This is a genomic window from Pigmentiphaga sp. MLSB6-MA01 (assembly GCF_058793475.1).
Genome location: NZ_JBXAFV010000004.1, coordinates 55267 through 110364, shown reverse-complemented (window position 1 = coordinate 110364; position 55098 = coordinate 55267). Strand labels below are relative to the sequence as shown.

The window sequence follows — 55098 nt, the reverse complement described above, 5'->3', positions numbered from 1 at the left end:
ATCTTGCGGCCCGCGTGCGACACGGCTACCCGCTCCAGCACGTTTTCCATCTCGCGCAGGTTGCCGGGCCAGGCGTAGTTCGCGCACAGCGACCGGACGAAGGCCGGCAGGCGGACCGGCCGCGTCATGCCCAGCCGCCGCTGCGCGCGGGCGTACAGTTCCTCGGCCAGTTCGTCGATGTCGCCCTCGCGCTCGCGCAGCGGCGGCATGGCGATGCGCAGGATGTTGAGGCGGTAGAACAGGTCCTGCCGGAACGCACCGGCGCGTACCATGGCCTGCAGGTCGCGGTGGGTCGCGGCGACCACCCGCACGTTGACGGCCACGGGTTCCAGCGCGCCCACCGGCAACACCTGCCGTTCCTGCAGCACGCGCAGCAGGCGCACCTGCAGCGCCTGCGGCATGTCGCCGATCTCGTCCAGGAACAGGGTGCCGTTGTGGGCGGCCTCGAACAGGCCGGTCTTGCCGCCCTTGCGGGCGCCGGTGAAGGCGCCTTCTTCGTAGCCGAACAGTTCGCTTTCCAGCAGGGGCTCCGGGAAGGCCGCGCAATTGATGGCGACGAAGGGGAAGTCGCGGCGGGGGCTGGCACGGTGCATGCCTTGCGCCAGCACTTCCTTGCCGGTGCCGCTTTCGCCTTCGATCAGCACCGTGGAGCTGACCCCGGCATACAGCCGGGCCAGCTCGCGCACCCGTTGCATGGGGCCCGAGCTGCCGAGCAGGTCGTCCAGGTCGTAGCGCGTGCCGGACGGCCGCGCCGGCGCGCCGGTGCGCAGGTTGCGGTCCACCCGCTGGATGGCCTGGGCGTCCTGGGCCGTGACCACCGCGCCCAGCAGTTCGCCGCCGCTCAGGATCGGGATGCGGTTCAGGATCAGCACCTTGTCGCGGACCTTCTGGATGGTCTCCAGCTCCTTCTGGCCATGGCGCAAAGGGCCGTCGAGCGAGATCGCCGGGGCGGCTTGCTCCAGCGGCTGGCCGATGGCCTGCTCGCGCCGCAGGCCCAGCAGCCGCTCCATGGGCGGATTGAGCGACTGGATGCGGCCTTCCGCATCCACCGCGGCCACGCCCTCGTTCAGGTGGGACAGCACCGTGTTCAGGTATTCGCGGCGGCGCTGTTCGATGCGCGCGAGCCGGGCCGCCTCGATGGCGTCCTCCAGCGCGACCCGTATCGAGTTGCTGGAATACAGGAAGACGCCGGCCAGCCCCTGCTGCTCCGCCAGGTCGGACACCAGTCCGGGGCCGACGATGACCTCCAGCCCGGCGCGCTTGAGCGCCTTGACGCGCGCGGCGGCGTCTTCGATCGTGACGTAGCTGTGGCTGGGGAAGTCCAGCCCGAAGGCCTGCTTGAAGGCTTCGGCCTCGGGAAAGGTGGAGGCGTGCGTGACCAGGGCCAGCCGGCTCGACAACTGTTTGGCCGTGGTCAGGGCGTGCATGACGTCGAAGCCCGTGACCTTGATCAGGATGACGGGTACGTCCACGTGCTGGCGCAGATAGGCGCCGTTCGAGCCGCCCGCGACCACCGCGTCGACCAGCCCCTGGCGCGCGGCCTCGTTGATCGAGCGGGCCGCTGTCTCGAAGCCTTCGTCGACGATGCGGAAATCGGCCTGGCCGGCATACCCGGGTGCCAGTTCGGCGAACGCGCGCGAGACGCGGCTGATACCCATGGTCCAGATGATGGGCCGGGATGGAGGGCGAGCGGGAAGGGCGGTGGCGAGGTCCATGATGGGGTCAGGATAGCAAATTTGATTATATATATTTCAAATATGAAATCCATCAAGGGGGCAGACTCGACGTCGCGAAGGCGGACGAGCACGATGCTTTCTCGGGAAAGCCTTTGCCCGCGCGGCTTCCCGGAGAGACGGACAATACGGATCCACGCATGGCACGGTCTTTGCAGTAAGCTGAGTTTCCCCCAGACCGAGTCATTGCCATGACCTCCTCACGACCCGCCTCGCCGGGCGCCCGCTTCCGCCAGGCCCTGCGCGAAGAACACCCGCTGCAGATCATCGGCGCCATCAACGCCAACCACGCCTTGCTGGCCAGGCGCGCGGGCTTTCGCGCCATCTATGTATCGGGCGGCGGCGTGGCCGCCGGCTCGCTGGGCATGCCCGACCTGGGCATCAACACGCTGGACGACGTGCTGATCGACGTGCGCCGCATCACCGACGTGTGCGACCTGCCGTTGATGGTGGACATCGACACCGGCTTCGGCCCGTCGGCCTTCAACATCGCGCGTTCGGTCAAGAGCCTGATCAAGGCCGGCGCCGCCGCCTGCCATATCGAGGACCAGGTCGGCGCCAAGCGCTGCGGCCATCGTCCGGGCAAGGAAATCGTGTCGGCCTCGGAGATGGTGGACCGCGTCAAGGCGGCGGCCGATGCCAAGACCGATCCCGACTTCTTCCTGGTGGCGCGTACCGACGCCATCGCGGTGGAAGGGCTGGACGCCGCCATCGAGCGTGCCCAGGCCTGCGTGGAAGCCGGCGCCGACGGCATCTTCGCCGAAGCCGCCTACGACCTGCCCACCTACCGCAAGTTCGTCGACGCCGTGAAGGTGCCGGTGCTGGCCAACATCACCGAGTTCGGACAGACGCCGCTGTTCACGGTGGAAGAACTGCGCAGCGCCGACGTGTCCATGGTGCTCTACCCGCTGTCCGCCTTCCGCGCCATGAACAGGGCCGCGGAAACCGTCTACACGGCCATCCGCCGCGACGGGCACCAGAAGAACGTGATCGACATGATGCAGACGCGCGAGGAGTTGTACGATCGCATTGACTATCACGCGTTCGAACAGCACCTGGATGCGTTGTTCAAAAAAGGGGGGGCCCAGGAAGTAGTACCTCCTACGCGCTGACGCGTCCCCCCAGGGCGCTGCGGATCCGGCTTTGCCGGTCCGCCAGCGCCGCCCCCTTGAGGGGGAGCGGCCGAAGGCCGCCAGGGGGTGGGCCTCAACAGTAGTAACAACTGCCAAATGGAGCGAGTGAGACGATGAGCGCAACGGTATCGAATCAGAAGGACCAGCCGGCCGCGGGGCCGAAGCCGAAGAAGTCGGTGGCCCTGTCGGGCGTGATGGCGGGCAATACCGCCTTGTGCACGGTGGGCCGCAGCGGCAACGACCTGCACTATCGCGGCTACGACATCCTGGATATCGCCGATGAGTGCGAGTTCGAGGAGATCGCCTATCTGCTGGTGCACGGCAAGCTGCCCAACCGCAACGAGCTGGCGGCCTACAAGACCAGGCTGAAGGCGCTGCGCGGGCTGCCCGCGAACGTGAAGGCGGCGCTGGAATGGCTGCCCGCGGCCAGCCACCCCATGGACGTGATGCGCACCGGCGTGTCGGCCCTGGGCTGCGTGTTGCCCGAGAAGGACGACCACAACCTGCCCGGCGCGCGCGATATCGCCGACCGGCTGATGGCTTCGCTGGGATCGATGCTGCTGTACTGGTACCACTACAGCCACCGGGGCGAGCGCATCGACGTCGATACCGACGACGACAGCATAGGCGGGCATTTCCTGCACCTGCTGCACGGCAAGCCGGCGCCGGCCTCGTGGGTGCGGGCCATGCACACCTCGCTGAACCTGTACGCCGAACACGAGTTCAACGCCTCCACCTTCACCGCCCGCGTCATCGCCGGCACCGGCTCGGACATGTACTCGGCCCTGACCGGCGCCATCGGCGCGCTGCGCGGACCCAAGCATGGCGGCGCCAACGAAGTCGCCTTCGAGGTCCAGAGCCGCTACGACACGCCCGACGAGGCCGAGGCCGACATCCGCCGCCGCGTCGAGAACAAGGAGGTGGTGATCGGTTTCGGCCACCCCGTCTACACCGTGTCCGACCCGCGCAACCAGGTCATCAAGGGCGTGTCGCACCGCCTGTCCAAGGAGTCCGGCAACATGCGGCTGTACGAGATCGCCGAGCGCCTGGAGTCGGTGATGTGGGACGTCAAGAAGATGTTCCCCAACCTCGACTGGTTCAGCGCCGTCAGCTACCACGAGATGGGCGTCCCCACCGCCATGTTCACCCCGCTGTTCGTGATCGCCCGCACCGCCGGCTGGTCGGCCCACATCATCGAACAGCGCATCGACAACAAGATCATCCGCCCCAGCGCCAACTACACCGGTCCCGAAGACCGCAAGTTCGTGCCGCTGGCCAAGCGCAAGTAAAGAACGCCTGCTTTTTGCATCGACACCTACACCCTTCAACCAACTAAACCCGCACCGCGCAAGCCGCCCACCCAGGGCACCGCGGATCCGGCTCCGCCGGTCCGCTGGTGCCGCCCCCTGGGGGGCGCGCGAAGCGCGTAGGGGGGGATCCATGTCTTCCGCTATTTCTACCGTTCGTCCGAAGCCCGACCAAGTGCTCGTCGACATCGTCGACTACGTCCTGAAAAAACGCATCACCAGCAAGCTGGCCTACGAGACCGCGCGCAACTGCCTGATCGACACCCTGGGCTGCGGCCTGGAGGCGCTGGAATACCCGGCCTGCACCAAGCTGCTCGGGCCCATCGTTCCCGGCACCGTCGTGCCCAACGGCGCCAAGGTGCCCGGCACCCAGTTCCAGCTCGACCCGGTGCAGGCCGCCTTCAATATCGGCACCATCATCCGCTGGCTGGACTTCAACGACACCTGGCTGGCCGCCGAATGGGGCCATCCCTCGGACAACCTGGGCGGCATCCTGGCCACGGCCGACTGGCTGTCGCGCCAGGCCGTCGCGGCGGGCAAGAAGCCGCTGACCATGCGCGACGTCCTGACCGCCATGATCAAGGCCCACGAAATCCAGGGCTGCATCGCGCTGGAGAACTCCTTCAACCGCGTCGGCCTGGACCACGTCGTGCTGGTCAAGGTTGCCTCCACCGCCGTGGTCGGCCAGATGATGGGCCTGACCCGCGATGAACTGATCAACGCCGTGTCCCTGGCCTGGGTCGACGGCCAGAGCCTGCGCACCTATCGCCACGCGCCCAACACCGGCTCGCGCAAGAGCTGGGCCGCCGGCGACGCCACCAGCCGCGCCGTGCGCCTGGCGCTGATCGCGCGCACCGGCGAAATGGGCTATCCCTCGGTGCTGAGCGCCAAGACCTGGGGCTTCTACGACGTCCTGTTCAAGGGCCAGCCCTTCAAGTTCCAGCGCCCCTACGGCAGCTACGTGATGGAGAACGTGCTGTTCAAGATCTCCTTCCCGGCCGAGTTCCACTCGCAGACCGCCGTCGAATGCGCGATGGACATCCACAAGCAGTTGCAGAAACAGGGCCGCAGCGCGGACGACATCAAGAAGATCACCATCCGCACCCACGAGGCCTGCATCCGCATCATCGACAAGAAGGGCCCGCTGGACAATCCCGCCGACCGCGACCACTGCATCCAGTACATGGTGGCCGTGCCCATCCTGTTCGGCCGCCTGACCGCCGGCGACTACGAGGACGAGATCGCCAAGGACCCGCGCATCGACCAACTGCGCGACAAGATCGTCTGCGTCGAGGACCCGGCCTTCACCAAGGACTACCACGACCCCGAGAAGCGCTCCATCGCCAACGCGCTGACCGTGGAATTCAAGGACGGCAAGAAGCTCAAGGAAATCGTCTGCGAATATCCCATCGGCCACAAGCGCCGCCGCAAGGACGGCATCCCGCTCCTGGAAGCCAAGTTCCGGACCAACCTGGCCCGCCGCTTCCCGACCAAGCAGCAGGACGCCATCCTGGGCGTGTCGCTGGACCAGCAGGCGCTGGAGGCCATGCCGGTGCACGAATATGTGGATATGTACGTGATCTGACCGGGGCCCGGCCCGGGGACGCAAGTCGGTGTAGAATTGCGCCCTCGGGCCTCTAGCTCATGCCTGGTTAGAGCAGCGGACTCATAATCCGTTGGTGCTGGGTTCGACTCCCAGGGGGCCCACCAAGATATGTCCTAGCTGTCAAGCAGTTAACAAGCTAACGCCACCTATCCGGTGGCGTTTCTTTTTGCGCGATGGCGTTTGACCAGAAATTGGCATGCTCCGCATGGGCGGTAGCGCTACCTGAGTCTTTGCAGCGTTACCGACAACCCCCTCTTGTGATCATCCACGATGCCTTTTCCCTGGATGATCGCTCCGTCAACCCCTTCCGCTTCCGTACGATATCGATGAACGTCCGGGAACCGTTCCGACTCGGATGTTCCTGTACGCCCAATTCTGGTCGCGCATGCCCAGATACTGCCCAATGGGCCGCAAGCTGCCTCGACCCAATAGCCTTCGTATGCTTCCCGTCTCATATTGCCTCCGGGCAATGTATGCGACGAGCCGCCCGAGGCGCCGCGGCGTTCGGATTGCAGCCATGGCTTCAGGCGCTCTTCGTAAACGTTTTGCCGTCATTTGACCAGACACCCGCAAAGTCAGTCTCCACCTCCACCATCTGACTGAAGGCGGTCCCGTTGGCGCGCATCCTCATCGCGCTTGTCTTGATCCGATTTGGATATATCGTCCGCCTCTTCGTTGGGCTGCGGGGCAGGCTTGTCCGCCTCGGCGGGCTTGTTGCCCAGAGTCCAGTTGAACCGCTGGTACAGTGAAGAAAGTCCATTGGTTTTCATGCCGGGTACCTCGAGCGTTTCATGGCGGTTCGCCATGTCTTCACCATACGCGCGTGCCAATGGAGAACCTATGCTTCATTTGAAACAGATCGGGAGGGTGGCGAGCGTCGGAGGCAGCGCCGGGTCCGGCCCCGCGCCTGGCCTGCAGGAAAGTCAGGTGAGGATCGTCATCGACTCGGGTGTTCGACTTGTACCCGACTCCTGTGGCTAGGCGCCAGCCACTCCGCCGCCAGCTCATCCGCGCTCAGCGCCCGCGAGAAATAAAACCCCTGTCCCAAGGTAAACCCGATCTCCCGCAACTGCACGCGCTGGGCCTCGGTCTCGATGCCTTCGGCCACCATCTCCAGATGCATCGCGCACCCCAGGCCGTAGATCGCCTTGCAGACGATTTCCGCATCGTCGCTGGCACCCAGGTCGTCGATGACGCTCTTGTCGATCTTGATGCAGTCGAACGGCAGGGCTTTCAGGTGGCCGATGTTGGATGCACCGCTGCCGAAGTCGTCCAGGGACAGCGGAAAGCCCAGGGCCTTGATGCGATTGAGGACGTTGATGGACAGGATCGGGTCCGTCATCACGGAAGATTCCGTCAGTTCGAATTCGATCTGCGACGGGTCCAGGTCATGGCCCAGCACGCAGCGCAACGATCGTTCGGGAAAGTCGTCGTCGAGCAACTGCTTGGCGGAAAGGTTGACGGATGTCACCGGGGGGACGAAGCCCAGCCTGCGCCACTCCACGAGTTGCCGGCACGTTTCCCGGAGCACCCAGTCTCCCAGCGGGACGATCAGGCCCGAGGTCTCGGCCACGGCGATGAATTCGTCGGGGGCGACCTTGCCCAGGGCCGGAGAATCCCAGTTGCACAGCGCTTCGACGCCATGGAGCTTGCCCGTATCCAGGTGGACTTTGGGCTGGTATCGAAGCAGAAGTTCGCTTCCGGTCTCGACCGCGCGCCGCAGCTCCACTTCCAGTTTCATGGGGCGGACGGCCTGGACGACGATGTGCTCGTCGTAGACCTGAAGCCGGTTTTCGCCCAGCATGACGGAGCGCGCCAGGGCCTGGTTGCCGTGCGAGATGAGTGTTTCGATGCTGTCCCTGTCGCCCGAGGACGAGCTGATGCCGATGTTCAGGCTGAGGTGCAGATCGTGGCCGTGGGAGTGGAAAGGGCGGCGGAAGGCGGCGAAGACTTTGTCGACCAGCGCGACGGTCTCGTCCAGGCGGTCGGCCATGACGAACAGGCCGAACGTGCCGTCGTCGAATCGCGCCAGGGCCGGATTCTTCACCACGGCATCCAGCCTGCGTGCCGCCTCGGTCAGCAGGGATTCGGAAAGGCGCGGTCCCAGGGTGACGCTGACATTGTGCAGCCGGCGGATGGAAATGAGCAGCACGACGATCTTGTCATCGGTGCCCGAAAGTCTTCGAAGCGCGCCGTCCAGTTCCAGCCAGAAGCCGGTCCGGTTCAAGAGGCCGGATGCCCGGTCCCGGACCAGCAGCGTCCTGACCAGGTCTTCCTGTTCGTTGAGCTTGCGGCCCAGGTTGGTTTTCTGCTGGATGAGGATGAGCATCCCGCCGGCGATCATCGTGACGCAGAACTGGGAGAGGGGCATGGCCACCAGCAGCGGTCCGTGTACCTTGGCCACCCATAGCGCGATGCCCTGGTTCAACGAGGCCCAGGCGCCCATCGTGGCGAGGGCCCGGGCCGATACCGCGCCGGGTTCGGGAGCCAGCCGGGTGCGCCAGCGCGCCAGGAAGAAGATGCCGACGAAGATGGTGGCCAGGACCGCCACGCCTATGGGGGCCGAGGGGCCGCCTATCCAGGTGCGGGTCACGACGCCGACGGCCAGGGCGACGACCGCGGGAATGGGGCCGCCGAAAAGGAAGGCCAGCACCAGGATGGCGCCCCGCATGTCGGCGATCGTGAACTGGCCGTGGTGCACCGAAGACATCATGGCCAGCCACATCGCGGCGCCGAACAGGGCCGACATGTGGAGGTTCCCCTGTCTGCCGCCGGGCAGCCAGGCCCTGAGCGCGACATAGACCGAAGTCAGGGCGATCGGAGTCAAGGCGGAGAAGAGGACAGGGAACAGTGTGCTCATATGCTCCCGCGCGGAAGGTGCGACTCCTCACCCCCCGCACATCGGATGACCGTCGGGTCTTAAAAGTGTAATCGCATAATCGATCCTTGATGGAGGGAGCGGTATTGTCAGGAACCCTTACCTCGGTCCTCCCTGGACGCCAGTTTCTTTTCTCCACAGATCGTCCCGGGGCATGCTGGGGTTGGCCGGCCGCCGGTCGTAGTACGGAATCAGTGGCACATACAGGTGGTAGAGGCGACGCAGTTCCCCGATGGGCTCGTCATGCTCGTCCACCCGCAGGTCCACCCAGGCGTAGGATTTCCGGTTGTGCACCAGCAGCGCGGCGGAGTGCTGGCCGGCCACCTGGCCGCCGGCGTCGCGCGCCGCTTCCAGCACGCGCACCAGGCGGTCGGCCAGCTCCAGGTCGCCGTGCCGTTCGAAGGCTTCGGACATGGCGGCGAGCGTGCGTTCGCTGGTCAGGCGGTTGCCCAGCACGGCATAGTCCTGTTTGGCGATGTGGCCCTTCCAGTCTTCGTTGTCCTTGCCGGTCACGGCGGCGGTGCGGCCGTCCTTGTCGATGACCGCGATCTGCCGCCAGGCGATGTTGTCCTCGCCGTCGCTTTCGATGATGTCGTTCAGCACTTTCCGGGCGGAGTAGCCCTGTTCCAGCAGCGACAGGCCGAGCGGGCCCAGCCGCGGGTCGCCGTTGGCCTGGACGACGAGCCCGCCCAGGCCGGGCCGCAGGAACGGGCACTTGGCGCCGATCGCCATCGGGCGCGTGGCGATGGCGATGCCGAACATGCCCGTGCGCGAGCAGCGGGCGATCACAGAAAACGTCATGGGTGCCTCCTTGGGGGCGGGGTGATGGCTAGTCGACCTTGACGTTGGCCGCCTTGATGATGGCGGCCCACTTGGGGATTTCGGCGCGCAGGTAGGTGTCGAACTGTTCGGGCCCCGCGCCGATGATCTCGGCGCCGAAGCCGTCCATGCGCGTCTTGATGTCGGGCGAGGCGAGCGCCGCGGCGATGTCCTTGTGCAGCCGCGCGACGATCGGCTTGGGGGTGCCGGCCGGCGCGAAGATGCCGAACCAGACGGCGACGTCGTAGCCGGGCAGGCCGGCCTCGGCCACCGTGGGCAGGTCGGGCAGCGACGCGGATCGCTTGGTGCCCGCCACGGCCAGCGCGCGCAGGCGGCCGGCCTGGATGTGGGGAAGCAGGGCGGGCGGGTTCTCGAAGGCCATCTGTACCTGGCCGGACAGGAGGTCGTTCAACGCCGGGCCCGTGCCCTTGTAGGGAACGTGGACGATGTCGACGTGTGCCAGGTATTTGAAGAGTTCGCCGAACAGGTGCTGCGAGGACCCGTTGCCGGTGGACGAGAAGTTGAGCTGCCGGGGATGGGCCTTGGCGTAATCGATCAGCTCGGGCACCGACCGGATCGGCAGCGAGGGGTGGACCACGAGGATGTTGGGCACCACGGCCGCCAGCGTGACGGGGGCAAAGTCGCGCATGGGGTCGTAGGGCAGTCGGGGATACAGGCCGGGCGCGATGGAGTGGGTGGGCGAGCTGCCCATGACCAGGGTGTAGCCGTCGGCCGGTGCCTTGGCCGCGTAGTCCGAGCCGATGGTGCCGGCCGCGCCGGGGCGGTTTTCCACGACCACGGGCTGGCCCAGCGATTCGGTCAGCTTCTGCGCCAGCGCCCGGCAGAAGATGTCGTTGGCGCCGCCGGGCGCCCAGGGGCTGACCAGTTTGACCGGTCGCGCCGGATAGTCTTGCGCGGCGGCCTGGCCGCTTGCCGCGGCTACCCCCAGCAGCAGGTAGCGGGACCACTTCGACAACTTGCTGTTCCATCTGCTCGAGTGCATGGCGTGTCCTTTGAAAGACGACGAGGAATCAGTTGCCGGCTCCCGCCTTGGGATAGAGGGTGGCCGTGTATCGGTAGCGTTCGGGGTGATAGACCGCATCGACGATCTCCACCGGTCGTTTCTGTACGTCGTAGTAGATGCGGGTGGCGCGCAGCACCGGCGTGTTACGTGTGATGCCCAGGCGGGCGGCGATCTCGCTGGTGGCCGCCAGGGGTTCGACGAGCTGGTCGGCGTGGTCGATGCGGACGCCCAGCCGGGTCTGGAGGTACTTGACCGGCGGCAGCGGGCCGGCCACCTCGGCGGCGCCTATGCCGTCGGCCACATGGTCGGCGAAGTAGAAATGCGCGTAGTCCAGCGGTTCGCCGGGCGCCACGTGGTTGACCGCGCGCACGCATTTCCATTTCTGCGTGCCCAGGCCGAACAGTTCGCGCAGCCTGGCCGGCAGGGGCGTCCAGGTTTCGTCCACGACGACGACCTGGTTGCGGGGCAGGACCTCGTCGATCACGCCGATCAAGGTCACGTCCTTGGTGGCCCGGCGCGGGTCGTTGACGAAGGTGCCGACGCCGCGGCGGCGGACGATCAGGTGGCGGGCGAGCAGTTCCTCGACCGCCTTGCGCACGGTGACGCGGCTGACGCCGAATTCGCGGCACAGGCTGTCTTCCGGCGGCAGGGCGTCCCCCGGGGCGAGCTGGCCACTGGCGATGCGCTGGATGAGATGCTCGGCCACCTGGCGGTACAGGGGGGCGCCGCCTTCGGCAAGCAGAGGGAGGGGAAGGCTCATGCGGATGTCATGCCGTCTGGATGTGATGAAATCATGACGGCATGACATCATGATGTCAAGGGCATTGTCCGCCGACTGAAAACCTCATGTCGACAGCCGAGCTTGTTTGTTCGCTTCAACGGACAGGCTGGCCAAGCTGCCCCGTCTCCGCAACGACGATCTGTTCCGGGCGCTGGTGGCGTCGATGTGGATCGGCATCCGGATACGGCTGCTGACGGTTCCCTGCAAGTGGCTGTTTCCCGCCATCGTGCTGTTGTGCACGATAGGCGTCCATTGCCTCTCGAACAGCGCGTTCGCGGTCCTGCTGCGGGCCTGCTTCATTTTCTTCGGCTATGCCGCGCGCAGGCTGCGGTTCGAGGGCGCGCCGCTCATGCTGGGTTTCATCCTGGGCGGCGACATGGAAGAATACCTGCGCAGGTCGTTGACGCTGTCGGGCGGGCGTCGAGGCCGAGGCATAGACTCTTTGGATATTCTTTCACCATGAACAAGGTTTGCATCTTCGGCGCCGGGGCGGTGGGCGGACATATGGCGGCTCATCTGGCGCGGGCCGGCGTCGACGTGTCGGTCGTCGCCCGGGGCGACCATCTGGCGGCCATCCGCCGCGATGGCCTGCGGTTCATCGGCCTGGATGGCGAATTCACCGTGCGTGTGGCGGCCAGTGATCATCCGGCCGACCTGGGGCCGCAGGACCTGGTCATCTCCACGCTCAAGGCTCACGGCCTGCCGCCGGCCGCGGCATCGATGCGGGCCCTGCTGGGGCCCGAAACGCCCGTGGTCTTCGCGGTAAACGGTATTCCGTGGTGGTATCTGGCGAACCTGCGCGACGGCGCTCCCGCCGCGTCCCGGCTCGATCCCGACGGCACGCTGGCGCGCGAGCTGGGCCCGGCGCGGGCGCTGGGCTGCGTGATCCGTTCGCCCAATGAGGTCGTCGCGCCCGGTGTGGTGCGTAACAATTCGCGCACCAGCAGTTTCGTGGTGGGCGAACCCGGCGGCGCACTGTCGCCGCGGCTGGAGCAGGTGGTGGCGCTGATGCGGCGTGGGCTGCCGGGCGCGGCGGCCACCGAGGACATCGGCCGGGAGATCTGGGGGAAGCTCCTGCTCAACGTTCCCAGTTCGTTGCTGTCCAGCCTGACCCAGTCGCCGTCGTCGGGGCTGTTCGCGGATCCCGCCACGCGCGAGTTGTATGCCCGCCTGGCAGTGGAGACGTGTGCGGTGGCGGCTTGCCATGGCGTCGCCATGGCGTTCGATCTGGAGAAGCAGATGGCGGCCGCGGGTTCGAACCGGCATCCGCCGTCCATGCTGCAGGACCTGCTGGCCGGGCGTCCGCTGGAGCTGGACGCACAGTTGTTCGCGGTCCAGGACCTGGCCCGGTCGGCCGGCGTGGATACGCCCATGCTGGACGTGATGCTGGCGTTGCTGGCCCATCGGGCGCGCGCGTAGGCATAGTTTTCTGATTCAGGCAATCTGCTGAAAGCGCCTGATGCCGCGATTCACGCATGGCCCAACAATTCCCGAATGAAGCATGGCTCCATGCTTCATTCCGGGGGGATTTCTTATCATGCATGTGACATCGTGGTTGTCGCGGGCCAGAGTGTGGCTCGGCTGCGCCGTGGCCGTGGGAAGCGTCGTTGCGGGGTGTGGGGGGGACGGGGCGTCGCCCCCTTCCTCCACCATGGGGGGCGGGGGCGGCGCGGCAGCGTCCACCACGATTTCCGGCGTGGCCGCGATTGGTGCTCCCATCGTTGGCGGAGCGGTTTCGCTTGGCTGTTTTGCCGGATCGCCGACGACCACCACCACGGGCTCGGGCGGTCGCTGGAGCACCTCGGTGCCCACGGCCAACTTGCCATGCCTGGTCGCCGTATCGGGGGGGACGGTCGGCGATGGTGGGCCGGCCAACGCGGAGACGCTGATCTCCCTGGCGGCGGGCAGCGGCCCGGCACTGACGGTGAACGTCACGCCATTGAGTTCGCTGGTGCTCGCGGGCATGGACGAGAGTGGCCTGGGCGAGGCATTGTTCGAGCGGCATGAGACCAGCGCTATCGGCCGGGTGGCCGCCGTCATGCGTGCGGCGACAGAGCTACTGGGTGCCAAGCTATCGGCCAATGGTTTTACCGTGCCGTCTGGATTCGACCCGGTGGGAGGAACCTTCACTGCCGCCGCGGGCAATGACTATGACGACTTGCTGGAACAGGTCCGGGACGCCCTGGCCCGCGCGGGCAGGAGTTATCGTGATTTGTTCGACGGCTATGAGCGCAGTGCGGACTACATCGCCAGCATCCCGTATGGCACGACGGCGGGCCAGACCGGCCCCATCGTGTTCGCCAGGACGGGGAGCAATGCCGTTGCCGCGGATATCGCTCCGCTCGTCGGCGTATACAGGGGACAGCAGGGGCGCAGTTTCGTGCCGGGCAGCGATGTCGTCAACACGGATTCGTGCACCATCACGGTCGCGGCCGACGGCAACATGACCGTCGCGGCGAATGGCCGCAGCTACAGCGCATCGATGAATGGCGATCCCGGCGATTTGCTGATGCAGGTGGTGGGCCTGTTCCAGGTGCAGGCCAGCGACGTCGCCAATGACAAGTATGCGCAGGTGACTGTCACGCGCGGCTACGTGACGGAGGCCGTGGCACGCAAGGGAGGATACGGGTTTTCCGATGCGCTGGACCGCGTCGAATGCGTGGTGGCCGACCCGCATCCCTCCGCGCTGGGTTCGGCCATGACGAGTGTGAATGTCACGAATGGCGCGACGGCGAGCGATCTCGACGCGAGCTGGGCGGGTGTCTATGGCGATGGCTCGTGCACGGTCACGATCGACCATCAGGCGCGTGTCCGTGTGGTGAAAGGGGTGGTCGACATACAGGCCCAGCTTGCCGGCGACCAGGACGACACGATCAATCTGTTCCCGTCGATTTCCGCCGAGGTGTTCAGTGCGGCCGACCGTCGCCCGGGCGGCGTCCAGATCGAATTCGAGGTGGTGCGCAAGCCGGACGGCCTGGGCGTGCAGGTCAGGCAGACCAAGCCGCGTCCTATCGTCAATGTGGCGTCGTGCAGCGCATTGACGCGAACTTCGCCGTGACCTGAAACCTGGACGAGCGGGGCGCTGCCGGGATCGCCGGCGGCGGCCTCGGCCGCGGCAGGGAACGGAGGCTCGTCGGTGGCGGGGCGTGGCCGCCCGGGGCGTTAAGCTATTCGACATCCTGAATCCGTAAGATGTCGATACTTCCCGCAATAGGCCCGCCATGCTCCAGAGCTTCCCGCCCGCTCCTACCGACAGCGATTCCCCGCCTCCTTCCGTACTCCAGATCTTCCTGGCTTTCACCAAGATCGGCCTGACCAGCTTCGGCGGCGGACTGAGCGGCTGGATGCTGCGGGAGTTCGTCCAGCGCCGGAGCTGGCTGTCGGAGGCCGAGTTCCTGAGCGGCCTCGCGCTGGCCCAGGCCTTTCCGGGCGTCAATGTGGTCAACCTGGCAATCTGGGTCGGTTTCCGGCTGCGGGGTGGCGCGGGCGCGCTGGCCGGGGCGCTGGGGCTGGTGGTGCCCGCCATGGCGCTGGCGCTGGTCGTGGTGGCCGTCTTCGCGAGCATGGCGAAGTCCGACTCGGTGCATCTGGCGCTGGCTGGCGTGGCGGCCGCGGCCGTGGGGCTGTCGCTGCAGACCGGATTGCGCGCGGCGCGCCGGGCCGCGCGCGGCGTGCCCGCCCTGGCCGTGATGGTCATCACCTTCGTGGCGATCTTCCTCTTGAGGCTGCCTTTGCTATGGGTGGTCGGCGCGCTGGCGCCCCTGTCCATCGGGCTGGCCTATCTGCGCCTGCGCGCCGGCGAGCAGGCATGAGGTTCGCGCAGCTGTTGGAAGTGGTCCTGGTCTTCGCGCCGCTGTCCTTCCTGACGGTGGGCGGCGGGCAGAGCATCGTGGCCGACATCCACCGCCAGTCGGTGGATGTCTATGGCTGGGTCACGAATCCGCAGTTCATGGACCTGTATGCGTTGTCGCGCATCATCCCCGGACCGGGGGCGCTGCTGGTGACGCTGGTGGGCTGGCAGGCGGCGGGCCTGGCGGGCGCGCTGGTGGCGTCGGCCGCGATCTTCATCCCGAGTTCGCTGCTGGTCTATGCCCTGGCTCATCTGTGGACCCGTTTCAAGGGCACACGGTGCATACGCGCGATCGAGGCGGGCCTCGTGCCGGTGGCGGCGGGCATGGTGCTGGCCGCTTCGTGCACCGTGCTGCGCGCCGCCGAGGGCGGCGCCTGGGCCTGGGGCGTGGCGGCCGCCTCGACGCTGACGTTGATGTACACGCGGCTCAGCCCTTTCCTGATGTTGGGAATAGGGGCCGCGGTGTTTCTGGTGGCATTGGGTTGATGGACGATGAGGGCGGCGGATGCCGCCCCGGGGAGCTGGATGTGGAAGATTGGACGTTGCAGGCAAGAGGGTGGGTCAATGAGCGAAATTTCGAGATCGATACCGCGCCGGACGAGGGCGGGTACCGGTTCCAGGTGCGGGTGCTGGGTTTTCCGCTGATGCGGGACAGCGAGGTTTTTTCGTCCGCCGAGGAAGCCCGGGCGGGGGCGGTGGCGTTTCTCGAACGCCAGTTCCAGGCTCCGGTCGAGCTGGAATGAATCAGCCCGGATAGGCGAGCCGGGTCGCGCGGATGAAGTCGCGGACCGCGTCGTCGTAGGCGGCGCCGCTGCGGCTGGCGCCCGAGTGCGAGGCGCCCTCCAGCCAGATGCGCTGCTTGCGCGGCGCCTGCCGCGCCGCCGCCAGCAGCGCGTCGCTCATGGCGGGCGGGACGACCTGGTCCTCGGTGCCGTGCAGCAGCAGGAGCGGTGTGCGCAACGAGCCGATGGCGTCGAGCGAATCGAACGGTTGCGTCACCAGCAGGCCGAACCCGGGAATACCGGCCCAGCGCGTGGTGACGATCATGTCGCGGATGCTGGTGAACGTGGACTCGATGATCAGGCCGGCAACCGGGATCGACGGGGCGTCGCGGGCCAACAGGTCGATCGCGATCGCGCCGCCCAGGCTATGGCCGTAGACGAAGCGGCGGGCCGGGTCGGGCTGGAGCCGGGCGAGTTCGGCCAGGGCGGCCTGGGCGTCCTGTCTGGCGCTGGCCTGGGAGGGAAGCCTGGGCGACGAGTCGCCGAAGCCGCGATAGTCGATGGCGAGCATCGAATACCCGAGCCCCGCCCAATGGTCCATGCGGAATGCGCTGCCGTTCAGGTTCCAGCGCGAGCCGTGCAGGTACAGGACAGTCGGGGCGCCGGGATCGGGGTGCCGCCAATACCAGGTGCGCAGGGTATCGCCGCCGGGCAGGCTCAGGTCATAGACTTCGGTGCCGGCCGGCGGCTCGCGCCACCATGAGCGGTCGCCCAGCTCGACCGAGAAAATCATCCGGCGCTGCCAGCGGTCGAGCGCGACATAGCCCGCGCTGGCAAGCGCGAACAGGCAGGCGAGGGCGACGAGGCGGCGGGTCCACATGCTCATTCGGCGCGCCGGACCCGCCGGAGGTTCCCGCCGGGGGAGGCGGACGCGGTCAATCGGCCTGGATGCCGAATTCCTTGACCACCTTGCCGAAGAATGCGTATTCGTCGGCGGTCAGCTTGCCCAGGGCCTCGGGCGTGCCGGGTTTGGCGAAAGCGCCGAAAACGCGCATCTTGGCGACCACGTCGGGCATTTTCAGGATTTCGGCCATGTGCCCGTTCAGCGTGCGCACGACGTCGGCCGGCGTGCCCTTGGGCGCGTACAGTCCCTGCCAGGCGGCGATGTTGATGTTCTTGTATCCCAGTTCGGCCATCGAGGGCGCGTCCGGGGCGAGCGGGGTGCGTTCCGCCGCGCCGTTGGCGAGGATGTGGATCTTGCCCGAGGGAAGATAGGGCTCCACCGGTCCGTAGGTCATCCAGCTCAGCGCCACGTGGCCGCCCAGCAGGTCGTTGACGGCGGGCGCGACGCCCTTGTAGGGGACGTGGGTGATTTTGACGCCGGCGGCCTGGTTGAAGAGCTCCCCCAGGATGTGCATGGGTGAACCCGAGCCGGGGCTGGCGTAGGTCAGCGCCTTGCCCGCCTTGGCGTCCTTCAGTACCTGGGCGACCGAGGTATAGCCCGAGGCCTGGCCGGCCACCAGCAGCAGGGGCTGGGACGCGGTCTGGGTGATGGGGGCGAAGTCCCGGGCGGGGTCGTAGGTATCGGCCGAGTTGGTCTTGACCACGTGGGTGGCCATCGAGAAGGTGCTGGGGGCCAGCAGCAGGGTGTAGCCGTCGGGCTTGGCGCGCGCGACGTAGTTGCTGCCGATGATGCCGCTCGCGCCAGCGCGGTTCTCGACGATCACGGGCTGGCCCAGGCGCTGCGTGAGCTTTTCGCCGAAGAGGCGGGCCATGGCGTCGGTGTCGCCGCCGGCGCCGTAGGCGACGACGATGGTGATGGGCTTGGCCGGATAGTCGGCCGCCATCGCGGGCAATGACGTGGAAAGCGCGCCGGCGGCCGCCAGCACGGCAGTCAGCGCGAGGGTGGCGCGCCTGCCGGAGTGGAGTTGGGTGAACATCATGATGACCATCTGCATAGAAAGGAGAAGGGCCGGCGGGCGGGGACGGGGCTCGTGGCCCAGCCGGGGGGGGCCGGCCGGCGGCACATGCGCGGGCATGTGTGGCGAGGTTATACCGCAGCCGTTCGCGGCGTGGATCCCGGCTTTGTATCTTCCAGGGAAAGCGATAGGTGGGCGCGCGCAACATGCCACGGGTGAAACGGCGTTGGAACGCGGGGCCGGACAGCGTGTACCGATGGCGTAGACTGGCGGCACAGCATGGTCGCAGGAGGCGAGATGGAGCCAGGCATGGGGACGGGGTACCGGCGCTACGTGGCATGGCTGGCGCTGGCGTTCGCGGCGGTCTGGGCGGCGCTGGCGATCCGGCCGCTCGACAGGTCGGATTGGGCATTGGAAAACGTGCTGGTGGTCGGGTTCTGTGTCGGGTTGGCCGCGAGCTGGAGGCATTTTCGCTTCTCGCGCCTGTCGTACACGCTGATCTTCGTCTTTCTTTGCCTGCATGCGATCGGCGCGCACTATACCTACGCCAAGGTGCCCTACGACGCGTGGTGGCAGGCCCTGACGGGGCGCAGCTTCAACAGCTTGTGGGGCTGGGAGCGCAACAATTTCGATCGCGTGGTGCATTTTTCGTACGGACTGCTGCTGGCCTATCCGATACGCGAAGTATTCCTGCGGGTGGCCGACGCCCGGGGGTTCTGGGGCTACTTCCTGCCCCTGGAGTTCACCCTGGCGACTTCCGCCATGTTCGAGTTGTTCGAGTGGGGCGCGGCCGAGGTCTTCGGCGGCGACCTGGGCGTGGCCTATCTGGGCACCCAGGGCGATGTCTGGGACGCGCACAAGGACATGGCCCTGGCTGCCTGCGGCGCAGTGGTGGCGATGATGGCCACGGCAGCGGTGAACCGCTGGCTGCAGCGGGATTTTTCGCGGGAATGGTCCGAGAGCCTGCGGGTCAAGGACCGGCGCCCCTACGGCGACGAAGCAATCGCCCGCATGATGCGGCAGGCGCGAGACTAGGCTGGGTCACCATGTATGTCCCTGGATGCCAGGGATCGGGTTCTTGAGCCGTTCCTGGCCGGTGGGGCGCAAGCGCCGCGGGCCGGGGCCCGCGGCGAGGCCGGTCTCATGCGTTGCGCTTGAGCCTGCGCAGCAGCAGGGGCAGCACCAGGGCGGCGGCGGCCAGCGCGAGCAAGGTGGCCGAGGTCGGCGTCGAGACCAGGATCAAGGGATTGCCCTCGCCCACGGCCAGGGCGCGCCGCAACTGCGTCTCCGCCATGGGGCCGAGGATCAGGCCGATCAGGACCGGCGCGATGGGGAAGTCGTAGACCCGCATGATGTAGCCCAGCAGGCCGATGCCGAACATCATCGCCATGTCGGCCCACGATGTCGCCACGCCCCAGATGCCCACCATGGCGAAGATCAGGATGCCGGCATACAGGTAGGGCCGGGGGATCAGCAGCAGCCGCACCCACAGGCCCACCAGCGGCAGGTTCAGGACCAGCAGCATCAGGTTGCCGATGTACAGCGAGGCGATCAGGCCCCAGACCAGTTCGCCGCTGTTGGTGAACAGGAAGGGGCCGGGCTGCAGGCCGTAGCTCTGGAAGGCCGCCAGCAGCACGGCCGCCGTGGCGGAAGTGGGCAGGCCCAGCGTCAGCAGCGGCACCAGCACGCCGGCCGCGGCGGCGTTGTTGGCGGCCTCGGGGCCGGCCACGCCTTCGATCGCGCCCTTGCCGAATTCACCCGGGTGCTTGCAGAGCTTGCGTTCGATCGTGTATGAGAGGAAGGTCGGGATTTCGGTGCCGCCGGTGGGCAGCGCGCCGATGGGGAAGCCCAGCGCCGTGCCGCGCACCCAGGGTTTCCAGGATCGCTTCCAGTCCTCGCGGGTCATCCAGGTGCCGCCCGAGAGCGGGTTGATGCGCGGCGGGGCCTTGCTGTAGCGGCTGGCGACATACAGGATCTCGCCCACGGCGAACAGCGACACCAGCACCACCGTCAGTTCGATGCCATCGAGCAGGTCGGCCGAGCCGAAGGCCAGGCGGGCCTGGCCGGTCTGGCTGTCGATACCCACCACGCCCATCGCCAGCCCGAGGAACAGGGAAATGAAGCCCCGCACGCGCGAGGTGCCCAGCACCACGGAGACGGAGGTGAAGGACAGCACCATCAGCGCGAAGTAGTCGGCCGGGCCGAAGACGAAGGCGAGTTCGGCGATGGCCGGCGCGACGAAGCTCAGCGCCAGCGTGGCGATGGTGCCGGCCACGAAGGAGCCGATGGCCGCGGTGGCGAGGGCGGCGGCGCCGCGGCCCGACCGGGCCATCTTGTTGCCTTCGAGCGCGGTCATCATGGAGCCGCTCTCGCCCGGCGCGTTGAGCAGGATGGAGGTGGTCGAGCCGCCGTACATGGCGCCGTACAGGACGCCGGCGAACATGATGAAGGCGGCGGTGGGGGCGATCTGCACGGTGACGGGCAGCAGCAGCGCGATCGTGAGCGCCGGGCCGATGCCGGGCAGCACGCCGATGGCGGTCCCCAGCACGGAGCCGAGGAACGCCCAGAACAGGTTCATCGGTTGCAGGGCGACGCCGAATCCGGAAAGCAGGGCGTTGACGGTGTCCATCGATTACCACCCCGCGGGAGGAAAGGCCGCGCCCAGGCTCACGCCCAGTTGCGAGAAGCCGAGCCAGCAGATCACGCCCAGCACGAGGCCGATGGCGCAGTCGAACACCACTCGCCGCGAGCCGAAGGCGCGGGTGACCAGGGCGAACGAGCCCATGGCGGTCAGGGGAAAGCCCAGGGGCTGCATGGTCAGCAGCGGCAGCGCGGCGCCCGCCGCGGCCCACAGCAGGGCCGGGCGCGAGGCGCCGGCGTCGGCCTCGGCGTTTTCCACTTCCTGGGGAGCGAAGGTCTCGCCGCGGGCGATCTGCACCAGCAGCAGGCCGCCCAGGACGATCAGGGCCGCGCCCACGGCGCTGACGAAGAAGCCCGGGCCCAGCGCGGCATAGCCGCCGATCTGCGGCAGGGTGCCGCCTTCATAGAGCCAGACCGCGCCTATGGCCATGACGGCCAGGCCCAGCCACCAGGGGCGCCTTGGGGGTGTTGTCATCGTGTCGTCTCCGGTGGGCGCCGGCGGCGGCGCCCGGTGCCTCGTGTTGGCTTGGACCCTACTTGACCAGTCCGACGTCCTTCAGCACTTCGGCCTGGCGCGCCTTTTCCTTGGTCAGGAAGGCGGCGAAGTCGTCGCCGGCCAGGTAGGCGTCGTCCCAGCCGCGGTCGGCCAGCGCCTTCTTCCATTCGGGCGAGGCGTGCAGCTTGGCATAGCGCTGCAGCCACATGTCGCGGCCGGCCTTGCTCATGCCGGGCGCGCCGATGATGCCGCGCCAGTTGCCGATGACGACGTCATAGCCGCTTTCCTTGAGCGTGGGCGCGTCGATGCCCGGCAGGCGTTTGTCGGAGGACACCGCGATGATGCGGATGCGGCCCTGGTCGACGAAGGTCTTCAGTTCGGACAGGCCCGAGATGCCGATCTTGCCCTGCCCGCTGGCCAGCGAGGTGACGACTTCCGCGCCGCTGGTGTAGGGCAGGTAGTTGACCTTGGTCGGGTCCAGCTTGGCCGCCTTGGCGATCAGCGCCGCGGTCACGTGGTCGGTGCCGCCGACCGAGCCGCCGGCCACCGCGGTGCCGCCCGGGTTGGCCTTCATCGCCTGGACGGCGTCGGCGATGGTCTTGATGGGCGAGTTGGGCGCCACCACGATCGCGCCGGCGTCGTCGGTCAGCCGCACCAGCGGCACGGTCTGGTCCAGCGTGATGGGGGACTTGTTGGTGATGATGGCGCCGACCAGGATGGCACCCATGGACATGATGGCGTTGTCGTCGCCCTTGCCGGTGCGCACGAATTCCGCCAACCCGATGGTGCCGCCCGCGCCGCCCTTGTTGGTGACCTGGAACCCGTCGGTGAAGATGCCCGCCTGCTGCATGACCTGCAACGGCACGCGCGCGGCGCCGTCATAGCCGCCGCCGGGGCCGCCCGGCGCCATGACCTTGGCGGGGGCCGCGATGCCGGCCAGCGGCACGGCGGCGATGGCGAGGGCTGCAACCGCTTTCTTGACGAACTTCATGCATGTCTCCTTGTTGCGGTGGTCGGCGGAAAGGCCGCCTGATCAAAACGGGAACGGCAAGAGGCCGCTCCGCTACGAATACAGTATCGGTCCAAACCCGCGCGGGGGGGAAGTCATTCCCACGGCGGCACCAGCACCGCGCCGTCCATCAATCGGCGGGCCGTGCGGCTCATGGCCACCAGCGCGACGTTCCAGCGCCCGTCCTGGCCGCGTGCCTGGGCGCCGACTTTCAGCGTGCCCGAGGGGTGGCCGAAGCGCAGTTCGCCGCGGGGGCCGCCCAGCACGTCGGCCAGCACCGTGCCGGGCACGGCGGCGGTGGCGGCGATCGCGACCGCGCCGGTGCCCGTCATGGCGTGGTGCAGCTTGCCCATGGAGAAGATGCGCACGTTCAGGTCGATGTCGCCGGCGCCGACGGCGCGGCCGCTGGAGGCCGTATAGGCGGCGGCCGGGGCGGCGAAGGCGAGCTTGGGCGTGTGCTGGCGGTGCGCGGTGGCATGGGCGGCGTCGGGCGCCAGCCCCATGGCCACGGCGGCATGGGCGCGGATGGCCTCGGCCCTGGCCAGCAGTTCGGCGTCGTTGTTGATGTCGGGTTGCAGTTCGGTGCCAGCCAGCCCCAGGGACGAGGCAGCCACGAAAACGGTGGGGTTGCCGGCATTGACCAGCGTCGCCCGGATTTCCCCTACTTCTGGAATGGTCAGCACGTCGGCCGCCCTGCCGGTGGGAAACATCGCGCCTTCAGGGCCGTCGCCGCCGCCGGGATCCAGGAATTCCAGCCGCACTTCGGCGGCCGGAAAGGTCACGCCGTCCAGTTCGAAGTCACCCAGCTCCTGGACCTGGCCGCCCCGCACCGGCACGTGGGCGATGATGCGCTTGCCCAGGTTGGCCTGCCAGATGCGGACCACGGCGATGCCGTCGCCATTCGGCCGCACCAGTCCGCGATGGATGGCGAAGGGGCCGACCGCGGCGCTGAGGTTGCCGCAGTTGCCGCTCCAGTCGATGACGGGCTGGCCGATGGTGACCTGGCCGAACCAGTAGTCGACGTCGCAGCCGGGGCGGGTGCTGGGGCCCACGATGACCACCTTGCTGGTGCTGGAGGTGGCGCCGCCCATGCCGTCGATCTGCTTCTCGTAGGGGTCGGGGCTGCCGACCACGCGCATCAGGACGCGGTCGCGGGCGGCGGAGTCGGCGGGGAGGTCGGTGGGCAGGAAAAACACGCCCTTGCTGGTGCCGCCGCGCATGTAGAGGGCGGGAATGGCACGTTGTCTGTCGGTGGCGGTCATGGTGGATCGAATTGCCGGTTTCGGATTGTTTTCAGGAAACGCGCCCATATCTGCGAGGTTACTACGAGGCGCGCGGGAATGTCCGGGCTGCCAGCAGGGGTGTGGCGCGCAGCCCCTCCCGGCCTGGCCAGAATCGGTGCAAACTAGCTCCTCCGCCGTTTCCTACCCGGAACCGGCGCGGCTCGCATTTCGTTCCATCAACCTTTCGACGAGATAGCCATGACCCGCAAGACCCCCATCGAGCGCTACCGGAACATCGGCATCAGCGCGCATATCGACGCCGGCAAGACCACGACGACCGAGCGCATCCTGTTCTACACCGGGGTCAATCACAAGATCGGGGAAGTCCATGACGGCAACGCCACCATGGACTGGATGGAACAGGAGCAGGAGCGCGGCATCACGATCACCTCCGCCGCCACCACGGCGTTCTGGAAGGGGATGGCCGGCAACTACCCCGAGCATCGGATCAATATCATCGACACCCCGGGGCACGTGGACTTCACCATCGAGGTCGAGCGCTCCATGCGGGTGCTGGACGGCGCCGTCATGGTCTACGACTCGGTCGGCGGCGTGCAGCCGCAGTCCGAGACCGTCTGGCGCCAGGCCAACAAATACCATGTGCCGCGCATGGCTTTCGTCAACAAGATGGACCGTGTCGGCGCGGACTTCTTCCGCGTGCAGCGGCAGATCGTCGACCGCCTGAAAGGACGGGCGGTCCCCATCCAGATCCCGGTGGGCGCCGAAGACCATTTCGAGGGCGTGGTCGATCTGGTCAAGATGAAGGCCATCATCTGGGACGAGGCCAGCCAGGGTGTGCGCTTCGAATACCGGGACATCCCCGCCGCGCTGCAGGCGACGGCCACGGAGTGGCACGACAAGATGGTGGCCGAGGCGGCCGAGGCCGACGACGAGCTCATGGACAAGTACCTGAACGGCGGCACGCTGACCGACGACGAGATCAAGCGCGGGCTGCGCAAGCGCACCGTGGCGGGCGAGATCGTGCCCATGCTGTGCGGCAGCGCCTTCAAGAACAAGGGCGTGCAGGCCATGCTCGATGCCGTCATCGACTATCTGCCGTCGCCGGTGGACGTGCCGGCCATCAAGGGCGTGGACCTGCACGACGGCGAAATCGAGCGCCATCCGGCGGACGACGAGCCTTTCTCGGCGCTGGCCTTCAAGATCATGACCGATCCGTTCGTCGGCCAGTTGATCTTCTTCCGGGTGTATTCGGGCATCGTGCGTTCGGGCGACACGGTCTTCAATCCGCTCAAGGGCAAGCGCGAGCGGCTGGGCCGGATCGTGCAGATGCACGCCAATGAGCGCCGCGAGATCAAAGAGGTCTACGCGGGCGACATCGCGGCCGCCGTGGGGCTGAAGGAAGCCACCACGGGCGATACGCTGTGCGAGCCGGACCATCCCATCATCCTCGAGCGCATGGTGTTCCCCGAGCCGGTCATCTCGCAGGCGGTGGAGCCCAGGACCCAGGTCGACCAGGAAAAGATGGGCATGGCGCTGAACCGGCTGGCGCAGGAGGATCCGTCGTTCCGCGTGCGCACCGACGAGGAGTCGGGACAGACCATCATCTCGGGCATGGGCGAACTGCACCTGGAGATCCTGGTCGATCGGATGAAGCGCGAGTTCGGTGTCGAGGCCACGGTGGGCAAGCCCCAGGTCGCCTACCGGGAAACGGTGCGGTCCGCGGTGCGCGACGTCGAGGGCAAGTTCATCAAGCAGTCCGGCGGACGTGGCCAGTACGGCCACGTGGTGATCTCGCTGGAGCCCCAGCCAGCGGGCTCGGGCTACACGTTCGTCGATGCCATCAAGGGCGGCGTGGTGCCGCGCGAGTTCATTCCCGCGGTCGACAAGGGCATCCAGGATACGCTGGGCTCGGGGGTGCTGGCGGGCTATCCGGTGGTGGATGTGAAGGTCACGCTGACCTTCGGCTCCTATCACGACGTGGACTCGAACGAGAACGCGTTCCGCATGGCGGGTTCGATGGCTTTCAAGGAAGCCATGCGGCGGGCCGATCCGGTGCTGCTGGAGCCCATGATGAGCGTCGAGGTCGAGACGCCCGAGGATTTCATGGGGAACGTGATGGGCGACCTGTCGTCGCGGCGGGGCATGGTGCAGGGCATGGAGGACATCGCCGGCGGGGGCGGCAAGCTGGTGCGCGCCGAGGTGCCGCTGGCCGAGATGTTCGGCTATTCCACCACGCTGCGTTCACTCACGCAGGGGCGCGCCACCTACACGATGGAGTTCAGGCACTACGCCGAGGTGCCGCGCATGGTGGCCGACGTGGTCATCGGCCAGCGCAAGCGGGGCGGTTGAGGCCGGCGGGCCTGGCGTCCGCTAGGGCTGCGGGATGCCCGGCACGCCGCGCCGTATGGCGGCCGGGAAATCCGGATCGGCGTCGGCGTCCCGCGCCCGCTGCGTGATGCGGCCCAGCCGCGTGAGTTCCGCCAGCGGATGCGAGGTGTCCAGCCCGCGCACGTCGTAGATGTAGCCGGGCAGGTAGCCGGCCAGGACCAGCCGGTAGTCCATGGGCAGGCCGGGGATGATCCGCGTCATCATGTGGTAGACGATGGTCGTGCAGTTGGCCGTGATGGTGTGGTAGAAGCGCGGCGTCGACACGAGCTTGTTGGCCTCGTCCACGTAGGCCAGGAACAGCGACATCATGGCCTCGCGCGGCATGGACACCCGGTACAGGTAGTCGTCCTCGCCGCGGACGTTGGTGCGCACGCGGACGATGTCGCGCTCGTCGGCCGCCACGACGCTGGTCTCGAATTCCTTGAAGAAACCGCCGATGGACGAGAATTGCTCGTGACGTTCCTTGCGGATCTCGACCGAGAACACCAGATGGCGGCCGTCCTCGAAGCCGAACGACACCAGCGTGTGGGCGATGGCCTCGATGGTCCAGTAGGACAGGATCAGGTCCACGCTGGCCAGCCTGGCCAGGTCGTAGCTGCGCGTTTCCCAGCGTGGGGTGTAATCGGTGGCGCTGCGCCAATCGAAGTTGCGCACGTTGCGCAGCGTGACCACGTGGCCGTCGACCTGGCCCGTGGTCATCTGCGCGACGTCGTCGGCCCAGATCCTGTCGTTCGACGGCGCAATGCCGCGCCACCAGGCCAGGAGCAGGCCGAACGCCACGATGTACAGGCCCACGCCCCAGGCCGGGCGTCCCGCCAGCGTCAGCCACAGCATGCCCAGGCCGAACACCGCGCCGGCCATGGCCGCGGCGATCTTGACGGGCAGGGGGCCGGGAACCTGGTAGCGCAGGGCGAAGGCGGCCCAGAGCGTGGTGGGCAGGAAAACCAGGACGGCCAGGGCCGACAACAGAAAGGTTCGCATGGGCCCGAACATACCATTCCCGGCCACCCGGCGGCAGTCCCCGCGCGAAGCCGCCCCGCAATGGCCACGCTAGCTGGTACAGTTGTCGGCGACGTTTCCCGGTTCACCGCTCGCGACCACTCATGACGCTTCCTGTCTTTTCCGCCCGCCTCGTGGCCCGCTGGCTGCTGATCCTGATGCTGCTGGCTGGCGCCTATTTCTTCAGCGGGTTTCTCGTTCCCGGCCTGGCCGCGCTGATCATCGGCCTGGCCAGCTGGCCCCTGTACCGGCACTGGGTCCGGTTCTGCGGCGGCCGCACGACGCTGGCGGCCTCCGGCGCGCTGCTGGTCATCGTGGTCGGGCTGATCGTGCCTTTCGCCTACGCCCTGTCCTATGCCATCCAGGAGGCCAGCAACCTCGTCCGCTGGCTGCTAGAGGCCAACCGCGAGGGCCTGGTCGTCCCGCACTGGGTGACCGGGCTGCCGCTGGTCGGCGAGCGCCTGGCCGGCTATTGGGAGGAACACCTGTCGCGGCCGCACGCGCTGGGGGCCTGGGTGCAACTGATCAGCGGCGAGCACCTGGGCAACATCTACCGCGTCGTGTTGTCCACCACGGGCAACGTCTTCCACCTGGCGCTGACGGTGGTGTTCATGCTGATCATCCTGTTCTTCGTCTACAAGGACGGCGAGCGCATGGTCGGACAGCTCGACACGGTGGGCGAGCGTGTGCTGCCGGTGCGCTGGACCCGGCTCTCGCGCGTGGTGCCGGCCACCATCAGCGCGACCGTGACGGGCATGGGCCTGATCGCCATCGGCGAAGCCGTGGTGCTGGGCACGGCCTACTGGATCGCCGGTGTGCCGTCGCCGGCGCTGCTGGGCCTGATCACCGGCTTCATGGCCCTGGTGCCCGGCGGCGCCCCGCTGGCCTTCACCATGGTCTCGCTGTACCTGATCGGCTCGGGCAAGCTCATCGCCGGCATCGGCCTGTTCGCCTGGGGCACGCTGGAACTCTTCATCGTCGACAAGACCCTGCGTCCCCGCCTCGTGGGCGGCCCCGTCAAGCTCCCCTTCCTGCCCACCTTCATCGGCCTGGTCGGCGGCGTACAGACCATGGGCCTGGTCGGCCTCTTCGTCGGCCCCGTCCTGATGGCCCTCCTGGTCGCCATCTGGCGCGAATGGCTGCGAGAGGAAAGCCCCCCCAAGGGGAAGCCCACCCCCTACGCCCTTCGGGCGCCCCCTCAAGGGGGCGGCGCTGGCGGACCGGCGAAGCCGGATCCGCGGCGCCCTGGGTAGGGGGCAAAACAAAATGGCCTCGCTTCAAAAAAGCGAGGCCATTTTTTCTTCATTTCCAACTGCTGGCAGCCAGCGAAGCACCGGCGTCACAACCCACGAAACCCGAACTAGACCCAGGATGCGGAGGATCCGGCTCCGCCGGTCCTCGCGCATCGCCCCCTGGGGGGGCGCCCGTAAGGGCGTAGGGGGGGGGACTTAATCAATACACCCCTTGCGCCATCATCGCGTCGGCCACCTTCACGAAGCCGGCGATGTTGGCGCCGTCCACGTAGTTGACGGTGCCGTCGGCGCGGCTGCCGTGGCGCACGCAGTTTTCGTGGATGTCCTTCATGATGGCGCGCAGGCGTTCGTCGACTTCGGCGTGGTGCCACGACAGGCGCTGCGAGTTCTGCGCCATTTCCAGGCCCGACACGGCGACGCCGCCGGCGTTGCTGGCCTTGCCGGGGGCATACAGGGTGCCGGCCCGGGCGAAGACGTCCACGGCTTCCAGCGTCGAGGGCATGTTCGCGCCTTCGGCCACGCACAGCACGCCGTTGCCGACCAGGGTCTCGGCATCCTTGTGGTTGAGCTCGTTCTGGGTGGCGCAGGGCAGGGCGATGTCGACCGGGATGTGCCAGGGGCATTTGCCGGCCTCGAACGACAGCTTATTGCGCGAGGCGAAGTCGGCCAGGCGGCCGCGCTGGACATTCTTGAGATCCATGATCTCCTTGAGCATGTCGGCGCTGATGCCGTCCTTCACGTACAGCGTGCCGTCGGAGTCGGACAGGCTCACGACCTTCGCGCCCAGGTCCACCGCCTTTTCGGCGGCGTACTGCGCGACGTTGCCCGAGCCCGAGATCGACACGGACTTGCCGTCGAAGCTCTGGCTCTTGCGGTACAGCATCTGTTCGGCGAAGTAGATGGTGCCGTAGCCGGTGGCCTCGGGACGCATCAGGCTGCCACCGAAGGCCAGGCCCTTGCCGGTGAACACCGCCGCGGCGCTGTTGGAGAGCTTCTTCATCATGCCGGCCATGAAGCCCACTTCGCGGGCGCCCACGCCGATGTCGCCCGCCGGCACGTCGGTGTCGGGGCCGAGGTGGCGGTAGAGTTCCAGCATCAGGGCCTGGCAGAAGCGCATGACTTCGCCGTCGCTCTTGCCCTTGGGGTCGAAGTCGGAGCCGCCCTTGCCGCCGCCCATGGGCAGGGTGGTGAGCGAGTTCTTGAAGGTCTGTTCGAACGCCAGGAAGCGCAGGATGGACAGGTTGACCGACGGGTGCAGCCGCATGCCGCCCTTGAACGGGCCGATGGCCGAGTTGTGCTGGATGCGGAAGCCGCGGTTGACCTGGGTCTGGCCGCGGTCGTCGACCCAGCACACGCGGAACTGGATGATGCGTTCGGATTCCACCAACCGCTCCAGCAGGCCATGCTCGGCGTAGCGCGGATGCTTCTGCAGGAAGGGCCAGAGGCTGGTCATGACCTCCTTGACGGCTTGCAGGAATTCCGGCTGATCAGGATCGCGCAGGGCGACTTGCGAGAGAAAGCTGTCTAGGCTGGCGTGTTTCAATATTGGCTCCGTTGAATGTCCGGGCGCTTGGGGTCATCCTGCCGCAGTGGGCTGCCAGCGGCATCGAGGGCTGCACCTTTTGCGTGCGGCAAGTGTTCTGATGTGGTGCATTGCACCGAAAAAACGCGGCATTGTAATCGTGTTTTTCCGTCATCATGTAGATAAATCACGACTTTATGCACGCATTTAGTGCGATCCTTAAAAAGGGACGGATCATGGTGATTCGACGTTTCCGGGTGTTAAATGGGGACGGAGCAAGGCGGGGACGACCCTGCCGGGAATGACGAATGGGGACGGCCCCGCAATCAGGAAAACAATCATGGCTTGGACCCTTTTGATCATCGCCGGACTGATGGAGGTCGGCTGGGCGATCGGCTTGAAATACACGCACGGATTCACGCGGCTGTGGCCTTCGGTGGGCACGATCGCGGCCATCGTCGTCAGTATGGCGCTGCTGGGGGTGGCGATGCGCACGCTGCCGGTCGGCACCGCCTACGCCATCTGGGTCGGCGTGGGCGCGGTGGGTACCGCGGCACTGGGCATCCTGCTGTTCGGCGAGGCCGCCAGCCCGGCGCGCCTGATCAGCCTGGGGCTGATACTGGCGGGTATCATAGGCTTGAAACTGGCTTCCTAGCGCGCATTTCCATTCCATGATCACCGCCGCCCCCGACGGGCCCTTAGGCATTTTCGACTCCGGCGTGGGCGGCATCAGCGTGCTGAGCGCCGTCCGGCAGGCCTTGCCGCGCGAAGACCTCCTGTACGTGGCCGATAGCGGCCATCTGCCGTATGGAGAGAAAACGCCGGCATACATCGTGTCGCGCGCCCTGCGCCTGGCCGAGTTTTTCCTGTCGCGCCGGGCCAAGGCGGTGGCGATTCCGTGCAACACGGCCACCGCTGTGGCGGTGGAGGCGCTGCGCGACCGCTATCCGGACCTGCCTATCGTCGGCATCGAGCCCGCCGTCAAGCCCGCGGCGCGGCTGACCCGATCCGGCGTGATCGGGGTGCTCGCCACCACGGGCACCTTGCTTAGCGAACGCTTCCATGCGCTGGTCCGGCGCGAGGCGCCGGGCGTGGAAGTGCTGCTCAAGCCTTGCCCCGGGTGGGTGTCGCTGGCCGAGGAGGGGTGGACGCCGGACCGGGACCATCTCGTGGCCGAGCCGCTCGCGGAACTGGTCGAGCGCGGCGCCGACGTGCTGGTCCTGGGCTGCACGCATTTCCCTTTTCTGATCGATCCGATCCGGCGCCATGTGGGGCCCGACGTGGCGGTGCTGGAGACCGGCGTGCCGTTCGCCCGGCAGTTGCAGCGGCAGTTGTTGGCGCACGGACTGGCGCGCGGGGCGGGAGAGGGCGGGGTGGCTTTCATGACCAGTGGGGACGCGGCCGAGACGGCACGGCGCATCGCGCGGCTGACGGGGCGCGAGGCCGCGGTCGAGCGCCTGCCCCGGGAGTATTGCTGACGGTGCCCCACGGTTCCGACTCGGGAGCGGGGTAGGGCCTTTCCGGCTCCGCCCGGGGCGATGGGGTATCCTCACGCCTTCCGCGGGCCTTCGCGCCGCGACCGGCCGGTCCAGCGCCGCCGTTTCCACGGATACCTCGGGAGCCTTCATGTCGCTCGAACAGCACTATACGTCCATACTCGAACAGCTCGGCGAAGATCCGGGCCGGGAGGGCTTGCGCGATACACCCAAGCGCGCCGCCAAGGCCATGAAATACCTGTGCCAGGGCTACACGCAGAATCTCGACGAAATCGTCAACGGCGCCCTGTTCTCGTCCGACACCAACGAGATGGTGCTGGTCAAGAACATCGAACTGTATTCTCTGTGCGAGCACCACCTGCTGCCGTTCATCGGCAAGGCGCACGTGGCCTACCTGCCCAACGGCAAGGTGCTGGGCCTGTCCAAGGTGGCGCGCATCGTCGACATGTACGCCCGGCGTCTGCAGATCCAGGAGAATCTCTCTCTGCAGATCGCCGAGGCGGTCCAGGAAGTGACCGGCGCCCTGGGGGTGGCCGTGGTCATCGAGGCCCAGCATATGTGCATGATGATGCGCGGCGTCGAGAAGCAGAACTCGTCGATGGTCAGCTCCGTCATGCTGGGGGCCTTCCGCGAGAATCCCTCGACGCGGGCCGAGTTCCTCGAACTGATCCGCTAAGGCGGCCGGCGCGGCCGCGCCGGCCGGTCTCGCGCACCGGACGGGTGCGGCTCCCTTCTTTTCCTGAGCGGGCATGGTGCGATGTCGCCCCATCATGGGGCTGCTGCGCCTTGTGCCAGGCCCGAATCGGCCCTGGTCCGGTCTTTGCTAAGTCTTCGGTAGTGGTTTACCCCAGTCGCGCCTGCAAAATCGAGGCGCTATATTTTTGCCACTGTTCCGTATATGAGATGAGGTTTCGTATTTAAGACGAAGAACGATGCCGGACCAGCGATCGAATAACACTATCGCAGTGTCCGGGCCTCCGCAACCGCGGGGCCGGGTGGTTGTGCTCCCCGTTCGTCGCCGTATCGAAGTTCCGGTTCCTACAGGCCAGCACCATGAATGAAATCGAGTTCCGCAAAGTCGGCAAGCGCTTCCAGGACCGCCAGACGGGGCAACCCCGCGCGGCGGTCACCGACGTCAACCTGAGCATACGCCGGGGCGAGGTGGTGTCCATCATCGGGCCGTCCGGCTGTGGCAAGAGTACGCTGCTGAACATGGGCGCCGGCCTCTACCTGCCCAGCGAGGGCGAGGTGTACGTGGGGGGCGAGCGCGTCACCAGGCCCGTGCGCAAGGTGGCGTTCATGCTGCAGAAGGATTTGCTGATGCCCTGGCGCACCATCCGGGCCAACGTCGAGCTGGGGCTGGAGATCGATGGCGCTCCCGCCCGCGAACGCAAGGTGATCGCCGACGAACTGCTGGCCAAATGCCACCTGAAGGGATTCGAGGAACACTATCCCTACCAGTTGTCGGGCGGCATGCGCCAACGCGCCGCGCTGGCCCGCACGCTGGCCGTGGACCCGCAGGTGCTGCTGCTGGACGAGCCTTTCTCGGCGCTGGATGCCCAGACCAAGATGGTGCTGCAGCAGGACCTGGCCAAGATGGTGTACGAGAAGCGCAAGACGGCGCTGTTCATCACCCACGATCTGGTGGAGGCCATCGCGCTGTCCGACCGCCTGTTGGTCATGAGCGAGCGTCCCGGTACGATCATCGAGGAAATCATCATCGACCTGCCCATGCGGGACAACCCGCTGGAGCGGCGCAAGCTGCCGGAAATCGGTCCCTTGCAGGGGCGCTTGATGGAATTGCTGAAGGTGGGCAAGGAAACCGCCGAACTGCACTGAGCCGTCCATTCTCCCGATCACGCACGTCGCGCCCAAGGGCGCCCATTCTCTACAGGAAGCCCTATGAAAAAAGCTCTGGTTTCGTTCAGCTTCAAACTGGCCGCCGTCGCCGTGGCTGTCGCCTCGCCTTTTGCCGTCCACGCCGCGCCCGAGGAAGTGAACTATCTGCTGCCCGCGCCGCCCACGCTGCCGGCCTTCGCCCCGTGGATGATCGCGCAGCAGCGCGGCTACTATGCCGATGAGAACATCAAGGTCAATTTCGTGCTGGGCAAGGGCGGGGTCGACGTCGCCAAGCAGATCGGCGCCGGCAATGCGGTGATCGGCGGCGCCATCGGCGATACGCCCATCATCGTCCGCGCCAATGGCGTGCCGGTGAAGGCGGTCGCGGTGCTGGGCGCCGGCTCGCTGTCGGCGCTGGCGGTCAAGAAGGACGGGCCGATCAAGTCGGTGGCCGATCTCAAGGGCAAGACCGTGACCGTGATCTCCTACAGCGACACGACCTACTACGCGCTGCTGGGCACGCTCAAGAAGTACAACCTGAGCAAGAACGACGTCTCCATCCAGGCCGCGGGCCCGGCCGGCGTCTGGCAATTGTTCGCCGCCGGCAAGTCCGATGGCATGGCCGCCACGCCCGACTGGCTGGTCGATGCCGACGAGGCCACCAACGGCAACGTCGACTACCTGAAGATCGACAAGCCGTTCAACAGCATGGCGCAGGCCATCATCGCCTCGGACGAGACGATCAAGAAGAACCCGGACCTGATCAAGCGCCTGGTGCGCGCGACGCTGCGCGGCATGCAGGATGTGATGAAGGACCCGAAGAGCGCCGCCGCCACCTACGCCCAGGCCGCGCCGGCCTTCAAGGGCAAGGAAGAGAAGCTCGAGCGCATCCTGCGCCTGTACAACAAGTATGTGTACGCGGACCAGAAGGTGCTGGGCCAGATGGATACCGCTCGTCTGGCGGAGGTGCAGAAGTTCTACGTGTCGGAAGGCATCGTGTCCAAGGCCGCGCCCTTGACCGATCTTTATACGAACCAGTTCGTCGGGGTTGAGCGGTAATGTCTGTCTCCGCATCCAACGAAAGCGCGCCCGCCGCGGCGGGCGCCGGCAAGCCGGCGGGCCGCCCATTCTTCTCGGGCAAGGTCGCCACGGCCGCCGGCAGCCTGCTGGTCCTGGTGGTGTTCCTGGCCGCCTGGGAATGGGGGCCCGGCCTGCTCAAGATGCCGGAGTTCATCCTGCCGCGCTTCAGCCGCGTGGTCCAGGAGTTCGGCCACATGTGGCAGACCAGCGAACTGCTCATGCACAGCGGCATCACCGCGTTCGAGGTGATCGTCGGCTTCATCCTAGGTGCCTTGCTGGGCCTGGTGGTGGGCGTGGTGCTGGGCCTGTCGCCCACCACCGAGTCCATCCTGTCGCCGTACATCCTGGCGCTGCAGATCGCGCCCAAGGTGGCCTTCGCGCCGTTGTTCGTGATGTGGCTGGGCTACACCATCTATCCCAAGATCCTGGTCGCCATCCTGATCGTGTTCTTCCCGGTCATGATCAACGTGCTGTCGGCGGTGCGCACCGTGGACCCGGACATGGTCAACCTGGTCCGCACGCTCAACGCCAGCCGCTGGCAGATCTTCCGCCTGGTCGAGTTCCCGTCGGCGCTGCCGGCGCTGTTCTCGGGCCTGCGCATCGCCTCGACGCTGGCCGTCATCGGCGTGACCGTGGGCGAGCTGGTCGGGGGCAACCTGGGCCTGGGCTTCCTGTTGGTCGACGGCGAGGGGCAGGGCAACACTTCGGCCGTGTTCGTCACGATCGCGGTGCTCACGCTGATCGGCATCGTCGCCTACGCGGGCGTCGTCTGGGCCGAGAAGCGCGTACTTCACTATCTGCCGCGCGCGGCCACCACTACGGTCTGAGCGCGGGTAATGGGAGCAATGTTGGATTCAAGCACTATCGGTAATCTCCTGCGGGGCCGCCGCATCCTGGTGACGGGCGCGGCGCGCGGGCTGGGCTACGAGTTCGCGGTGGCGCTGTGCCAGGCCGGCGCGCAGGTGGCCATGGCCGACATCCTGGCCGACACGCTGAAGCAGGCGGTCGAGTCGTTGCAGGCGCGGGGCTTTCCGGTGCATGGCATCGAAGTCGACCTGGGCGACAAGGCCTCCGTCGAGAACTGCGCGGCGCGCGCCACCGAGCTGCTGGGCGGGTTGGACGGACTGGTGAACAACGCCGCCATCACCAACTCGGGCGGACGCACCGCGCACCAGCTCGAGGTCGAGGTGTGGGACAAGGTCATGCAGGTCAACGTGCGCGGCACCTGGCTGATGTCCGTCGCCTGCCACGCGGCGCTGAAGGCGTCGGGCCGGGGCGCCATCGTCAACCTGGCGTCGGACACGGCGCTGTGGGGCGCGCCCAACCTGATGGCCTACGTCGCCAGCAAGGGCGCGGTCACGGCCATGACGCGGTCGCTGGCGCGCGAGTTCGGCGCCGACAATATCACCGTCAATGCCATCGCCCCGGGGCTGACCCTGGTCGAGGCGACGGAGTACGTGCCCGAGGCGCGGCACCAGCTCTATCACGACCAGCGTGCGATCCACCGCGAACAGGTGCCGGAGGACGTGAGCGGATCGGTGATCTTCGCCTTGTCGGATCTCGCGCGCTTCGTCACCGGCCAGCTCCTCCCGGTCAACGGCGGATTCGTGATGAATTGAAAAAAGGCTCGCGGTGTGGCCGGCACCGCCTGTCGGGACCGGTATCATTCCGTCCGCAAGCCATCAGACAGTCGGTCACACTATGAGCAAAGGGAACATTCCGGAGGTCGCGCAGGACAAGTATCTGGTTCCGGCGCTGGAGCGCGGCCTGTTGTTGCTGGGACAATTCAACCACGTCGATCGCAAGCTGTCGGCGCCGGAACTGGCGCGCCGCCTCAGCCTGCCGCGTTCCACCGTCTTCCGGCTGCTGATGACCCTGGAATCCATGGGCTTCGTCCAGCGCGCCGAGGGCGGGCACGATTATCGGCTCGGCCTGGCGGTGTTGCGGCTGGGGTTCGAATACCTGGCCTCGCTCGAACTGACCGAGCTGGGCGCGCCGCTGCTCGAACGCCTGCGGGGCGAGATCGGGTTTTCGTGCAACCTTGTCGTGCGCGATGGCCGCTCCATCGTCTACGTCGCCAAATCGTCGGCGCCCACGCCTTTCACCAGTTCGGTCCACGTCGGCACGCGGCTGCCCGCGCACGCCACGGTGCTGGGCCGGGTCCTGCTGGAAGACCTCACGCTGGACGAGCTGCGCGAGCTGTTTCCCGAAGAGCACCTGGAAAGCTATTCCTCCAGCACGCCCACGACCGTGATGGATCTGTACGAGATCGTGCAGAAGGATCGCGAGCGCGGTTATGTCTTGCAGGAAGCCTTCTTCGAGGCGCGGGTCTCGACGATCGCCGCGCCGGTGCGCGACGCTTCCGGCCGCATCGTGGCCGCGCTGGGCGCCACGATTCCTTCGTCGCGTTTCGAGCCCGAGCGCATCGACGACCTGGTCGCGCGGGTGCGCAGCACCGCCATGGAGTTGTCGCGCCTGTTGAATTATTCGCCCGAGAAGCGGCAGGTCTTGGGCCGGGCCGTCAACCTGTGATCCAGGCGGAATGCCGGCCATGGCCGGACCGTTGACCGTGCCCGCCCGCGCCGCGGTGGTGGGGGCCGGACCCGCGGGCCTGATGGCCGCCGAGGTGCTGGCCGGGGCCGGCATCGCCGTGGACGTCTATGACGCGATGCCGTCGGCGGGCCGCAAGTTCCTGCTGGCCGGCATAGGCGGCCTGAACATCACCCATTCCGAACCCGCCGCCGCTTTCTTTTCCCGCTATGGTGACCGCGCCGGCGCGGTCGCGCCCCTGCTCGAGGCGTTCGGCGCCCAGGCCGTGCGCGACTGGGCGCATGGCCTGGGCATCGACACCTTCGTCGGATCATCGGGCCGGGTCTTTCCCAAAGAGATGAAGGCCGCGCCGCTCTTGCGGGCGTGGCTGCATCGCCTGCGGGGTCTGGGCGTGCGCCTGCACATGCGGCATCGATGGCTGGGGTGGGGAGCGGGTGGAGCGCTGGACTTCGACACGCCCACGGGGCGCGCGGCCCATCGCCCCGATGCGGTCGTGCTGGCCCTGGGCGGCGCGAGCTGGCCGCGGTTGGGCTCGGATGCCGCCTGGGTGCCGTGGCTGGCCGGACGCGGCGTACGCATCGCACCGCTGGCGCCGGCCAATTGCGGTTTCGAGACCGGCTGGAGCCAGCACTTCCGCGAACGCTACGCGGGGCAGCCGGTGCGCGCGGTGACGCTTTCCCTGTCCGACGAGCAGGGCGAATGGCGCCGGGGAGGCGAGTTCGTCGTGGCCGATTATGGCGTCGAAGGCAGCCTGATCTATGCCGCGTCGGCCCGCCTGCGGGAGGCCATCGACCGCGACGGCCATGCCGGACTGCGGCTCGACCTGACGCCGGGGCTCGCCATCGACCGCGTCGCCGAGGAACTGGCGTGGCCGCGCGGCAGCAAATCCATGGCCAACCATCTGCGCGCGCGCATCAAGGTGGACGGCGTGAAGGCAGGCCTCTTGCGCGAGGTCGTGCCGGCGGCCGATTTCCATGATCCCGCCAGGCTGGCCCGCTGGGTGAAATCGCTGCCGCTGACGCTGCGCGCGCCGCGGCCCATCGAGGAGGCCATCAGCAGCGCCGGTGGCGTGGCGTTCGACGCCATGGACGAACACGGCATGCTGCGCGGGTTGCCCGGGGTTTTCTGCGCGGGCGAGATGCTGGATTGGGAGGCGCCCACCGGCGGCTATCTGCTCACCGCCTGCCTTGCCAGTGGCCGGTGGTCGGGGCTGGGCGCGGTCCGTTGGCTGGCGCAGCGCGACGGCGCTTGACCTTCCCATCGTAGGAAGGGGAATACTGGCTGCACCATCACGAACGAAAGGAGTCATGCCATGCTGCAATTCCAAGTGCAGGGAATGAGCTGCGGCCACTGCGTCAAGGCCGTCACCCAGGCCGTGCAGTCCGCCTATCCCCAGGCGCGCGTCGAGGTCGATCTCGGCGCCGGGAAGGTCCGCGTCGACCAGGCCGGCGATGCCGCGCGCATCGCGCAGTTGATCGCCGAGGCCGGCTATACGGTGTCGGGTTCCGAAACCGTGGGCTGATCGCCGAACAGGGCGAGCTGCCCGCCGGGGGCTCCCAGCCGCACGCCCAGCCCCATCAGGCGCACGGCGCGCGGATTGCGGCGGAAGGCCGTGGTCAGCAGGATGCGGAATTGTTCTTCGTCCAGCGCCGCGCCCACGCCCTCGGCGGTGGTGCGGTTGAAGTCCGAGAAGCGCAGTTTCACGAACAACTTCTGGATGTGGTTCTGGGCGTCGGCGCGGCGCACGCGCGCATCGAGCTGGTCCAGCATCTCGCGCAGGAGTTCCTGGCACGCCTCCAGCGTGTGCAGGTCGGTGACGAAGGTCTGCTCCACGCTCACCGATTTGCGCTCGCGGCTGGGCGAGACCTCGCGGTGGTCGATGCCGCGGCACAGGTCGTACAGGCGTTCGCCGAACACGCCGAATTGCTCGCGCAGCCGGTCGTGTTCCCATCCGCGCAGGTCGGCGCAGGTCTCGACGCCCAGCGCCTTGAGCCGCGCGCCGGTCACCTTGCCCACGCCGTGGAGCTTGGAGACGGGCAGGGCCGCCACGAAAGTGTCCACGTCCCGGGGGCGCACCACGAACAGGCCGTCGGGCTTGTTCCAGTCGCTCGCGATCTTGGCGACGAATTTGTTGGGCGCGACGCCAGCCGATACCGTGATGCCGACGGCCTGCGCCACGCGTTGCCGGATCTCGTTGGCGATCAGCGTGGCGCTGCCTTGCAGCCGGTCGCTGCCGCTGACGTCCAGGTAGGCTTCGTCCAATGACAGCGGTTCGACCAGTTCGGTGTAGTCGCGGTAGATATCCATGATCGCGGCCGAGGCCACCCGATACATCTCCATCCTGGGCGGAATGATGAGCAGGTCCGGACACAGCCTGAGCGCGCGCGCCGACGACATGGCCGAATGGACGCCGTACTTGCGCGCCTCGTAGTTGCAGGTGGCCACCACGCCCCGGGTTTCCGGCCGCCCGCCCACGGCCAGCGGCCGGCCTCGAAGGCCGGGGTCGTCGCGCATTTCTATCGATGCGTAGAAGCAGTCGCAATCGCAGTGGATGATCTTGCGCATGGCCGCGTTCGCCGGTTGGCGGTGCCTATTTCAGGCTGAGCTTCGCATAGCGATAGAAGCTGCCCGCGGCGGCGGTGGCCGCCAGCAGGAACCCGTGGCGGCCGTCCAGGAAGCCGCGCTTGAAGACGTACAGCCGCACGAAGGTCCAGGCGCCATGTCCGATCGCGGCGCCCACGCCGGCCCGCCGGCCGCGCATGTGCAGGGCCTGCGCGCTGTCGGTGGAATAGCGGTTCATCTTCGCGATGGCGGTGTCCAGGTCGGGATAGGTGTAGTGCAGCAGATGCGGCGCCAGGTGCCCCGCCTCGCCGCCGGCGACCACCTTTTCGTGTACCAGATCGTCGCTGAAGCGGGCCGTGCCGCGCCGGAACAGGCGCAGCACGCGATCGGGCCACCAGCCGCTGTGCCGGATGAAGCGGCCGCAGAAACTGGACAGCCGTGGCATGTCGTAGGCGTCGTGGCGCGGCGCGCGCAGGACCTCGGCGATCGCGGCGGCCAGTTCGGGCGTCACGCGTTCGTCGGCATCCAGCGACAGCACCCAGTCGCCGGTGGCCAGGGCCAGCGCACGGTTCTTCTGCGGGCCAAAGCCCGGCCAGTCCGGGGTGATCTCGACCCGGGCGCCATGCCGGCGCGCGATGTCCACCGTCTCGTCGGTGCTGCCCGAATCGACCACGACGATCTCGTCGGCGAAGCGGACCGATTCCAGGCAGTCGGCCAGATTGCGGGCCTCGTTGCGGGCGATGATGATGACGGACAGGCGCATGGCGCATGCGGAGCAGAATGGCGATGCCGCCATTACAGCATGGTGCGCCGGAGGCGGGCCGGGCCGTCGCCGGTTTTTCCTTCTGGTTGACAGGCTGGCTTTTGAGGTAAAATCTAAGTCTTTGATTTTTCTGGACTATTGATACGCATCATCTGTTGCGGCATTGGTGGTCCCCCACCATGACAGATATAGCGGCATCAGGGCCCAGTTCTTTTGCCGATTTCGGCCTGCACCCCGACATACTCAAGGCGGTCGTCGCCACCGGGTACACCATTCCGACGCCTATCCAGGCGCAAGCAATCCCGGTCGTCACCAACGGCCGCGACGTAATGGGCGCAGCGCAAACCGGAACCGGAAAGACCGCGGCTTTCACCCTCCCCATCCTCCATCGGCTCATGCCCTTGGCCAACACCAGCGCTTCGCCGGCAAGGCATCCGGTCCGTGCGCTGATTCTCACGCCCACGCGCGAGCTGGCCGACCAGGTGGCCGACAACGTCAAGCGCTACAGCCAGTTCACGCCCCTGCGCGCAGCCGTGGTGTTCGGCGGGGTCGACATCGGTCCCCAGAAAGAAGAGGTGCGGCGCGGCTGCGAAGTGCTGATCGCGACGCCGGGACGCCTGCTCGATCACGTCGAGCAGAAGACCATCAACCTGGGCCAGGTCGGCATGCTGGTGCTGGACGAGGCCGACCGGATGCTCGACATGGGCTTCCTGCCGGATCTCGAACGCATCATCCGCCTGCTGCCCCAGCAGCGCCAGACGCTGCTGTTCTCGGCCACCTTCAGCAACGAGATCCGCAAGCTGGCGCGCTCGTACCTGACGGAACCGGTCGAGATCGAGGTCGCGGCACGCAACGCCACGGCCGACACCGTCAGCCAGATCGCCTACAAGCTCAGCGGCGACGCCAAGCGCGCGGCGGTCGTGCACCTGGTCAAGTCGCGCGGCCTGAAGCAGGTCATCGTGTTTTCCAATACGAAGATCGGCACTGCCCGCCTGGCGAGGGAACTGGAGCGCGATGGCGTGCGCGCCGAATCCATCCACGGCGACAAGACCCAGGCCGATCGCATGAAGGCGCTCGAAGCCTTCAAGGCGGGCGAACTGGAAGTGCTGGTGGCGACCGACGTCGCGGCCCGCGGCCTGGACGTGGCCGGCGTGCCCTGCGTGATCAACTACGACCTGCCCTACAACGCCGAGGACTACGTGCACCGGATCGGCCGCACCGGCCGTGCCGGCGCGTCGGGCGAGGCCATCGCGCTGTTCACGTCCGAGGAAGAGCGTTTCCTGCTCGACGTCGAGAAGCTCATCAAGCGCGAGATCCCGCGCGGCCAGCTGGATCTGCCGGCTTCGCTGTCGGCGTCGTCGCGCGGCGAACGCCCGGCTCGCAGCCACGGCGGGCGCGGGGATCGCGGCGAGCGCGGCGAGCGCCGCCGCTACGAGGCGCCGGCCAAGCCCGCCGACGATTTCTTCTTCCGTCCCTACGTGCCCGCGAACGGCACCGAGCCTGTCCGTGGCGAGGCGCCTCCCGTACCGCCGCGCACTTCCGCCAAGCGGCCGCTGGCCGTGCTGCTGGGCGGTGGCAAGAAGGACGACTGACCGCCAGGTCATATCGGGGCGCCCGCGCGCCCCGGCCTCATCCCGGACGTATATCCCATCGCCGTGCCCAGCGGCCCGTCGCCTCGGCCAGGAAGGCCGGGATGTCCGCCGCCGGCAGCGGTTCGAACTGCAGGTGGCGCCACGCGGCCTGTAGCGCGGCCAGCGGCCGCTGCGTATCTATAGCGGCCGCACCGGTCTGCTTCGACAGTTTCTGTCCATCGGCATTGATCACGACCGGCACGTGCATCCATCGGGGAACCGGCAGCGCCAGCAGCGTCTGCAAGGTTTTCTGCCTGGGCGTGGAGCCGAGCAGGTCCTCGCCCCGCACGACGTCGGTGACGCCTTGTTCGGCGTCGTCCACCACGACGGCGAGTTGGTAGGCCCACATCCCATCCGCGCGAAAGAGCACGAAGTCGCCCACGTCGGCGGCGACATCCTGTTCGACCAGACCCACCCATCGATCGTCGATGCGCACGATGTCCGGCGGCACGCGCAGCCGCCAGGCACGCGCCGGCTTGCCGTGGAGCCCGTCGCGGCAGGTGCCCGGATAGGGCAGTTCGCCGGCCGGCAGATAGCCGCGCGCGCTCAGGATGGAGTCGGCGATTTCCTTGCGCGTGCAGCCGCAGGCGTAGACCAGGCCCTGGCGCCGCAGCGTATCGAAGGCCTCGCGATAGGCCTGGTGGCGCGAGGACTGATAGAGCACCCCGCCGTCCCAGTGCATGCCCAGGGCCCGCAACTGGTCGAGAATGACGCGGTCCGCGCCCTCCACGACCCGCGGCGCATCCAGGTCCTCCACGCGCACCAGCCAGCGCCCGCCATGGGCCCGGGCGTCGAGATAGCTGGCCAGCGCGGCTGCCAGCGAGCCTTGGTGCAGAGGGCCGGTGGGGCTGGGAGCAAAGCGGCCCACGTAGTCCGGTGACGCGTGCATGAGGGGACGTCGTTCAATAATGGGTTCGAATGGGATTCCCGAAGAATACGGCACAAATCGCGGAGGTTCTGCTGTCCGGCCCGCCCTGCTAGACTGGAGACGGACGCAGGCTCCGCCTTCGGCCCCCGGACGATTGAAATCGGTCGGCGTGTCCCACATATAAAGCAGTGATCGGCCGGCCCGGCGATGTGCCGGGCCGGCGCCTTTACTTTGCGAGACCGCGGCTATGGAGTTCAAGGACTACTACGCTACTTTGGGCGTCGAGCAGGGGGCGTCGGACGACGACATCCGGCACGCCTACCGCAAGCTGGCCCGCAAGTACCATCCGGACGTCAGCAAGGAGCCCGACGCCGAGCAGCGCATGCGCGACGTCAACGAGGCCTACCAGGTGCTGAAGGATCCCGAGAAACGGACCGCCTACGACAATCTGGCGGCGGGCGTTTCGTCCGGCGGCGATTTCCGGCCGCCGCCCGACTGGGACAGCGGGTTCGAGTTCCGCGGGGCCAGTCCCCACGACGATGCGGCGTTCAGCGAGTTCTTCTCGTCGCTGTTCGGCGCGCGCCACCGGCCGGGCGGCGCGCAGATGCGCGCCCGGGGCGAGGATCACCACGCGGCCATCGAGATCGACCTCGAGGATGCCCTGCACGGCGCCACCCGCGATATTTCGCTCCGCTCCATCGGCCACGACGAGAACGGGCAGCCCCGGCTGCAGACGCGTACGCTGAGCGTGCGCATCCCGGCCGGGATCCGGGAAGGGCAGTTCATCCGGCTGGCGGGGCAGGGCATGCCGGGCCTGGGCGGAGGCGAGAACGGCGACCTCTACCTCGAAGTCCGGCTCAAGCCTCATCCGCGCTATCGGGTCGAAGGCCGGGATCTGTACATGGACCTGCCGGTGGCTCCCTGGGAGGCCGCGCTGGGCGCCACGGTGCGGGCGCCCACGCCGCATGGGCCGGTCGAGGTCGGCGTGCCGGCGAATTCGCGCAACGGCCGCAAGCTGCGCCTGAAGGGCAAGGGCATCCCGGGGGACCCGGCCGGCGATTTCTATCTGGTGCTGGAGATCGCCTGGCCGCCCGCCGATACCGAGAAGGCGAAGGCGGCCTATAGGCACCTGGCGCAGGAAGTGCCCTTCGACCCGCGCCGGAACCTGGGAGACTGACGATGAAGACGGTTGCCGTCACCGCCACGCTGGTGGGCAAGGAACAGCCGCTCAGTACCGGGGAACTGGCCCGGGCCTGCGGCGCGGAGGAGGCCTGGGTGCTGCAACTGGTCCGGGTCGGCATCATCGAGGCCAGCGGCCGCCAGGCCGATTGGTGCTTCGACAGCGCGGCGCTGCGGCAGGCGCTGGCGGCGCGTGACCTGCAGCGCGATTTCGACGCCAGCCTGGACGCGGCCGCCCTGATCCTCGACATGAGCAACGAGATACGGCGGTTGCGTGCGCGGCTGCGGGTGCTGGGCCTGGACGCCGACGGCCGCTGAGTACCTGGTTTTCGGGTTTACCCTAGTGCCGACGGGAGGGCGGAGCGGCTATATTTCGTTCTGTTCCGTGTATGGATTGTCAGTTCATATTTGAAACGATATCCATGCCCATCCCTTGGTCAGCTGTCCGAACCCTTGCGCGCGCCGTGAACCCGCTTCCCACTCAGGACACCTCGCAGGACAAATACGTCGTTCCCGGGCTGGAGCGCGGCCTGCGCGTGCTTTGCGAAGTCGGCCAGGCGCAGGGGGCCATGAACGCGCCCGAGCTGGCGCGCCGGCTGGGTGTGCCCCGCACCACGGTGTTCCGCCTCCTGGCCACGCTGGAACGCATGGGCTTCATCCAGCGCGCGGACAATGGCCGCGATTACTTCCTGGGCATGGCCGTGCTGCGCCTGGGGTTCGAATATCTCGCTTCGCTCGAGCTGACCCAGCTTGGCGCGCCCCTGCTGGAGCGGGTGCGCGACGAATTCAATCTTTCCTGCCATCTGGTGGTGCGCGACGGGGCGGACATCGTCTACGTCGCCAAGGCCGCCGCCAATACGCCGCTTGCCAGCTCGGTGAACGTCGGCACGCGCCTGCCGGCCCACGCCACGGTGCTGGGCCGGGTGCTGATGGCCGACATGTCCCTGGACGAATTGCGCGCGCTGTACCCCCAGGAAAAGCTGCCCGTCGTCAACGCGTTCACGCCTCGCTCCGTCGAGCAACTGCACGCGCTGCTGGCGCAGGACCGGCGGCGGCCCTACCTGCTGCACGAAGGATTCTTCGAATCGGGAATTTCGACGCTGGCCGCGCCGGTGCGCGAGCAGGGCGGCGCCATCGCCGCCGCGCTGGGCGTGGCCATGCCCGCCGTGCCGCTCGACGCCGACCGCCTGGAGCGCCTCGCGCACAGCGTCTGCGCAAGCGCCGCCGAACTCTCTTCTTTGCTCAACTACCGTGGGCAGGATGCCGCCTACGGTCTCGATGAAAAACTGAACGGAATGGTTGCCTAATGACTATGTATCAGCTTGACGGGAAAGTCGCCGTCGTCACGGGGGGAACCTCGGGCATCGGTCTCGCGACGGTCGGCCTGCTGCTGGAAGCCGGCGCTGCGGTCGCTTTCTGCGGCCGCAGCGAGGACAAGCTCAACGAGGCCAGGGAAGGCCTGCTGGCCCGCTTCCCCGGCGCCCGCGTCCTCGCGGCCCGCTGCGACGTGCTGGTGCCCGAACAGGTCGAGGCTTTCGCCGCCCAGGTGCAGCGCGAGCTGGGCACGGTGTCCATCCTGGTCAACAACGCCGGCCAGGGTCGCGTGTCCACGTTCGCCGGCACCGAGAACTCGGCCTGGCTGGATGAAGTCCAATTGAAGTTCTTCTCGGTCATCAACCCGACCCGCAGCTTCATCCCGCAGCTCGAGCAGAGCGAGGATGCCGCGATCGTGTGCGTGAACTCGCTGCTGGCCATCCAGCCCGAACCACACATGGTGGCCACTTCGGCCGCGCGTGCCGGCATCCACAACCTGGTGCGCTCGCTGGCCTTCGAACTGGCTCCCAAGAAGATCCGCGTGAACGGCATCCTGCTGGGCCTGGTGGAGTCGGGCCAATGGCGCCGCCGCTACGAAGAGCGCAAGGACCGCGCGCTGACCTGGGAGCAATGGACCGGCCGCATCGCCGCCGAGAAACAGATTCCGCTGGGCCGCCTCGGCCGTCCCGAAGAGCCCGCGCGGGCCATTTTCTTCCTTGCCACGCCCTTGTCTTCCTATACGACGGGCAGCCATATCGATATTTCCGGAGGGGTTTGCCGTCATGCCTAATGTCAACCGTATCACTGTCGGCGCAGCCATCGCGCAGTTCCTGGAGAACTGCGGCGTCAAGGCGGCATTCGGGGTCATCTCGATCCACAACATGCCCATCCTGGACGCCTTCGGCGAACGCGGCAACATCCGCTTCGTCATGGCCCGCGGCGAAGCCGGCGCGACCAACATGGCCGATGCCTATGCCCGTACCACCGGCGGCCTGGGCGTGACCGTGACCAGCACCGGCACCGCCGCCGGCAATGCCGCCGGCTCGATGGTCGAGGCCATCACCGCCGGCACGCCGCTGCTGCACCTGACCGGCCAGATCGACAGCCCCTACCTGGACCAGAACCTGGGCTTCATCCACGAAGCCAACCACCAGCTCGACATGCTGCAGGCCGTGTCCAAGGCCGCCTTCCGCATCCGCACGCCCGAGACCGCCATCGGCATCGTCAAGCGCGCCGTGCAGATCGCCATGACGGCGCCCACCGGCCCGGTCAGCATCGAGATCCCCATCGACGTGCAGGCCGCCCTGATCGACGAACCCGCCGACCTGAACCCGCTGCCCGTGGCGGCGCTGGTGCCGGCCGAGGCCGCGCTGAACGAACTGGCCAACCGCCTGGCCCAGGCCAGGCGTCCGCTGCTGTGGCTGGGCGGTGGCGCCCGCCAGGCCGGCGAGCAGGTCCGCCGCCTGGTCAAGCTGGGCTTCGGCGTGATCACCAGCACGCAGGGCCGCGGCGTGATCCCGGAAAACGACCCGGCCTGCCTGGGTTCGTTCACGGTCGCCAAGCCGGTCGAAAATCTCTACCAGACCGTGGATGCGCTGCTGGTGGTCGGCTCGCGCCTGCGCAGCAACGAGACCCTGAAGTACGCGATCAAGCTGCCCGCCACCCGCTATCGCATCGACGCCGATTCGCAGGCGGACGGCCGTGCCTACACCACCGATTTCTTCGTCAACGGCGATGCCACCCTGGCGCTCAAGGGCCTGGCCGACCGCCTGGAAGGCAAGATGTCGGTCGATCCCAGGTTCCTGGACGACATCCAGGCCGCCAGGCAGGGCGCGATGGCCAAGCTGCGCGACGATGTCGGCCCCTACACCCGGCTGATCGATACCCTGCAATCGGTGGTGGGCGAGTCTTTCAACTGGGTGCGCGACGTCACGCTGTCCAACAGCATCTGGGGCAACCGCCTGCCCTGCCTGCATGAGCCCAAGGCCGGCGTGCACGCCCTGGGCGGCGGCATCGGCCTGGGCCTGGCCATGGGCGTGGGGGCCGCCGTGGGCGCGGCCGTGACCGGCTCGGGCAAGAAAACCTTCACGCTGGCCGGCGACGGCGGCTTCATCCTGAACCTGGGCGAGCTGGCGACGGCGGTGCAGGAACAGGCCGACATGCTGATCGTCCTGATGAACGACCAGGCGTATGGCGTCATCAAGAACATCCAGGACGCGGTCTACGGCGGACGCAAGCACTATGTGCAGCTGCACACCCCGGACTACGCGCTACTGACGCAGGCTATGGGCCTGGGCCATGCCCGCGTCAAGAACCTGGATGAGCTGGAGGGCGCGCTCAAGCAAGGATTGGCGGCCAAGGGGCCGTTCATCGTCGAGATCGACATGCTGTCGGTCGGCGGCTTCAACACCAAGTTCGCGGGGCCCCCGGTCAAGGCCGCGACCGACAAGGCGGGAGCCTGAACCATGCTGATTTCCGACAAGAACCTTCCCATCTGCGTCGCCGGCGTCTGGCGCGAAGGCGGCGGCGAACGCTATGCCACGCTCTATCCGGCCACCGGCGAGCCCGTGGCCTACCTGAACGCGGCCAGCCTGGACGACGTCGAAGAGGCGATCCAGGGCGCGCACCAGGCCTTCCGCACCAGCGGCTGGGCCCAGCGCAAGCCGCACGAGCGCGCCGCCGTGCTGTACCGGATCGCGCAACTGATCCGCGAGCGTGCCGAGGACCTGGCCCAGCGCCAGCGCCTGGACAATGGCAAGCCCATCAGCGAGACGCGCGCGCTGGTGGCCAGCGCGGCCGGCACCTTCCAGTTCTTCGCCGCCGCCTGCGAGACGCTGGAGGAAGTCATCACCCCGTCGCGCGGCGACTACCTGTCCATGAGCGTCTACGACCCCATGGGCGTGGTGGCCGCCATCACGCCGTGGAATTCGCCCATCGCCAGCGAGGCCCAGAAGATGGCCCCGGCGCTGGCGGCCGGCAACGCCCTCGTGGTCAAGCCGGCCGAAGTCACCCCGCTGATGGCGCTGGACCTGGCCGCCATCTGCGAAGAGGCCGGCGTGCCCAAGGGCATCATCAGCGTGCTGCCCGGCAAGGGCTCGGTCATCGGCGACGCCATCACCAAGCATCCGTTGGTCAAGCGCGTGTCCTTCACCGGCGGCACGACCACCGGCCGGCACATCGCCCACATCGCCGCCGACAAGATGATGCCGGTGTCGCTGGAACTGGGCGGCAAGTCGCCCACCATGGTGTTCGAGGACGCCGACCTGGACCATGCCGTCAACGGCGTGCTGTACGGCATCTTCAGTTCGTCGGGCGAGTCCTGCATCGCCGGATCGCGCCTGTTCGTCGCTTCGGCCATCTATGAGCAATTCCTGGACCGCCTGGCCCAGCGTGCCGCGGCGCTGCGCGTGGGCGACCCGGCCGACGAGCGTACCCAGATGGGGCCGCTCATCACCGGCCGCCATCGCGAGTCGATCGAGCGCTACGTCGAGCTGGGCGTGTCCGAGGGCGGCCGCATCCGCACCGGCGGCCAGCGTCCGGAAGGCGGTATCTACGACAAGGGCTATTTCTATCGCCCCACCATCATCGAGGGCCTGGACAACCAGGCGCGCATCAGCCAGGAAGAAATTTTCGGGCCGGTGCTGGTGGCGATGCCCTTCGACAACGAAGAGAACCTGATCGAGCAGGCCAACGACAGCGTGTACGCGCTGGCGGCCGGCATCTGGACGAGCGACTACAAGCGCGCCTGGCGCGTCGGCCGCGCCGTGCAGGCCGGGACGGTGTGGATCAACACCTACAAGTTCTTCTCGATCTCCACGCCGTTCGGCGGCTGGCGCGACAGCGGCCTGGGCCGCGAAAAGGGCCGGCTCGGCATCCTGCAGTACATGGAGCAGAAAGGCATGTACTGGGGCATGAACGAAAACCCCTTGCCCTGGGCAAACTGAGGTAGGAGAGCCAAATGGACGTATTGGGTATAGACGAAATCACCTACGGCGCCGACGATCTGGCCGCCTGCAAGCAGTTCCTGTCCGACTGGGGCCTGACGCTTGCCGAGGAAACGGACAAGTCGCTGGTGTTCGAGTCGATGAACAAGTGCCGGGTGATCGTGAAGACCACCGATTTCCCGGGCCTGCCGCCGGCGATCGAGGAGGGTCCGACGCTGCGTGAAGTGGTGTGGGGCGTATCCAGCGACGAAGTGCTGGAGCGTTTCGCCGCGCGCCTGAAGGGCAAGCCGGGCTATGTGAACGAAGGCGGGCGGGTCGGTTGTACCGATCCCAACGGCCTGGCCGTGCGTTTCCAGACCACCCGCAAGATCGACGTCGATCTCGACAGCCCGGGCATGAACACCTGGGGCACCAAGGCCCGCCGCAACCAGCGCAGCCCGATCTACGAGCGCGCCACGCCCATCGAGGTCGGGCACGTGGTGTTCTTCGTGAAGGATGTGAAGGTCTGCGAGCAGTTCTATACCGAGAACTTCGGTTTCGTGGCCTCCGACCGCTATCCGGGCAAGGGCGCCTTCCTGCGCTGCGCGCCCGAGGGCGGCCATCACGACCTGTTCCTGCTGCAGCCGCCGCAGCCGCGCGCTGGCCTGAACCACGTGGCGTTCGCCGTGCGCGACATCCACGAGGTGTTCGGCGGCGGCATGGCGATGGCCCGCGACGGCTGGAGCACGCAGCTCGGCCCGGGCCGCCATCCGATATCGTCGGCCTACTTCTGGTACTTCAATTTCCCGGGCGGTGGCCTGATCGAGTACTACGCCGACGACGACTACCTGGATGCCGAGTGGGAAGCCCGCGATTTCGAGCCTGGTCCTACGATGTTCGCCGAGTGGGCGATCGATGGCGGCCTGGACGGCAACACCCGCCGCCAGAAGAACGCGAAAGCGCCCGACGGCAAATTCTTGACCGATAAGACCCCCCCTACGCGCTGACGCGCGCCCCCAGGGGCGATGCGGGTGGACCGGCGGAGCCGGATCCACCGCATCCTGGGTCTGGGGCAGAGGCTGGAGAACCTATGACTGAATCATCGAATGTGATGTTGACCGTGTTGCTCAAGCACGATCAGTCGAACAATCTGGACGCGGTCCAGACGAAGTTGAAGGAGGCCGACTGGTGGGAGCGGTTTCCGCCCGAGGGCGTGAGGATCGTGTCCTGGACCGTGGCGATGGGGCTGGGGCAGATCGTGACGCTCGAGGTGCCGCCGCATCTGCTGGCCACGGTCAACGTCGAACTCGAGCGCTCGGCCTGGGGTGTGTTCCGCACCGAGTGCTATCCCACTTATGACTTTGTTCCCGTTCGCGAACGCATCCGCGAACGCGTACGCAACGGAGGTAAATGATGCAACAAGACCGTTATCTGGACCCGCATCAGGCGCGGCGCCGCACGCCCACCGAGTGGGAAAGCCTGCTGGGCGATTCGCTCGAGCGCGCCTTCGCGTCGGGCAAGCACGAACTCGCGCCCATCGTCGACTACCTGAACCACGCCGGTCCTCCGGCGCCCAACGGCGTGCCCTGGACCGAGGACCTGCTGCAATCCGAACTGGCCCGCCTGGCCGAGACCGCCTGAGGAGTCCGCCATGATCAAGATCGATAGCCCCGAGACCCTGCTCGCGAACGGCCTGAAAGACACCTGGTACGCGATCTGTCCGTCCAGCTTCATCACCGACAAGCCCGTGTCGCTGCGCCGCCTGGGCATGAAGCTGGTGTTCTGGCGCGACCAGGCCGGCAAGCTGTACGCACTGGAGGACCACTGCCCGCACCGCGGCGCGCCGCTGTCGCGCGGCATCCTGCTGGGCGACCGCATCGCCTGCGGCTATCACGGCGTGCAGGTGCGCGCCGACGGCGTGGTCACCAACGTGCCGGGCAGCCCCGGCTGCAGCCTGGAAGGCAAGCGCGCCGCGCGTTCCTTCCACGTGGTCGAGCGCAACGGCGCGGTGTTCCTGTACAACTCGGCCGAGAACGTGGACGAGGCGCCCGACTTCACGCTGCCGGAAGAGCTGGTCTCGGACGAGTACGCCGCCTTCCTGTGCTACACCGAATGGCGCGGCGACTATCGCTACGTCATCGACAACGTCATGGACCCGATGCACGGGACCTATCTGCACAAGCAGTCGCACTCGATGGCCGAGGGTTCCTCGGTGGCCGATTTCGGCGTGCGCGACACCGAGCACGGCTTCGTCTTCGAAAAGAAGGGCCAGCGCGGCGTGAACTTCGATTGGACCGAGTGGGCCAATACCGGCCTGCACTGGCTGCGGCTGGAGATCCCGTATCCCTCCACCGGCGGTCCCGGCGGCAGCTTCGCCATCGTCGGCACCTACACGCCCATCTCCGAGAACCTGGCCGCCGTGTTCCACTGGCGCTGCCGCAAGGTCTCGGGCTGGCAGCGCCATGCCTGGCAGTTCCTGTACCGCAACCGGCTGGAAGCCCGCCACTGGGCCGTGCTGGAGCAGGACCGCGAAGTGCTCGAGGTCATGGAACCCGACGCCAACCAGCGCGAAAACCTGTACCAGCACGATATCGGACTGGTCCGCCTGCGCCGCCACCTGCGCAACCTGGCGACCGAGCAGTTCGAGAAGCTGAAAGGGAAGGCGGCGTGAGTCCCTTGTCCCGATACGGATTCCCCGGACGGGGAATCCGGGGCCTCCGGGGGGCGCGATGAGCGGCGGCGCGGCGGCACGCCGCGTCATCGCGCCATCGGTACCCGAACGCGAGACCGCCACCTGGTCCAATTGCCTGGTCCTGGGCAACGAAATCGTCATGTCGGGCATGACGGCCAATCCCGAATCGACGGCCGCGTCGCCCCTCGGCACCTACGAACAAACCCTGATTGTGCTGGGCAAAATCCGCGCTTTGGTCGAGGCCGCTGGCGGAGGGGTGCAAAATATTTATAAACTGGTGATTTACGTGACGAACATCCAGGACAAGGATGACGTCGGAAGAGCCCGCAAGGCGTTCTTCCAGTCGCCTTACCCGTGTTCCACGTTGGTCGAGGTGCGCGGCCTCGTTTTTCCCGGTCTGACCGTGGAGATCGATGCGTTCGCGCGGCTCGACATCGCCCTGCGTGCCGACGCATAACCGTTTCTTCCGACCCTTTCATGAACAGCAGCTCACTCCTTACGGTACTGGTTCACACCATCCGCCTTGAAGCGCAGGGCATCATCAGCGTCGAGTTCCGCTCGCCCACGGGTGAAGAACTGCCGGCCTTCGGCGCGGGGTCCCACATCGACCTGCATCTGCCCAACGGCCTGGTGCGCAGCTATTCGCTGTTCAATTCGCCCGAAGAGCGGCATCGCTACGTGGTGGGGGTGCTGAACGACCGTAACAGCCGCGGCGGTTCGCGCTTCGTGCACGAGCAACTGCGCGTGGGCTCGACCATCAAGATCGCGCCGCCCCGCAACAACTTCGAATTGGACGAGGCCGCGGCCAAGTCGGTGCTGCTGGCCGGCGGCATCGGCGTGACGCCCATCTTCTGCATGTACAACCGCCTGCGCGCCGCCGGCAAACCGGTGGAACTGGTCTACTGCGCGCGCACCAAGAGCGAGGCGGCCTTCGTCGACGAACTGCTGGCCTCGGGCGGCAAGGTCACGGCGCGTTTCGACGACCAGGCGGGCGGTCCGCCCAACCTGCGCGAGCTGCTGGGTTCGCAGCCGGCCGATACGCACTTCTATTGCTGTGGTCCCACGCCCATGCTGGATGCCTTCGAGGCCACCTGCAAGGAGCTGGGCTACCAGAACGTGCACATCGAGCGCTTCGCCGCCGCCGGCGAGGTCACCGCCGCGCAGGAAGGCAGCTACCAGGTCGAACTGGCCAAGTCGGGCAAGACCATCGACGTGCCGGCCGGCATGGCGCTGCTGGATGCGCTGCTGGAAGCGGGCATCGATGCCGACTACAGTTGTCGCGAAGGCGTGTGCGGCGCGTGCGAAACCGCCGTGCTGGAAGGCACGCCCGACCATCGGGACTCGGTGCTGACCGAGCGCGAGCGCGAGTCGAACAAGACCATGATGGTCTGTGTATCGGGGTGCAAGGGCAGCAAACTGGTGCTGGATATCTGAGGCCTGGACGCCGCGAGAGGCCGGCCATCGACTCGTCGGGCTGAGGGGGCGTCGTCGGGCCGGCCGGGAGCGTGGCGTTTCCCCCGGGGATGTCAGTCAGGCGCTGGCTGATGGACATCCGATCGGGGGGCGGGGCCGGCTTCGGTGCTTGCCTGGGCTGCTTCCTGCCGGCGGCGGGTTGCCTCGCGTTTGGCGAGGGTGGTCTTGTAGACGATTTCCCCGGTTTGCGGGTCCTGGACCGGCTTGCGATTCGCTATGGTGCCCCTGCTGAGTAGTTGGTTGGTTGCCGGGTCCCAGACTTTCTGGCGCTTTATCCATGTGCCTTTGCTGACGAGTTCCTGGGCGTCCGGATCCCACACTTGCCCGCGCTGTTCCAGTGTCCTCTTGCTCACGGGCTCTCCGGTTTTCGGGTCGATGGCATCCTTGGGACATGCGACCCGTTTGCCGGCCTGGCCGCGGTAGAGTTCGACGGCGGCTCCAACAGGGATGGCGGACCGTCCCGGCTTGGCATTCAGCGCATCGAGGCCATTCGTGAAGGCCCTCATTATCTTCCCCGCGGTCTTGCTGTTCTTCCTTCTTTGAGCGGTTTGTATCGTCTGGGTGACGAGTTCGTCCACGGAGTTCCGTCTGTCGGGCGGGATGGGAGCGTCCTGGCTTGTGCCGGACGCGGCGGCCCGGGGCGACGCGGGGAGGGACTCTTGGTCGGACGAGGCGCGGGACGGGGAGGCCTGCCGGGCGGCCCAGTCGTCGAGCATGCGCGCCTGCTGGCTGGCGGCGCCCGGTTGGGGCGGCGGGGACGAGGACGCTTGTCCTTGGCTGGCTGCTTGCCCGGTGTCGAGTTGCCGGCGCAGGGCGTCGGGGGCGGCCATCCATTCTTCGACATACGGCGCCGCCAGTTCGTCCCAGGAGCGTGCCGCGTAGGCGGCCAGGTCGGCCCGGGTGGCGGCGACGTCCGCCGGCGCGGCCGGAAAGCCCGGGATGGCCGCGGGCCCGCGCTCCATGGCCTGTTCGACCGACCAGTGGATGTATTGGTCCTTGCCGATGCCCAGGCAGCGGGTGGCGTAATCGGCGGCGGACTGCCGCGGGTCGGTGCGGGGCTGGGAGGGGCCGGCCGTCGGTTCGTCCGGAGGGGGCGCGGCGGCGGGAGCCGGGTTGGATCTGATCGGGAACATGGTGTTTTTTCGAATCGGTCAGTCAGCCGTTGGCCGATCGACATCGGGCCGGGAAGAGGGGCCGGCTTCGGCGCCTGCCTGGGCGGCGGCTTGCTGGCGGCGTCTTGCCTTGCGCTTTGACAGGGCGGTTCGGGTGGTGAATTCCTCGGCGTCCGAGTCCCATACTTGCTTGCGCTGTGCCAGTGTGTTGCTGCGGACGAATTCCTCGGTTTGCGGATCCCATTTTTTCTTGCCGCCTTCCAGCCTGCCTTTGCTGATGAGTTCGTTGGTTTCCGGGTCCCGCACTTCCTTGCGATGTGCGATGGCGCTCTTGCTGACGAATTCTCGGGCTTCCGGATGCCACACTTTCTTGCGCTTTGCCAGTGCGCGTTTGCTGACGATTTCCCCGGTTTCCGGGACCTGGATTTTCTTGCGCTTCGCCAGTGTGCTTCTGATGACAAATTCCTGGGTTTCCGGGTCCCACACTTTCTTGCGCATTGCGAGTGCGTGTGCGCTGACAGGCTCTCCGGTGACCGGGTCCACGGCATCCTTGGGGGCGTCGATCGGTTTGTCGGCGCGCTTCAGGTAGCGTTCCAGGGCCGCCTCGACAGGAATGGCGGATCGCCCCGCTTTGGCGTTCAGCGCCTCCGCGCCTCTCCTGAAGGTGTCCAAGGATCGTGGCGTGGTCTTGCCGATCTTCTTTCTTTGAGCGGCTTGTATGGTCTGGGTGATGAGCTCGTCGACGGAGTTCCGTCTGCTGCGGGGAATCGGAGAGTCCTGGCTTGTGCCGGACGCGGCGGACCGGGGCGACGCGGGGAGGGACTCCTCGCCGGACGGGGCGAGGGCGGGTTCCTTGCCCTTGGCGGTGGGCCCGGACAGATCCAGGGCGGCCATGCCCGGACTGACGTGGTCCTCGTCCATGGGAGAGGTCGAGGCGCGGGGCAGGGGGGGCTGCTGGGCAGCCCAGTCGTCGAGCATGCGCGCCTGCTGGCTGGCGGCGCCCGGTTGCGGCGGCGGGGACGACGGCTGTCCTTGGTCGGCTGCTTGCTCGGCGTCGAGTTGCCGGCGCAGGGCGTCGGAGGCGGCGTTCCATTCCTGGATATACGGTGAAGCCAGATCGTCCCAGGAGTGTGCCGCGTAGGCGGCCAGGTCGGCCCTGGCGGCGGCGACGTCTGCCGGTGCCGCCGGGAAATCCGGCATGAGTGCGGGCCCGTCCTGCATGGCCTGTTCGACCGACCAGTGGATGTATTGGTCCTTGCCGATGCCCAGGCAACGGGTGGCGTAATCGACGGC

54 protein-coding genes and 1 tRNA gene (2 of these 55 cut by a window edge) are annotated in these 55098 nt (G+C 67.3%); 36 read left to right on the top strand and 19 right to left on the bottom strand.

The genetic code is table 11. The annotated features are described in order from the left end of the window. On the bottom strand, positions 1–1715 hold the 5' portion of the coding sequence (prpR, locus tag AC1Q6E_RS08210; RefSeq protein WP_492572538.1) for a propionate catabolism operon regulatory protein PrpR. Its footprint begins 259 nt before the window's first position; only the first 1715 of its 1974 coding nucleotides appear in the window; it begins with the start codon at positions 1713–1715; its stop codon lies beyond the left edge, outside the window. A 209-nt stretch (positions 1716–1924) separates the two neighbouring features. Here prpR and prpB point away from each other — a divergent pair, with 209 nt between their 5' ends. The 4 genes from prpB (at position 1925) to AC1Q6E_RS08190 (ending at position 5883) form a co-directional block, all read left to right on the top strand. After that, on the top strand, positions 1925–2845 hold the full coding sequence (gene prpB, locus AC1Q6E_RS08205; protein ID WP_492572537.1) for a methylisocitrate lyase: 921 nt from the start codon (positions 1925–1927) through the stop codon (positions 2843–2845). A 134-nt stretch (positions 2846–2979) separates the two neighbouring features. Continuing rightward, positions 2980–4155, top strand: a complete 1176-nt coding sequence (prpC, locus tag AC1Q6E_RS08200) for a bifunctional 2-methylcitrate synthase/citrate synthase (RefSeq protein WP_492572536.1) — start codon at positions 2980–2982, stop codon at positions 4153–4155. Between the two features lie 151 nt (positions 4156–4306). Further along, the gene (locus tag AC1Q6E_RS08195) at positions 4307–5758 is read left to right on the top strand and encodes a bifunctional 2-methylcitrate dehydratase/aconitate hydratase (RefSeq protein WP_152796414.1); all 1452 of its coding nucleotides are present in this window, start codon (positions 4307–4309) and stop codon (positions 5756–5758) included. Between the two features lie 46 nt (positions 5759–5804). Next, positions 5805–5883: transfer RNA gene (locus tag AC1Q6E_RS08190), tRNA-Ile, on the top strand. Positions 5884–6354: 471 nt separating this feature from the next. On the opposite strand, the gene AC1Q6E_RS08185 is transcribed toward AC1Q6E_RS08190, so the two are convergent. The 5 genes from AC1Q6E_RS08185 to AC1Q6E_RS08165 all read right to left on the bottom strand — a co-directional run bounded on the left by AC1Q6E_RS08185 (position 6355) and on the right by AC1Q6E_RS08165 (position 11260). Further along, positions 6355–6585 (bottom strand): hypothetical protein, encoded by a 231-nt coding sequence (locus AC1Q6E_RS08185; RefSeq protein WP_152796412.1) that lies wholly within the window; start codon positions 6583–6585, stop codon positions 6355–6357. 131 nt (positions 6586–6716) lie between these two features. Next, the gene (locus AC1Q6E_RS08180) at positions 6717–8639 is read right to left on the bottom strand and encodes an EAL domain-containing protein (protein WP_152796411.1); all 1923 of its coding nucleotides are present in this window, start codon (positions 8637–8639) and stop codon (positions 6717–6719) included. Between the two features lie 117 nt (positions 8640–8756). Beyond that, complete coding sequence (locus AC1Q6E_RS08175; protein WP_152796409.1) at positions 8757–9458, bottom strand: DUF1028 domain-containing protein; 702 nt, start codon at positions 9456–9458, stop codon at positions 8757–8759. A 28-nt stretch (positions 9459–9486) separates the two neighbouring features. Continuing rightward, positions 9487–10479, bottom strand: a complete 993-nt coding sequence (locus AC1Q6E_RS08170; RefSeq protein ID WP_152796407.1) for a tripartite tricarboxylate transporter substrate binding protein — start codon at positions 10477–10479, stop codon at positions 9487–9489. A gap of 28 nt (positions 10480–10507) precedes the next feature. After that, complete coding sequence (locus AC1Q6E_RS08165; protein WP_492572535.1) at positions 10508–11260, bottom strand: GntR family transcriptional regulator; 753 nt, start codon at positions 11258–11260, stop codon at positions 10508–10510. Between the two features lie 106 nt (positions 11261–11366). Between AC1Q6E_RS08165 and AC1Q6E_RS08160 the strand changes: the two genes are divergently transcribed. The 6 genes from AC1Q6E_RS08160 (at position 11367) to AC1Q6E_RS08135 (ending at position 15874) form a co-directional block, all read left to right on the top strand. Next, positions 11367–11744, top strand: a complete 378-nt coding sequence (locus AC1Q6E_RS08160; protein WP_492572534.1) for a tripartite tricarboxylate transporter permease — start codon at positions 11367–11369, stop codon at positions 11742–11744. Further along, entirely contained in the window at positions 11741–12700 is a 960-nt protein-coding gene (locus tag AC1Q6E_RS08155) for a ketopantoate reductase family protein (RefSeq protein WP_296558968.1), read from the top strand. The genes AC1Q6E_RS08160 and AC1Q6E_RS08155 overlap by 4 nt, the downstream gene beginning before the upstream one ends. Positions 12701–12977: 277 nt before the next feature. Beyond that, positions 12978–14339, top strand: a complete 1362-nt coding sequence (locus tag AC1Q6E_RS08150; protein ID WP_492572533.1) for a hypothetical protein — start codon at positions 12978–12980, stop codon at positions 14337–14339. 163 nt (positions 14340–14502) lie between these two features. Continuing rightward, a complete protein-coding gene (locus AC1Q6E_RS08145) occupies positions 14503–15093 on the top strand; it encodes a chromate transporter (protein ID WP_152798453.1) in 591 nt (196 codons plus the stop codon). Beyond that, entirely contained in the window at positions 15090–15617 is a 528-nt protein-coding gene (locus AC1Q6E_RS08140; protein WP_296558972.1) for a chromate transporter, read from the top strand. Before AC1Q6E_RS08145 ends, AC1Q6E_RS08140 begins: the two co-directional genes overlap by 4 nt. 41 nt (positions 15618–15658) lie before the next feature. Continuing rightward, positions 15659–15874, top strand: coding sequence for a hypothetical protein (locus AC1Q6E_RS08135; protein WP_152798451.1), 216 nt, complete (start codon positions 15659–15661; stop codon positions 15872–15874). A gap of 1 nt (position 15875) precedes the next feature. On the opposite strand, the gene AC1Q6E_RS08130 is transcribed toward AC1Q6E_RS08135, so the two are convergent. Together AC1Q6E_RS08130 and AC1Q6E_RS08125 are read right to left on the bottom strand one after the other, a co-directional pair. Next, entirely contained in the window at positions 15876–16739 is an 864-nt protein-coding gene (locus AC1Q6E_RS08130) for an alpha/beta hydrolase (RefSeq protein ID WP_492572532.1), read from the bottom strand. Between the two features lie 49 nt (positions 16740–16788). Further along, the gene (locus tag AC1Q6E_RS08125; protein WP_296558977.1) at positions 16789–17796 is read right to left on the bottom strand and encodes a Bug family tripartite tricarboxylate transporter substrate binding protein; all 1008 of its coding nucleotides are present in this window, start codon (positions 17794–17796) and stop codon (positions 16789–16791) included. Positions 17797–18081: 285 nt separating this feature from the next. Here AC1Q6E_RS08125 and AC1Q6E_RS08120 point away from each other — a divergent pair, with 285 nt between their 5' ends. Then, positions 18082–18807, top strand: a complete 726-nt coding sequence (locus AC1Q6E_RS08120) for a DUF2238 domain-containing protein (protein WP_492572531.1) — start codon at positions 18082–18084, stop codon at positions 18805–18807. Positions 18808–18913: 106 nt separating this feature from the next. Here the strand turns inward: AC1Q6E_RS08120 and AC1Q6E_RS08115 are convergent, their stop codons facing one another. The 4 genes from AC1Q6E_RS08115 to prpF form a co-directional block, all read right to left on the bottom strand. Beyond that, a complete protein-coding gene (locus tag AC1Q6E_RS08115) occupies positions 18914–20401 on the bottom strand; it encodes a tripartite tricarboxylate transporter permease (RefSeq protein WP_152798448.1) in 1488 nt (495 codons plus the stop codon). A 3-nt stretch (positions 20402–20404) separates the two neighbouring features. Continuing rightward, on the bottom strand, positions 20405–20887 hold the full coding sequence (locus AC1Q6E_RS08110) for a tripartite tricarboxylate transporter TctB family protein (protein WP_296555003.1): 483 nt from the start codon (positions 20885–20887) through the stop codon (positions 20405–20407). A 58-nt stretch (positions 20888–20945) separates the two neighbouring features. Next, entirely contained in the window at positions 20946–21899 is a 954-nt protein-coding gene (locus tag AC1Q6E_RS08105) for a Bug family tripartite tricarboxylate transporter substrate binding protein (RefSeq protein ID WP_152798446.1), read from the bottom strand. A 113-nt stretch (positions 21900–22012) separates the two neighbouring features. Next, positions 22013–23179 (bottom strand): 2-methylaconitate cis-trans isomerase PrpF, encoded by a 1167-nt coding sequence (gene prpF, locus AC1Q6E_RS08100; protein ID WP_492572530.1) that lies wholly within the window; start codon positions 23177–23179, stop codon positions 22013–22015. 219 nt (positions 23180–23398) lie between these two features. On the opposite strand from prpF, the gene fusA reads away from it, so the two are divergent. Continuing rightward, positions 23399–25510: an elongation factor G gene (gene fusA / locus AC1Q6E_RS08095; protein ID WP_296554904.1), complete on the top strand. Its 2112-nt coding sequence runs from the start codon at positions 23399–23401 to the stop codon at positions 25508–25510. A gap of 21 nt (positions 25511–25531) precedes the next feature. Here the strand turns inward: fusA and AC1Q6E_RS08090 are convergent, their stop codons facing one another. Next, a complete protein-coding gene (locus tag AC1Q6E_RS08090) occupies positions 25532–26530 on the bottom strand; it encodes an Lnb N-terminal periplasmic domain-containing protein (RefSeq protein ID WP_152798443.1) in 999 nt (332 codons plus the stop codon). Between the two features lie 122 nt (positions 26531–26652). Between AC1Q6E_RS08090 and AC1Q6E_RS08085 the strand changes: the two genes are divergently transcribed. Next, positions 26653–27801: an AI-2E family transporter gene (locus AC1Q6E_RS08085; protein ID WP_492572529.1), complete on the top strand. Its 1149-nt coding sequence runs from the start codon at positions 26653–26655 to the stop codon at positions 27799–27801. 199 nt (positions 27802–28000) lie between these two features. Here the strand turns inward: AC1Q6E_RS08085 and gdhA are convergent, their stop codons facing one another. Further along, the gene (gene gdhA / locus AC1Q6E_RS08080) at positions 28001–29344 is read right to left on the bottom strand and encodes an NADP-specific glutamate dehydrogenase (RefSeq protein ID WP_152798441.1); all 1344 of its coding nucleotides are present in this window, start codon (positions 29342–29344) and stop codon (positions 28001–28003) included. A 319-nt stretch (positions 29345–29663) separates the two neighbouring features. On the opposite strand from gdhA, the gene sugE reads away from it, so the two are divergent. From sugE to AC1Q6E_RS08030, 10 genes are all read left to right on the top strand, one after another. Continuing rightward, complete coding sequence (gene sugE / locus AC1Q6E_RS08075) at positions 29664–29978, top strand: quaternary ammonium compound efflux SMR transporter SugE (RefSeq protein WP_130361169.1); 315 nt, start codon at positions 29664–29666, stop codon at positions 29976–29978. A 16-nt stretch (positions 29979–29994) separates the two neighbouring features. After that, positions 29995–30801 (top strand): glutamate racemase, encoded by an 807-nt coding sequence (murI, locus tag AC1Q6E_RS08070; protein ID WP_296556445.1) that lies wholly within the window; start codon positions 29995–29997, stop codon positions 30799–30801. A 148-nt stretch (positions 30802–30949) separates the two neighbouring features. Then, complete coding sequence (folE, locus tag AC1Q6E_RS08065) at positions 30950–31495, top strand: GTP cyclohydrolase I FolE (protein WP_152796994.1); 546 nt, start codon at positions 30950–30952, stop codon at positions 31493–31495. A gap of 377 nt (positions 31496–31872) precedes the next feature. Continuing rightward, the gene (locus AC1Q6E_RS08060; protein WP_152796996.1) at positions 31873–32658 is read left to right on the top strand and encodes an ABC transporter ATP-binding protein; all 786 of its coding nucleotides are present in this window, start codon (positions 31873–31875) and stop codon (positions 32656–32658) included. Between the two features lie 63 nt (positions 32659–32721). Next, positions 32722–33717 carry an ABC transporter substrate-binding protein gene (locus tag AC1Q6E_RS08055; RefSeq protein ID WP_152796998.1) on the top strand — a complete coding sequence of 332 codons (996 nt, stop codon included), beginning with the start codon at positions 32722–32724 and terminating at the stop codon, positions 33715–33717. Continuing rightward, positions 33717–34565, top strand: a complete 849-nt coding sequence (locus AC1Q6E_RS08050; protein WP_152797000.1) for an ABC transporter permease — start codon at positions 33717–33719, stop codon at positions 34563–34565. Before AC1Q6E_RS08055 ends, AC1Q6E_RS08050 begins: the two co-directional genes overlap by 1 nt. 18 nt (positions 34566–34583) lie before the next feature. Further along, complete coding sequence (locus AC1Q6E_RS08045; protein ID WP_152797002.1) at positions 34584–35357, top strand: SDR family oxidoreductase; 774 nt, start codon at positions 34584–34586, stop codon at positions 35355–35357. An 82-nt stretch (positions 35358–35439) separates the two neighbouring features. Further along, complete coding sequence (locus AC1Q6E_RS08040; RefSeq protein WP_152797005.1) at positions 35440–36270, top strand: IclR family transcriptional regulator; 831 nt, start codon at positions 35440–35442, stop codon at positions 36268–36270. Positions 36271–36289: 19 nt separating this feature from the next. Then, positions 36290–37540 (top strand): TIGR03862 family flavoprotein, encoded by a 1251-nt coding sequence (locus AC1Q6E_RS08035; protein WP_492572528.1) that lies wholly within the window; start codon positions 36290–36292, stop codon positions 37538–37540. 60 nt (positions 37541–37600) lie between these two features. Beyond that, complete coding sequence (locus AC1Q6E_RS08030) at positions 37601–37810, top strand: heavy-metal-associated domain-containing protein (RefSeq protein WP_152797009.1); 210 nt, start codon at positions 37601–37603, stop codon at positions 37808–37810. On the opposite strand, the gene dinB is transcribed toward AC1Q6E_RS08030, so the two are convergent. Both dinB and AC1Q6E_RS08020 read right to left on the bottom strand, forming a co-directional pair. Continuing rightward, positions 37777–38853, bottom strand: a complete 1077-nt coding sequence (dinB, locus tag AC1Q6E_RS08025; protein WP_152797010.1) for a DNA polymerase IV — start codon at positions 38851–38853, stop codon at positions 37777–37779. The genes AC1Q6E_RS08030 and dinB overlap by 34 nt on opposite strands. A 25-nt stretch (positions 38854–38878) precedes the next feature. Beyond that, a complete protein-coding gene (locus AC1Q6E_RS08020) occupies positions 38879–39613 on the bottom strand; it encodes a glycosyltransferase family 2 protein (protein WP_152797013.1) in 735 nt (244 codons plus the stop codon). Between the two features lie 179 nt (positions 39614–39792). Here AC1Q6E_RS08020 and AC1Q6E_RS08015 point away from each other — a divergent pair, with 179 nt between their 5' ends. Next, positions 39793–41205 (top strand): DEAD/DEAH box helicase, encoded by a 1413-nt coding sequence (locus AC1Q6E_RS08015; RefSeq protein ID WP_152797014.1) that lies wholly within the window; start codon positions 39793–39795, stop codon positions 41203–41205. A gap of 37 nt (positions 41206–41242) precedes the next feature. Here AC1Q6E_RS08015 and gluQRS read toward each other — a convergent pair whose 3' ends face one another. Continuing rightward, on the bottom strand, positions 41243–42133 hold the full coding sequence (gluQRS, locus tag AC1Q6E_RS08010) for a tRNA glutamyl-Q(34) synthetase GluQRS (RefSeq protein WP_492572527.1): 891 nt from the start codon (positions 42131–42133) through the stop codon (positions 41243–41245). Between the two features lie 226 nt (positions 42134–42359). On the opposite strand from gluQRS, the gene AC1Q6E_RS08005 reads away from it, so the two are divergent. The 12 genes from AC1Q6E_RS08005 to AC1Q6E_RS07950 all read left to right on the top strand — a co-directional run bounded on the left by AC1Q6E_RS08005 (position 42360) and on the right by AC1Q6E_RS07950 (position 52654). Further along, the gene (locus AC1Q6E_RS08005) at positions 42360–43289 is read left to right on the top strand and encodes a DnaJ C-terminal domain-containing protein (RefSeq protein ID WP_152797018.1); all 930 of its coding nucleotides are present in this window, start codon (positions 42360–42362) and stop codon (positions 43287–43289) included. A gap of 2 nt (positions 43290–43291) precedes the next feature. Beyond that, on the top strand, positions 43292–43609 hold the full coding sequence (locus AC1Q6E_RS08000; RefSeq protein ID WP_152797021.1) for a chaperone modulator CbpM: 318 nt from the start codon (positions 43292–43294) through the stop codon (positions 43607–43609). Between the two features lie 104 nt (positions 43610–43713). Then, a complete protein-coding gene (locus tag AC1Q6E_RS07995) occupies positions 43714–44598 on the top strand; it encodes an IclR family transcriptional regulator (protein WP_152797024.1) in 885 nt (294 codons plus the stop codon). After that, complete coding sequence (locus AC1Q6E_RS07990) at positions 44598–45395, top strand: SDR family oxidoreductase (protein WP_492572526.1); 798 nt, start codon at positions 44598–44600, stop codon at positions 45393–45395. The genes AC1Q6E_RS07995 and AC1Q6E_RS07990 overlap by 1 nt, the downstream gene beginning before the upstream one ends. Further along, entirely contained in the window at positions 45388–47067 is a 1680-nt protein-coding gene (locus tag AC1Q6E_RS07985; RefSeq protein ID WP_492572525.1) for a thiamine pyrophosphate-binding protein, read from the top strand. The genes AC1Q6E_RS07990 and AC1Q6E_RS07985 overlap by 8 nt, the downstream gene beginning before the upstream one ends. 3 nt (positions 47068–47070) lie before the next feature. Beyond that, complete coding sequence (locus tag AC1Q6E_RS07980; protein WP_492572524.1) at positions 47071–48549, top strand: aldehyde dehydrogenase; 1479 nt, start codon at positions 47071–47073, stop codon at positions 48547–48549. Between the two features lie 14 nt (positions 48550–48563). Further along, positions 48564–49535, top strand: a complete 972-nt coding sequence (locus AC1Q6E_RS07975) for a VOC family protein (protein ID WP_152797030.1) — start codon at positions 48564–48566, stop codon at positions 49533–49535. An 83-nt stretch (positions 49536–49618) separates the two neighbouring features. After that, positions 49619–49942 (top strand): hypothetical protein, encoded by a 324-nt coding sequence (locus AC1Q6E_RS07970; protein ID WP_296556429.1) that lies wholly within the window; start codon positions 49619–49621, stop codon positions 49940–49942. Then, on the top strand, positions 49942–50169 hold the full coding sequence (locus tag AC1Q6E_RS07965; RefSeq protein WP_152797797.1) for a recombinase-like helix-turn-helix domain-containing protein: 228 nt from the start codon (positions 49942–49944) through the stop codon (positions 50167–50169). Before AC1Q6E_RS07970 ends, AC1Q6E_RS07965 begins: the two co-directional genes overlap by 1 nt. A 10-nt stretch (positions 50170–50179) precedes the next feature. Continuing rightward, complete coding sequence (locus AC1Q6E_RS07960) at positions 50180–51199, top strand: Rieske 2Fe-2S domain-containing protein (protein WP_152797033.1); 1020 nt, start codon at positions 50180–50182, stop codon at positions 51197–51199. Between the two features lie 58 nt (positions 51200–51257). Continuing rightward, positions 51258–51677 carry a RidA family protein gene (locus tag AC1Q6E_RS07955; protein ID WP_152797035.1) on the top strand — a complete coding sequence of 140 codons (420 nt, stop codon included), beginning with the start codon at positions 51258–51260 and terminating at the stop codon, positions 51675–51677. Between the two features lie 20 nt (positions 51678–51697). Then, positions 51698–52654, top strand: coding sequence for a PDR/VanB family oxidoreductase (locus AC1Q6E_RS07950; protein WP_152797037.1), 957 nt, complete (start codon positions 51698–51700; stop codon positions 52652–52654). A 92-nt stretch (positions 52655–52746) separates the two neighbouring features. On the opposite strand, the gene AC1Q6E_RS07945 is transcribed toward AC1Q6E_RS07950, so the two are convergent. Both AC1Q6E_RS07945 and AC1Q6E_RS07940 read right to left on the bottom strand, forming a co-directional pair. Beyond that, positions 52747–53826: a hypothetical protein gene (locus tag AC1Q6E_RS07945; protein WP_296556423.1), complete on the bottom strand. Its 1080-nt coding sequence runs from the start codon at positions 53824–53826 to the stop codon at positions 52747–52749. Positions 53827–53844: 18 nt separating this feature from the next. Further along, positions 53845–55098, bottom strand: partial view of a hypothetical protein gene (locus AC1Q6E_RS07940; protein ID WP_492572523.1) — the 3' portion only. The gene runs 129 nt beyond the window's last position; only the last 1254 of its 1383 coding nucleotides appear in the window; its start codon lies beyond the right edge, outside the window; its stop codon occupies positions 53845–53847.

Bases quoted from the DNA above. Each gene is read 5' to 3' on its own strand.
- prpB (WP_492572537.1), top strand. From the start codon at position 1,925: ATGACCTCCTCACGACCCGCCTCGCCGGGCGCCCGCTTCCGCCAGGCC.
- prpC (WP_492572536.1), top strand. From the start codon at position 2,980: ATGAGCGCAACGGTATCGAATCAGAAGGACCAGCCGGCCGCGGGGCCG.
- AC1Q6E_RS08195 (WP_152796414.1), top strand. From the start codon at position 4,307: ATGTCTTCCGCTATTTCTACCGTTCGTCCGAAGCCCGACCAAGTGCTC.
- AC1Q6E_RS08185 (WP_152796412.1), bottom strand. From the start codon at position 6,585: ATGGCGAACCGCCATGAAACGCTCGAGGTACCCGGCATGAAAACCAAT.
- AC1Q6E_RS08180 (WP_152796411.1), bottom strand. From the start codon at position 8,639: ATGAGCACACTGTTCCCTGTCCTCTTCTCCGCCTTGACTCCGATCGCC.
- AC1Q6E_RS08175 (WP_152796409.1), bottom strand. From the start codon at position 9,458: ATGACGTTTTCTGTGATCGCCCGCTGCTCGCGCACGGGCATGTTCGGC.
- AC1Q6E_RS08170 (WP_152796407.1), bottom strand. From the start codon at position 10,479: ATGCACTCGAGCAGATGGAACAGCAAGTTGTCGAAGTGGTCCCGCTAC.
- AC1Q6E_RS08165 (WP_492572535.1), bottom strand. From the start codon at position 11,260: ATGAGCCTTCCCCTCCCTCTGCTTGCCGAAGGCGGCGCCCCCCTGTAC.
- AC1Q6E_RS08155 (WP_296558968.1), top strand. From the start codon at position 11,741: ATGAACAAGGTTTGCATCTTCGGCGCCGGGGCGGTGGGCGGACATATG.
- AC1Q6E_RS08145 (WP_152798453.1), top strand. From the start codon at position 14,503: ATGCTCCAGAGCTTCCCGCCCGCTCCTACCGACAGCGATTCCCCGCCT.
- AC1Q6E_RS08140 (WP_296558972.1), top strand. From the start codon at position 15,090: ATGAGGTTCGCGCAGCTGTTGGAAGTGGTCCTGGTCTTCGCGCCGCTG.
- AC1Q6E_RS08130 (WP_492572532.1), bottom strand. From the start codon at position 16,739: ATGAGCATGTGGACCCGCCGCCTCGTCGCCCTCGCCTGCCTGTTCGCG.
- AC1Q6E_RS08125 (WP_296558977.1), bottom strand. From the start codon at position 17,796: ATGATGTTCACCCAACTCCACTCCGGCAGGCGCGCCACCCTCGCGCTG.
- AC1Q6E_RS08120 (WP_492572531.1), top strand. From the start codon at position 18,082: ATGGGGACGGGGTACCGGCGCTACGTGGCATGGCTGGCGCTGGCGTTC.
- AC1Q6E_RS08115 (WP_152798448.1), bottom strand. From the start codon at position 20,401: ATGGACACCGTCAACGCCCTGCTTTCCGGATTCGGCGTCGCCCTGCAA.
- AC1Q6E_RS08110 (WP_296555003.1), bottom strand. From the start codon at position 20,887: ATGACAACACCCCCAAGGCGCCCCTGGTGGCTGGGCCTGGCCGTCATG.
- AC1Q6E_RS08105 (WP_152798446.1), bottom strand. From the start codon at position 21,899: ATGAAGTTCGTCAAGAAAGCGGTTGCAGCCCTCGCCATCGCCGCCGTG.
- prpF (WP_492572530.1), bottom strand. From the start codon at position 23,179: ATGACCGCCACCGACAGACAACGTGCCATTCCCGCCCTCTACATGCGC.
- fusA (WP_296554904.1), top strand. From the start codon at position 23,399: ATGACCCGCAAGACCCCCATCGAGCGCTACCGGAACATCGGCATCAGC.
- AC1Q6E_RS08090 (WP_152798443.1), bottom strand. From the start codon at position 26,530: ATGCGAACCTTTCTGTTGTCGGCCCTGGCCGTCCTGGTTTTCCTGCCC.
- AC1Q6E_RS08085 (WP_492572529.1), top strand. From the start codon at position 26,653: ATGACGCTTCCTGTCTTTTCCGCCCGCCTCGTGGCCCGCTGGCTGCTG.
- sugE (WP_130361169.1), top strand. From the start codon at position 29,664: ATGGCTTGGACCCTTTTGATCATCGCCGGACTGATGGAGGTCGGCTGG.
- murI (WP_296556445.1), top strand. From the start codon at position 29,995: ATGATCACCGCCGCCCCCGACGGGCCCTTAGGCATTTTCGACTCCGGC.
- folE (WP_152796994.1), top strand. From the start codon at position 30,950: ATGTCGCTCGAACAGCACTATACGTCCATACTCGAACAGCTCGGCGAA.
- AC1Q6E_RS08060 (WP_152796996.1), top strand. From the start codon at position 31,873: ATGAATGAAATCGAGTTCCGCAAAGTCGGCAAGCGCTTCCAGGACCGC.
- AC1Q6E_RS08055 (WP_152796998.1), top strand. From the start codon at position 32,722: ATGAAAAAAGCTCTGGTTTCGTTCAGCTTCAAACTGGCCGCCGTCGCC.
- AC1Q6E_RS08050 (WP_152797000.1), top strand. From the start codon at position 33,717: ATGTCTGTCTCCGCATCCAACGAAAGCGCGCCCGCCGCGGCGGGCGCC.
- AC1Q6E_RS08045 (WP_152797002.1), top strand. From the start codon at position 34,584: ATGTTGGATTCAAGCACTATCGGTAATCTCCTGCGGGGCCGCCGCATC.
- AC1Q6E_RS08040 (WP_152797005.1), top strand. From the start codon at position 35,440: ATGAGCAAAGGGAACATTCCGGAGGTCGCGCAGGACAAGTATCTGGTT.
- AC1Q6E_RS08035 (WP_492572528.1), top strand. From the start codon at position 36,290: ATGGCCGGACCGTTGACCGTGCCCGCCCGCGCCGCGGTGGTGGGGGCC.
- AC1Q6E_RS08030 (WP_152797009.1), top strand. From the start codon at position 37,601: ATGCTGCAATTCCAAGTGCAGGGAATGAGCTGCGGCCACTGCGTCAAG.
- dinB (WP_152797010.1), bottom strand. From the start codon at position 38,853: ATGCGCAAGATCATCCACTGCGATTGCGACTGCTTCTACGCATCGATA.
- AC1Q6E_RS08020 (WP_152797013.1), bottom strand. From the start codon at position 39,613: ATGCGCCTGTCCGTCATCATCATCGCCCGCAACGAGGCCCGCAATCTG.
- AC1Q6E_RS08015 (WP_152797014.1), top strand. From the start codon at position 39,793: ATGACAGATATAGCGGCATCAGGGCCCAGTTCTTTTGCCGATTTCGGC.
- gluQRS (WP_492572527.1), bottom strand. From the start codon at position 42,133: ATGCACGCGTCACCGGACTACGTGGGCCGCTTTGCTCCCAGCCCCACC.
- AC1Q6E_RS08005 (WP_152797018.1), top strand. From the start codon at position 42,360: ATGGAGTTCAAGGACTACTACGCTACTTTGGGCGTCGAGCAGGGGGCG.
- AC1Q6E_RS08000 (WP_152797021.1), top strand. From the start codon at position 43,292: ATGAAGACGGTTGCCGTCACCGCCACGCTGGTGGGCAAGGAACAGCCG.
- AC1Q6E_RS07995 (WP_152797024.1), top strand. From the start codon at position 43,714: ATGCCCATCCCTTGGTCAGCTGTCCGAACCCTTGCGCGCGCCGTGAAC.
- AC1Q6E_RS07990 (WP_492572526.1), top strand. From the start codon at position 44,598: ATGACTATGTATCAGCTTGACGGGAAAGTCGCCGTCGTCACGGGGGGA.
- AC1Q6E_RS07985 (WP_492572525.1), top strand. From the start codon at position 45,388: ATGCCTAATGTCAACCGTATCACTGTCGGCGCAGCCATCGCGCAGTTC.
- AC1Q6E_RS07980 (WP_492572524.1), top strand. From the start codon at position 47,071: ATGCTGATTTCCGACAAGAACCTTCCCATCTGCGTCGCCGGCGTCTGG.
- AC1Q6E_RS07975 (WP_152797030.1), top strand. From the start codon at position 48,564: ATGGACGTATTGGGTATAGACGAAATCACCTACGGCGCCGACGATCTG.
- AC1Q6E_RS07970 (WP_296556429.1), top strand. From the start codon at position 49,619: ATGACTGAATCATCGAATGTGATGTTGACCGTGTTGCTCAAGCACGAT.
- AC1Q6E_RS07965 (WP_152797797.1), top strand. From the start codon at position 49,942: ATGCAACAAGACCGTTATCTGGACCCGCATCAGGCGCGGCGCCGCACG.
- AC1Q6E_RS07960 (WP_152797033.1), top strand. From the start codon at position 50,180: ATGATCAAGATCGATAGCCCCGAGACCCTGCTCGCGAACGGCCTGAAA.
- AC1Q6E_RS07955 (WP_152797035.1), top strand. From the start codon at position 51,258: ATGAGCGGCGGCGCGGCGGCACGCCGCGTCATCGCGCCATCGGTACCC.
- AC1Q6E_RS07950 (WP_152797037.1), top strand. From the start codon at position 51,698: ATGAACAGCAGCTCACTCCTTACGGTACTGGTTCACACCATCCGCCTT.
- AC1Q6E_RS07945 (WP_296556423.1), bottom strand. From the start codon at position 53,826: ATGTTCCCGATCAGATCCAACCCGGCTCCCGCCGCCGCGCCCCCTCCG.